The following is a 56,517-nucleotide window of genomic DNA, read 5'->3' on the forward strand; positions in this document are numbered from 1 at the left end:
AGCGTCGCCCTGGAAACCTGAGAACTGCGACGCCGTCTTCAGCGCGGTGGCGTTGCCGCTCTTGAGCTTCACGGCGAGCTGGCCGGCGATGACGCTGTAGGACGTCACATCGGTGTGGCTGCCGGTCGCGAGCGGCACGGCGGCATCGAGGAAGGCTTTTGCCTTGGCGATCACCTTGTCGCCGCGCGCCTTGTTGTAGCCCTTTCCGCTCTCGCTCGGATCGTGCGGGATCGCGTCGGTGCCGTAGAAAGCATCATAGAGTGAGCCCCAGCGCGCGTTCGCCGCATTCAGCGCGTAACGGGCATTGGTCAGGGGAACGACGAGCTGCGGCCCGCAGATCTTGCCGATTTCCTCATCGACATTTGCAGTCTCGACCTTCTGCGTCGCCGGCTCCGGCAGGAGATAGCCGATCTCCTTGAGGAAGGCCGTATAGGCGTTCATGTCAAACGACTTGCCCTTGTTGGCGCGATGCCAGCCGTCGATCTTGGCCTGCAGCGCATCGCGGAAGGCGAGCAGCTCACGGTTTTTCGGTCCCAGCTTCTTGATGATGGCGGCGACGCCGGCCCAGAATGCATCGGGCGAAATCCCGGTTTTGGGGGCCGCCTCCTTGGCGATGAAATCGAACAGGACAGGGGCGATCTTCAGTCCGTGGGCGTCGACGCGTTTCATGATGGTCTTTCTTGTTGGAAAATAGCTGTTTTTTGGCTGCTTTTGACCGACAGCAGCAAACTGCGCCCGCAAAGGACGGCTTTCAGGGCCTATTAGCCCCAAAATCGGGGCCGTGAGAAGACCCTCGAGGTCTATCAATTTGAGGCCATCCCCAAGCCCGCTGTCATCGCCGGCACCCCAGACCGGCGAGCAAAGATACTTACCGGGATGCGTGACCTGCAGTCACAACCGGTGCCTTTCCCAAAGTGTCGATGCGGCGCGTTCGCCGATGATGACGCAGGGGGCCATGGTGTTTCCGGTCGGCACCCGGGCAGGACGGATCCATCAGCAATTCGCTGCCCTTGAATTCCGTAGACTTGAAGCGAGCCGTCGACGACGGACATGGCATCGCGCCCCATCTTGGCAGTGCAGGTGTGATGCCAGAACGGCACCACCGCGTTGCGGACGAAGTGTTCGAGTTGCGCACCGTGGATATTGCCCGGAACGCTTCGCGCTATGCCGCACGCGGCAGCACGTGTTTGTGAACACGAGATATCTGAGGTCGCGTAACGGTCCCCACCGGCCGCCCGTAAAGGCATTCGTGTGTCAACACACGCCGTTCATCTCGAACCAGGGACATCGCATGAAAGTAGCTTTCAACATCGCCGAGCAAGGCGAGGGATCTTATCGCCTGCTGGCAATTTTGCGCTGGGTCATGGTCATCATTTTCGTCTCGTTCGGCATCCAGAAATTTACGTTGCAGTCGGCACAGGGAATTGTTCAATTCATCAGCAACAGTCCCTTGATTTCCTGGTTGTCCGTCTTCGGCCTTCGCGGGGAGGCTTACGTTCTTGGTGTGGCCGAGCTCTGCATTGCAGCGCTTCTCGCGGCAGGCGCATTCAGTCCGCTGCTGTCCGCTGTCGGCTCACTGATGGGCGTCATCACATTTGCCGTCACCTGGTCGTTCTTCTTCACGACGCCGGGCGTGGTCAAATGGAGCTTGTCGACCGATCCGATCGCCTGGAATTTGACCGGCGAATTCATTTTCAAGGATATCGTCTTGCTCGGCGTCTGCGTCGTGCTGTTGCTGGCCTCCTTGCCTGGCTCTCGTGCACGACGAGGCCCTACCTGAAGGAAGCCCGACTGCCGCCGTGCTGCTTTTTTTGCACAGTCTGCATAGCGGAGCGTGGGTGCCAGCCTGTTGCCGGTCGTCCCGGCACCCTTATGGTTCGCACCTCAGAATGACGGGACTATCGACATTGTCCCGGCCAGGACGACATTGGACAGGCGGTGGCCTCAGATATTTGCCGCCAGGTCCAAAACTTCGTCGAACAGCACGCCGGTCGTCTTCAGCATCTGTTCGATCTCGTCGGCCGCCTCGGCAACCGTCCGCGTCGAGGTGTCGATCACGAGTTCGGCGGCCTGCGGCGCCTCGTAGTCGTTGCCGATGCCGGTGAACGACGCCAGCGCGCCGGCGCGGGCTTTCTTGTAATGGCCCTTGGGGTCACGGCTCTCGCAGACCTCGGCCGGTGTCGCGACATAGATCTCGCGGAACGACGTGTCGGCGATGCGCCTGGCGGCGGCGCGGTCATCTGCCGAGGGTGACACCGCGGCGACAACGGCGATGTGGCCGTTGCGCGCCAGATGGGTCGCGACTTCGGCGAGGCGGCGGATGTTTTCGGTGCGGTCCTGGGCGGAGAAACCGAGGTCGCCATTGAGGCCGGCGCGCAAGGTGTCGCCGTCCAGCAGGATCGGCGAGCCGCCGCGCGAAAACAGCCGGCGCTCCAGCGCACGCGCCAGTGTCGATTTTCCGGAGCCCGGCAGGCCGGTCAGCCAGATCACCGCGCCGTTGTGGCGGTAACGCGCCGAGCGCTCCTCGGGGCGAAGTGCGGATTCGACCGGCACGATGTCGATCGGGACGGCGCGCTGTCCGGCGTCGACCGATAGCACGAGGCCGCCGCCGGCGATGCGGCCATTGACCTCGATCACCAGCCGCCCGGTGCGCGGATTTTCCTGGTAGGGGTCGGCCGCGATCGGCTGCGCCAGCGAAATATCGATTTCGCCGACATGATTGCGCGCGATCGCCTTGGTTTCCTCGTTGGAGAGCTCGCCGGGATCGACGGCCTTCTCGATGGCGACCACGCTGGCGCGCGATTCCCGCGTGCCGAGGCGGATCAGGATCTGATCGCCCTTCGACAGCGGCTTGTCGTGCAGCCAGAATATCCGGGCGCGAATTCGCCGCGTGTCGCGCGGGGTGGCACCGGAATGCGCGATGACATCGCCGCGTTCGATGAACAATTCTCGGTCGAGCGTGATGCCGACCGAACGGCCGGCGCCGTGGCTGCCCGTGAGCGGCGTCACCGGCCAGCTCTCGACGGTTTTGATTTTTGCGATCTTGCCGGCCGGCATGATGACGATTTCATCTCCGGCGCTCAGATGCCCGGACTCGATGCGCCCCGCCACGATGCGACGGTCGTCGAATTTGTAGATCGCCTGTACCGGTAGGCGCAGCGCGAGCTGCTCCAGCGGCCGCGCCGGTTCGAGCGCGTCCAGCGCCTCGACCACGGTCGGTCCCCGGTACCAGCCGATCCGCGGCGTATGCTCGGCAACGCCGTCGCCGTCGCGGGCGGAAATCGGGATCACGGCCGATGGCGTTACGCCGAGGCCGATCAGATGTGCCGAAATCTCGGCGCTGATTTCCTTGAAGCGGTCGGCGCTGAAATCGACGCGGTCCATTTTGTTGACGACGATCGCGACCTGCTTGATGCCGAGCAGATGCAGCAGATAGCCGTGCCGCCGGGTCTGGTCGCGCACGCCTTCCAGCGCGTCGATGATCAGCACCGCGCCGTCGGCCTGCGAAGCACCCGTGATCATGTTGCGGAGGAATTCGGCGTGGCCGGGCGCGTCGATCAGCACGACGTCGCGCGAGCGGGTGCGGAAGCGGATTTGCGTGGTGTCGATGGTGATGCCCTGGTCGCGCTCGGTCTGCAGCGCATCGAGCAGGAACGACCATTCGAACGGCATGCCGCGCCGTGCGCTGACTTCCTTCAGCATTTCCAGCTTGCCTTCGGGCAGGCTGCCGGTCTCGTGCAGCAGGCGGCCGACGAGGGTGGATTTGCCGTGATCGACATGGCCGACGATGACGATGCGAACTTGCGGTCGCGTCGTGCCGTTTGGCATCGACGTGGTGCCGTTCGGCATGGCCGAAACGCTGGCGGGAAGGATCATGTTCATAGCGACGCTCACAGCAAATGCCCGTTAGAGATAGCCAGCGACACGCAGCCGCTCGAAAGCGTCTTCGGTCTCGTGATCCAGCGCGCGACCGGCGCGCTCCGGCACCTTGGTGCCGTCGAGTTCAGTCAGGATTTCATCGATGCTGGAGGCGGTCGACGCCACCGGATTGGTGATGTCCTGGTCGCCCAGCGAGCGATAGCGCTTGCCGTCCTTCGACAGATAGAGCGGGATGATCGGAATGTTTTCGCGCTTGGTGTAGGCCCAGATGTCGGCCTCGGTCCAATGCAGGATCGGATGAACGCGCAGATGCGCGCCTGTTGGAGGCGAGGCATTGAACTGGTCCCAGAATTCCGGGGGCTGATCGCGCACATCCCAGCCGCCCTCGAGCCCGCGCGGCGAGAACACGCGCTCCTTGGCGCGGGTGGCTTCCTCATCGCGGCGAATGCCGGCGATCAACCCGTCGAAACCATATTTGGTCAGCGCCCATTTGAGCCCCTCGGTCTTGCGTGCGGCGGAGCGCGCAGCCGGCGGCAGGGTCGGATCGACGGCGTCGATCGGCGGGCAGGGCTCGACCTTGAGATCGAGATCCCACTCTTTTCCGAAGCGCTCGCGGAACGCATACATTTCCGGAAATTTCTTGCCGGTGTCGACATGCAGCGCCGGGAAGGGCACGCGGCCGAAGAAGGCCTTGCGCGCCAGCCAGATCATCACGTTGGAATCCTTGCCCAGCGACCAGAGCAGCGCGAGCTTTTTCAGCCGCGCAAAGGCTTCCCGCAGGATGTAGATGCTCTGCGCCTCGAGTTCGTCGAGATGGTCCATCGAGGGGGGCGGCAACGCCTGGCCGACGAGAATTTTCGGCACGGATGATGCTTCTCGCAGGCCTGCGGGCCGCGACCTGTGACCATTGGATTCATTGTCGAGAAGATGCATCTCTGGGCCTTGGACTTGGGAGTGGAAAAATTCTAAAGTTGCGCTGCAATAGAGAAGAAATAATTTTCTCTTTGTAGCCCTTGATCGAGACATAAATAGAAAATAATTTCAGTCAAGCCCCAAGTTGGGGAAAGCGAGTATCGGATGCGCTATCTGCCTGTGTTCCTGGATCTGCAAAGCGGCAAGGTGCTGCTCATTGGAGCGGGCGAACTCGTGCGCGCGAAATTGCGGCTGCTGGTTTCAGCGGGCGCACGGGTCCAATGGTTTGCGACCGACGGTGATTATGATCTGGCTGGTCTCGACCCTACGGACGCCGCGCGGATCGAGCCGGCCTCGGGCGATCCACTCACTGCCGATCTGTCGGGCGTGATCGCAATCCTCTGCGCCGGCGCTGGCGATATCGGCGTTGCGATGTCGGTGCGCGCAAAGGCGGTTGGGCTGCCCGTCAATGTGATGGACGATCTCGCGCATTCCACTTTCATCTTTCCCGCGATCGTTGATCGCGGCGACGTCGTTGTCGCCGTCGGCACCGGTGGCACCTCGCCGGTGGTGGCGCGCCGCGTGCGCGAGCGCATCGAAGCGGTGCTGCCGGCACGCATCGGCGATCTCGCCGCCTTCATCGGCGGCTTTCGCAAATCGATGCATGCGCGCATTCCCGAATTTCCGCTGCGCCGCCGCTTCTGGGAGCGCGTGATCGATGGGCCGATCGGCGCGCTGGTGCTCGCCGGCCGCAAGGACGAGGCCGAAAAAGCGCTGAACGAAATCGCCGATCCCGCGGCCTTCGCCGGTGCGAGCAAGGACGGCAAGGCCGAGGGCAGGGTGACGCTGGTCGGCGCCGGGCCCGGCGATCCGGATCTGCTCACCATCAAGGCGCTACGCGCGCTGCAGGATGCCGACGTCGTTTTCTACGACGAACTGGTATCGCCTGAAATTCTCGATCGCGTCCGTCGCGACGCCGCGCGCATTCCGGTCGGCCGCCGCGTCGGCAAGCCCGGCATCGGCCAGGATGCGATCCATAAGCTGCTGATCGAGGCAGCGAAATCCGGACAGCGCGCGGTGCGGCTGAAAGGTGGCGATCCCTTCATCTTCGGCCGCGGCGGCGAGGAGATCGAAGCGTTGCGCGAAGCCGGCGTCGCCTATTCGGTGGTGCCCGGCATCACCGCAGGGCTCGGCGCCGCCGCGCAGTTCGAGGCGCCGCTGACTTATCGCCACGAGGCGCTACGTATCACCTTCCTGACTGCGCACAAGGCCAAGGACGCCGAGACGGTCGACTGGTCGGTGCTGACGGACAAGAAAATGACCATCGTGGTCTATATGGGCATGACGGCGGCGCCATCGGTGCGTGCGGGCCTCCTGGCCGCGGGCCGGTTGCCGCAAACGCCGGTCGGAATATTTGCAAGGGTGACGCGACCGGATGCGCAGGCCGTGGTCGGCACGCTCGAGAATCTTCCCGCGCTGGTCGAAAAAATCGATGGCGGTCCCGCCGTCCTCATCATCGGCGACGTCGTCGCGCATTCCGCGCCGTGGCGTCAGTCCGACCTCAATCAAGTCACCTCCAAACTGCTGGATGCCGCCGAATGACCTCTCCGCTCGAACAGAAGAAAATCAAAATCACCGGACCGTCGATGGTGACCGCCAATCGCACCTCGGATGGCGTCGTGATCTATCGCACCGCGCAGCAGGGCTGGTCGGCGAGCTTGTCGGACGCCGCAATCGTGAGCACTTCGGAAGAAGCGCGCGCATTGCTGGCCGAAAGCGTAGCCGACGACGTCGGCGCGGTCGGCGCCTATATCGCACCGGTCGAGCTGAAGGACAGCGGCGAGATCAAACCCGGCAATCTGCGCGAACGCATTCGGTCGAAGGGTCTCACCATCGACCTGCTTCCGGCCTAAAACGAAATATCAAGGCTGATCCATCATGTACGCATATGACGAACTCGATCGCACGCTGATCAACGAACGCGTGTCCGAATTCCGCGATCAGGTGAAGCGCCGCCTCTCCGGCGAACTCACCGAGGACGAATTCAAGATGCTGCGGCTGCAGAACGGCGTCTATCTGCAACTGCACGCCTACATGTTCCGCGTCGCGATTCCCTATGGCACGCTGTCGTCGAAGCAGCTGCGCGCGCTGGCCCATGTCGCGCGCCGCTATGACCGCGGCTACGGCCATTTCACCACCCGGCAGAACATCCAGTACAACTGGATCAAGCTCTCCGATCTGCCCGATGCGCTGGCCGATCTTGCCGAAGTCGGCATTCACGCCATGCAGACCTCCGGCAACAACATGCGCAACGTCACCTCGGACCAGTGGGCCGGCGTCGCGCCGGGCGAGGTCGAGGATCCCCGCATCTGGTCGGAAATCCTGCGCCAGCACACCACGCTGCATCCGGAATTCTCGTTCCTGCCGCGCAAGTTCAAGATCGCGATCACGGCTTCCGATCACGACCGCGCCGCGATCAAGATCCACGACATCGGCCTGCGGCTGTACCGGAATGCGGAAGGCGAGACCGGGTTCGAGGTGCTGGTCGGCGGCGGGCTTGGCCGCACGCCTTTCATCGCCAAGACCATCAAGCCGTTCGTGTCGCGCCGCGATATCCTCAGCTATGTCGAGGCGATCCTGCGCGTCTACAACCAGTACGGCCGCCGCGACAACATCTACAAGGCCCGCATCAAGATACTGGTGCACGAGCTCGGCATCGAGAAGTTCGCGGCCGAAGTCGAGGAGGAGTGGCAGCATATTCGCGACAGCGCGCTGACGCTGGAGGATTCCGTGATCGAGGAAATCCGTTCGCGCTTCTCCTATCCGGCCTACGACAAGCTGCCGCACATGCCGGAAGAGCTGAAGAAGGCGGCGCATGATCCGCATTTCGAGGCCTGGCGCCGCAACTCGGTGTTCACGCACAAGGTACAGGGCTATTCGATCGTGACGCTGTCGCTGAAGCCGGTGGGCGGGCCTCCGGGCGATGCCACCGCCGACCAGATGGACGCGGTCGCCGATCTCGCCGACAAGTATTCCTTCGGCGAGATTCGTGTGGGCCATGAGCAGAACCTGGTGCTGCCGCACGTCGCCAAGCGCGATCTGCCCGCGCTGTGGAAGGCGCTCGACAAGATCGGGCTGGCGACGCCGAACATCAATCTGGTCTCCGACATCATTGCCTGTCCGGGGCTGGATTATTGCTCGCTCGCCAATGCACGCTCGATCCCGATCGCGCAGGAATTGACGCGCCGCTTCGCCAACCACGAGACGGCGAACATGATCGGCCGCCTGCACATCAACATTTCCGGCTGCATCAATGCCTGCGGGCACCACCATGTCGGCCACATCGGCATTCTCGGCGTCGAAAAGAACGGCGAGGAATTCTACCAGATCACCATCGGCGGCCGTGCCGACGAGAGCGCCCAGATGGGCACCTTGATCGGCCCGGCAGTGCCTTATGTCGACGTTGCCGACGTGATCGAGGACATCGTTGAAGCCTATCTTGCCTTGCGCGTGCGCCCTGACGAATTGTTCGTCGATACGGTGAAGCGGCTCGGCGTCGAACCATTCAGGGAGCGGGTCTATGCCACTCGTTAAGGACGGAAAAATTGCAGCGGACCTGTTCGTCCATGTGCCCGACGGTGCCGAATTGCCGGGCGATGGTGCGATCCTGGTTCCGGCGGCGCGGTTTTTGGAAGATCCGCAAGCCCTGCTGGCGCGCGCCGGCAAGCTTGGCGTGATCTGGCCGAACAATCGCGACATCGACGATCTGGTGCCGTATCTCGACCGGCTGGCCGCCGTCGCACTGGTGTTTCCGTCATTCCGCGACGGCCGCGCCTATAGCCAGGCGCGGCTGCTGCGCGAGCGATACGGGTTCGAAGGCGAACTGCGCGCCACCGGCCAGGTGCTGCGCGATCAGTTCGTGTTCATGCTGCGCGCCGGCTTCGACGCTTTTGAAGTGAAGAAGGACAGCGACGCGGCGGCGTTTGCGGCCACCACCAAGCGCTATTCGGTGTTCTATCAGCCGACCGGCGATGGCCGCGTCACCGCGCTCAATCGGCGGATGCAGTTGCGTCATTCGGAGAGCGCCGGCCAGTGAGCACGATCGCACCGCATAGCCTTGCCGCGGATGCCACGATCCTGCATCCGGTGCAGACGCTCGACGATACCTTGCGTGACGCCTCGCCGGCGCGTGTCATTGAAACCGCGCTCAAGACCGTCGGCCGCGAACGGCTGGCGCTGGTGTCGTCGTTCGGCACGGAATCGGCGGCGCTGCTCAAGGTGATGGCCGACGTCGACCCCGCCATTCCCGTGATCTTCCTCGATACCGGATGGCTGTTCGAGGAGACGCTGGCCTATCGCGACACGTTGATCGCTGCCCTCGGCCTTCGCGACGTTCGCTCGATCAAGCCGCCGGAAGAGGCGCTCTCACGCCAGGATCCCGATCGCGAATTGTGGTTTTCCGATCCCGACGCCTGCTGCCGTATCCGCAAGGTGGAACCGCTGGCGCGGGCGCTCAAGCCGTTCGCGGCCTGGATCAACGGACGCAAGCGGTTTCAGGGTGGCGCGCGCGCCGAGATTGCCGTTGTTGAGGACGACGGCGACAAGCTGAAATTCAATCCGTTCGCCAACGTGTCGCGCGAAGAGATCGAGGCGATCTACAAGCTCGCCAAGCTGCCGCCGCACCCGCTGGTCACCTCCGGATACCTGTCGGTCGGATGCATGCCGTGTTCGAGCCGGACCGCGCCGGACGAGAACGCGCGTGCCGGCCGCTGGCGCGGCAGGTCCAAGACCGAATGCGGCATCCATACGATGAAAACTTCTTAAGCCGCCGGATTTCATAGGACATTGAGGCTGCGGAACCGCAAACAATGAAATGCGGTTTCGTTGACTAAGCGGCCTTTCGCCGCGACTTATGCGTTCACGGTTGATGATATACTTCGTCAAGCCGAATGGAGATCACCGATGATCCGTCGCATTCTGCCGCTGGTTGCTGGACTGCTCTGGGCGAGTTCGGCCCTCGCTGCCGATTACACCCTGCTCAACGTGTCCTACGATCCGACCCGCGAACTCTACGCCGATTTCAACAAGGCGTTCGTCGCGGCCTATCAGAAAGAAACCGGCAAGAGCGTCGAGATCAAGCAATCGCATGGCGGCTCCGGCTCGCAGGCGCGCGCGGTGATCGACGGCCTGCAAGCGGATGTCGTTACGCTGGCGCTGGCCTATGACATCGACGCGATCGCCGCCAAGGGGCTCGTTGCGACCGACTGGCAGAAGAAGTTATCGCTCAATGCGTCGCCCTACACGTCAACGATCGTGTTCCTGGTGCGCAAGGGCAATCCCAAGGCCATCAAGGATTGGGACGATCTGATCCAGCCCGGCGTGCAGGTGATTACGCCGAACCCGAAAACCTCGGGTGGTGCGCGCTGGAATTATCTGGCGGCATGGGGCTTTGCGCAAAAGAAATTCGGCTCCCCCGACAAGGCGAAGGTGTTCGTCGGCGATCTCTTCAAGAACGTGCCGGTGCTCGACACCGGCGCGCGCGGCTCGACGGTGACGTTCGTCGAGCGCGGCGTCGGCGACGTGCTGCTGGCGTGGGAGAACGAGGCGTTCCTGGCGCAGCGCGAGTTCGGCAAGGACAAGTTCGAGATCGTGGCGCCGCCGCTGTCGATTCTCGCCGAGCCACCGGTGGCGGTCGTCGACAAGGTTGCCGATAAAAAGGGCACCCGCGCCGTCGCCGAGGCTTACCTGAAATATTGGTATACCAAGGAAGGTCAGGAAATTGCCGCACGCAATTCCTACCGTCCGCGCGATTCGGAGATTGCGAAGGAGTACGAAAAATCCTTCGCCAAGGTCGAACTTTTCACGATCGACGACGTTTTTGGTGGTTGGACCAAGGCGCAGAAAGATCACTTCGGCGAAGGCGGCATTTTCGACCAGATTTACAAGAATTGATCTGGTTGACGGCCAGCCGTAGTGGAAGCAGGGGGATTTGTGAGCACAGCGGTCGCGCGGCGAAGCAGCTTGCCGGGGTTCGGTCTCACGATGGGACTGACCCTGACATGGCTCTCCGTTATCATCCTCATCCCGCTAGCCGGCCTGTTCCTCAAGACGCTTGAACTTTCGCCCGGACAGTTCTGGGACATCCTCACCAGCCGCCGCACCCTGAACGCACTGAAGCTCTCGTTCGGCCTCTCCTTTGCCGCGGCCTGCGTCAATCTGGTGATGGGCACGATCATCGTGTGGGCGCTGGTGCGGTATCGGTTTCCGGGCCGGCGGCTGTTCGACGCCATTGTCGACATTCCCTTTGCGCTGCCGACCGCGGTTGCGGGCGTGGCGCTGACGCAATTGTTCGCGCAGAAGGGCTGGCTCGGCGCGCCATTGGCTGAGCTCGGCATCAAGGTCGCATTCACGCCGATCGGCATTTTCATTGCGATGGTCTTCATCGGTATTCCGTTCGTGGTGCGGACAGTGCAACCGGTGCTGATCGATCTCGATCCCGAAATCGAGGAAGCGGCCGCGAGCCTCGGCGCCAACCGCTGGCACACGGTGTTCCGGGTGATCCTGCCGAGCCTGATACCGGCGCTGCTGACCGGGTTCGCATTGGCGTTCGCGCGTGCGGTCGGCGAATACGGTTCGGTGATTTTCATCGCCGGCAATCTGCCGAACGTGTCGGAGATCGCGCCGCTCCTGATCGTAATCAGGTTGTCCGAATTTCGTTATGCCGACGCGACCGCGATCGCCGTCATCATGCTGCTGGCTTCGTTCCTGATCATCCTTGTCGTCAATCGCCTGCAACGCTGGGCGCAAGCCCGCATTCCCGTGCATTGAGGGCCGGTCGATGTCTACGGAAACGAGTTTTGTGACACCGGCGGCTTCGCTCCGGGCCTACGCCTCCACCGCGGACCTTGCCATTTCTCCGCCGGCCATACACGAGGTAAGCGACCGTGCGCGCCGGATCGCTACCTCCAGGAATCTGCTAAACGAGCCCAGGCCGATCCGGTTCATCATCGTTGCGCTCGCGATTTCCTTTCTCACGATTTTCGTCGTGCTGCCGCTGGTGGTGGTATTCGCCTCGGCCTTTTCCAAGGGCATCAGCGCCTATCTTGCCGCGCTTACGGAGCCGGAGGCGCTTTCGGCCATCAGGCTCACGCTGCTGGTGGCGGCAATCTCCGTCACGCTCAATTTGGTGTTCGGCGTGATCGCGGCCTGGGCGATCGCGAAATTCGAATTCCGCGGCAAGACCTTCCTGATCACGCTGATCGACCTGCCGTTCTCGGTCAGCCCGGTCATTTCCGGCCTCGTCTTCGTGCTGCTGTTCGGCGCGCAGGGCTATTGGGGCACGTGGCTGCAGGCGCACGACATCCACATCCTGTTCGCGGTGCCCGGCATTGCGCTGGCGACGATCTTCGTGACGTTCCCCTTTGTCGCCCGTTCGCTCATTCCGCTGATGCAGGAGCAGGGCACGCAGGAGGAAGAGGCAGCGATCTCGCTGGGCGCGTCAGGGTTGCAGACCTTCTTCCGCGTCACTCTGCCCAATATCAAATGGGGCCTGTTGTATGGCGTACTGCTGTGCAACGCGCGTGCCATGGGCGAGTTCGGCGCGGTGTCTGTGGTGTCGGGCCATATCCGCGGCGAGACCAACACCATGCCGCTGCTGGTCGAGATTCTCTACAATGAGTATCAATTCGTGGCGTCGTTTGCGATTGCCTCGCTGCTGGCGATGCTGGCTTTGATTACGCTGATCGTAAAGACCGTTCTCGAACGGCGTCTGGACGAAGGGCAACCCCCAGAGGACATTTCAAGGGACGACGCAAGTGACCATTGAAGTCAAAAACATCGTCAAGAAGTTCGGTGCGTTTGCAGCGCTCGACAATGTCGATCTGAAAGTCGGCAAGGGCGAATTGCTGGCGCTGCTAGGTCCCTCCGGTTCGGGCAAGACGACGCTGCTGCGGATCATTGCAGGCCTCGACTGGCCGGACGCCGGCGAGGTGCGGATCGACGGTGAGGACGCGCTGGGACACGGCGCCAGCGAGCGTCATGTCGGATTCGTGTTCCAGCACTACGCGCTGTTTCGCCACATGACGGTGTTCGAAAACGTCGCCTTTGGCCTGCGCGTGCAGCCGCGCGCCATCCGCAAGGACGAGGCCACGATCCGCGCGCGCGTCAAGGAATTGCTCGATCTGGTGCAACTCGACTGGCTGGCCAACCGCTATCCCAGCCAGTTGTCCGGCGGCCAGCGCCAGCGCATCGCGCTGGCGCGTGCGCTCGCGATCGAGCCGCGCATCCTGCTGCTCGACGAACCCTTTGGCGCGCTCGACGCCAAGGTGAGGAAAGAGCTGCGGCAATGGCTGCGCTCGCTGCATTCCGAAATCCACGTCACCTCGATCTTCGTCACCCACGACCAGGAAGAGGCGCTGGAAGTCGCCAACCGCGTGGTTGTCATGGACAAGGGCCACATCGAGCAGATCGGCACGCCCGGCGATGTCTATGACAATCCCGCCACCGCCTTCGTCCATGGTTTCATCGGAGAATCCATCGTGCTGCCGGTGGAGGTAACCGGCGGGTCGGTGCGGCTCGGCGGCCAGCCGCTCAACATTGCCGCCGATGGCGCGGCCTCCGGCGCCTCAAAACTGTTCGTCCGCCGCCACGACATGCAGATCGGGCCGGCGGGAACCGGCTCGCTGGAGGGCGCGGTGCGCCATGTCCGCTCGTTCGGCCCGATCCAGCGGGCCGAGATCGCGCTCTCGGGCGGCGAGGGCAAGACCGTGATCGAGATCGACGCTCCCCGGGACCGGGAACTCCAGGCCGGCGAGATCATCGGCCTGCAGCCCCGCCGCTACCGGATCTTCGCCGCCCACGACTGATTCCATGGCCCCGTAACCCGGATGGAGCGCAGCGTAATCCGGGGCTGCTTGCCACGCGGACGAACTGTTCCCGGATTGCGCTTCGCTTCATCCGGGCTACAGCGCTTTGCCGCCCAAGATTAGCGTTCTTGGCGGGATGGCGCCACAAGCGCCGCCGTCATACCCCGCGAAGGCGGGGTATCCAGTACGCCGCGGCCTATCGATTCGATCACTGCCGTCTCTGGAATACTGGATCGTCCGCCTACGCGGACGATGACAGCGGTGGGGGCTGCTACCGGCCAGAATCCGTCCCCCGTTCACCATTCAGCCACGGTTGGTATGCAACAACGGCCGCATCCAGCCTTTTGGGATTCTTGGGGGATTCTTTCATTGAAACGGGCGACCACCGCCATTATCGGGCTTTTGCTGCTTGCCGGCTGCTCGGCAGACGTCAAAATTCCGGATCAGCCGTCCATGTATCTCGACATGGCGCAGCCTGGCGCCACGCTCGATCAGGTCGCCGCGGCGATCATGATCTCGCAATACCGCCAGAACAACGGCCTCGGCACCGTGGTGGTCGATCCCGAGCTGACCAGGCTCGCGGAGCAGCAGTCGCAAGCGATGGCGGCCCGCAACAAGATGGACCACAATGTGAAGGGCCCGCTGGACAAGCGGCTAGGGTCCTCCGGCTATCCGGCGACGGTTGCTGTCGAAAACATCTCGGCCGGATACCACACGCTGGCCGAGGCCTTCTCTGGCTGGCGTGACTCGCCGCCACACAAGGCCAACATGCTCAAAAACGGTGTCACAAAATTGGGCATCGCGGCGACTTATGCTCCAAACACCAAATACAAGGTGTTTTGGACGCTCATCCTTGCATCAACCTGAAGCAGGTCCGGCTACGGGCTTGGATGCCTCCCAGGGCGGTAAACTCGGCGTGATCCTTGCTTCGATCTCGCCGATTGACGCCGTCGCGAACTGCCGCCACGGTGCCGACCTCTCTGCCCACTGATCGATGGTCACGATGGATCATTCAAACCCCGCGCCCGCAACCACACCTGCCAAAGCGCAGCGCGTACTGGTTCTGCAGGGTGGTGGCGCGCTCGGCTCCTATCAGGCCGGCGCCTTTCAGGCGCTGTGTCGCGCAGGCTTCGAACCGGAATGGGTCGCGGGCATTTCGATCGGCGCCATCAATGCGGCGATCATTGCCGGCAACGGGCCGGAAAGCCGCGTCGATCGCCTCAAGGAATTCTGGGAGATGGTGTCGTCTCCGGTGTCGTGGAGTCCGGTAACGCCGGGCGACCGGGCGCGCTCGCTGTTCAACGAAACCTCAGCCGCGCTGATCGCGACCTTTGGCGTGCCCGGCTTCTTCGCGCCGCGCCTTCCGCCCGCGCCCTTGTGGCCACCCGGCAGCCCGCAATCGCAGAGCTATTACGACACCGCGCCGCTGAAGAAGACGCTGGAGCGGCTGGTCGACTTCGATCGCATCAACGATCTGAAGACGCGGCTCAGCGTCGGCGCGGTCGGCGTGACCTCGGGCAATCTGAAATATTTCGACAATTTCGAGTTCAGGCAGCTCGGCAAGAAGATCGGGCCGGAGCACATCATGGCCTCCGGTGCGCTGCCGCCAGGCTTTCCATCCATCGTCATCGAAGGCGAACACTACTGGGATGGCGGCATCGCCTCGAACACCCCGCTCGATTTCGTGCTGGAGGAAGAGTTCAGGCGCGACCTCCTGATCTTCCAGGTCGATCTGTTCAGTGCGCGCGGGCAACTGCCGGAGTCGCTGCTCGATGCCGCCGAGCGGGAAAAGGACATCCGTTATTCCAGCCGCACCCGCATGAGTACCGACAAGAACAAGCAGATCCACAACGCGCGCATGGCGGTGCGCGATCTGCTCGGCAAATTGCCGGATCATTTGCAGAACGATCCGTCGGTCGAATTCCTGCGCCAGGCTTCGAAGGAAAACACCGTTACGGTCGTACACCTGATCTACAAGGGCAAGAATTACGAGACAAATTCCAAGGATTACGATTTTTCACATGTCGCCATGGTCGAGCACTGGAACGCGGGCGTCCGCGACGTTCATCAGTCGATGCGTCACAAGGATGTGTTGGAGCGCCCGCAATCCGGCGAGAGCATGAAGGCGTACGATATGTCGGGGGATGTTCCCAAGTCCCCCGGAGCCAAGCAGGAGTGAATGGAATGGGTACGTTAAAAGACAAAACCGCCGTCGTGACCGGCTCGACCAGTGGCATCGGTTTGGCTTACGCGCGTGCTTTCGCCGCCGCCGGCGCCAATGTCGTCCTCAACGGCATGGGCGTGCCGGCCGATATCGAGCGCGAGCGTTCCGGCATCGAGACCGATTTCAAGGTGCGCGCGGTGCATTCGCCCGCCGACATGACCAAGCCCGCCGAGATCGCCGAAATGATCGCGCTCGGCGAGAAGACGTTCGGTTCCGTCGATATCCTCGTCAACAATGCCGGCATCCAGTTCGTGTCGCCGATCGAGGAGTTTCCGCCGGAGAAGTGGGAAGCCATCATCGCCATCAACCTGTCGTCGGCGTTTTACGGCATCCGCGCCGCGGTGCCCGGCATGAAGAAGCGCGGCTGGGGCCGCATCATCAACACGGCGTCCGCCCATTCGCTGGTCGCTTCGCCGTTCAAGTCGGCCTATGTCTCGGCCAAGCACGGCATCGCCGGCTTGACAAAAACGGTGGCGCTGGAGCTCGCGACCTTCAAGATCACCTGCAACTGCATCAGCCCGGGTTATGTCTGGACGCCGCTGGTCGAGAAGCAGATTCCCGAGACCATGAAGGCGCGCAACATGACCAAGGAGCAGGTCATCAAGGACGTGCTGCTCGACGCGCAGCCGACCAAGGAGTTCGTGACCTCGGAACAGGTCGCAGCGTTAGCGCTGTTCCTGTGCGGCGACGATGCCGCCCAGATCACCGGCGCCAATCTGTCGATCGACGGTGGCTGGACTGCGGAATAGGAATTGCGGACGGCTCTCCGGGAGCGCGCACCCACAACCCCTTAGCGTTTTCGAGCGAAGTGGGTGCCGGCTCGCGTAAAGAAGACGCGTCAAAAAAGAATCTAGGGCGTCACGGATGCCCTAGTGCGAGGCGCTCTTGGCAATCGCCGCGACGCTCGCCGTCGACAAGTGCAACTCGTTGACGCCAAGTTTGCCGGCGACCAGGATCAGAACGCTGGCCAGTAGCAGCCTGAGCACCGTCTCCGGCACGCGAACCGCGCAGTAACTGCCGATGATGATGCCGGGCAGCGAGCCTATCAGCAGCACGCCCATCAGCGCCCAGTCGACCGAGCCGAGCGCCCAGTGGCCGATGCCCGCGACCAGCGTCAGCGGCACGGCGTGCGCGATGTCGGAGCCGACGATGCTCGCCATCGGCAGGCGCGGATAGAGCAGCAGCAGCGCGGTGACGCCGACGGCGCCGGCGCCCACGGACGAAATCGAGACCAGCACCCCGAGTGCCACGCCGACCACCACGGTCGCGTAGCCGGTCGTCGAGGCGCCGAGCCGTTCCATGCGCCGGCGGTATCGATCCATGATCGCCTTGCGGAAGATCAACGATGTCGCCGTGAGAATGAGCGCAAAGCACAGCACCAGATTGACCAGGCTGCGCGCGGCCTCCCCGTTGAGTTCGAGCTGCCACAGCACAAGCAAGGTGATGACACTCGCCGGGATGCTGCCGCTGGCGAGACGCAGTACTGCCGGCCAGTGAATGCTCTGTGACCAGCCATGCACCAGGCTGCCGCCGGTCTTGGTCGCGGCGGCGTATAGCAGATCGGTGCCGACAGCGGTCGACGGATGGACGCCGAACATCAGGATCAACAACGGCGTCATCAGCGAGCCGCCGCCGACGCCGGTCATCCCGACCAGCAGGCCGACGCCGAATCCCGATGCAACGTAGAGAGGATCAATCATTTCCAGGGCCAAATCTCTGATTTCGACCGACTATACAGCAATGCCGGCTTGGGCGTCCTGATTGAGCGAAACAAGAATGCTTTATGCGCGCGGTCGGAATCGCCGGATATTGTCTCTCCTATGCCGATACGAGGATGGTGACGTTCTGAGGCCTCAAATGCGGCGATCGCGGGGCGCCGATGGCCGGCCATTCCCGATCCCGAAGTGGCCGGCGCGATGTGGCGCGTTTGCTGTCCTATTGATTTCAGGGATCAGCGCTTGCCGAACGCCAGCACGTGCAGTCCGAGCCGCCGGCGCACGATCCAGAACAGCAGCACCGTCTCGAACGCCAGCGAGATCGAGGTCGCGGCCGCTGCGCCATGGCCGCCGAAGCGGGGCACCAGCATCAGGCACAGCACGAGGTTCATGACGAAGGCGAGCGCATAGGCCATAGCGCAGATGTGCTGGTGGCCGAGCATGTTGAGCAGCCGTTCGACTGGACCGATGGCGGATCGCACGACAAGACCAATCGCGGCAATGAACATGATATCGTAGCCGACCACGAATTGCGGCCCGAACAGCCACAATATCGGCCTGCCCAGCGCCAGCAGTAAAATGGTGGCGGCCAGCGACGGCCAGAACGTCCACTGGATCGCGTGCGCCACATAGGCAGACAGCCGCGGCTTGTCGCCCTGCGCGTGATACTCGGCAAAGCGATGCGCCGTCGTCGCCGCCATCGCATAGTGAATGAAGGAGACCAGCGCCAACGTCTTCACCACGGCGAAATAGACGCCGACTTCCTCGGAGGAGCGGAACTGCTGCAGCACCAGCACGTCGGTGTAGGACAGCAGCAGATAAAACCCTTCGACCATCAGGATCGGCAGCGAGACCGCAAGCCAGCCGCGGAAATCATAGGCCTTGGGGCCAGGCTCGATGTGGCCGCCGAGCCTGCGGTTCAGCAAGATCATCTGGCCGATCATCGCGATCCATACCGCGGCGGCGCTGGCCCACATCGCGGCGGTGGCGCCGAGATTGAAACCGAGCACGAAGGCGCCGGCGGTCAAGCCGATGATCAGCGACTGCCGCACGATGAATTGCGGCATCAGGCCGAGCCGCATCCAGTCATGCGAGCGGGCGATGCCGTCCTGGGTGTTGGCGACGACAAACGCCGGCAGCGTCAGGCAGCCGATATAGAGGGGAACGATCGCGTTGGCGTCGATCCACGGCGACAATCCCTTCACCACGCCCGCCAGCAGCAGCGAGACGATGGAGGAGACGGCGAACGTGATCCAGCGGCTGCCGGAGAGGAAGCCGCGCAGCAGGGCGTGCTCGCCGCGGGTGCGATATTCCGGGATGATCTTCTGCGCGGAGGCCGAGATGCCGAAATCCATCATGCTGCCGAGCAGCAGCACCCAGGTCCAGACATAGACATAGACACCGTAATCCGAGCCGCCCATCCAGCGCGCCAGCAGGATCTGCGCGAAATAGGCGAGCGCTGCGCTGAAGACGCGGATGATGAAGATGGTGCCGGCCAGCCGCCTGGTGACGGAGGCCTCACTGGAGCCGCCGAGCAGCCCACGCAGGCGCGCGATCACGCCGGCAGGCGGGGCGGTTGCGGATTGCGTATCCATCACGGCCACAAGGGTGCATCCCCGAAACGCGCCGCGAGGCGGCGGCGATGTTCGGATGTATCAACCATTCGTTAAGATTCGGTTGGATGGGGGGCCCGGGGCGTCGTCCCTGCGAACGCAGGGACCCATAGCCTCCGGCATTCATTGGGCGAAAGGTATTGGCCATCACGCCATGATCGAGGGATCACGCGGTATGGGTTCCTGCGTTCGCAGGAACGACGAGAAGCTAATTCAAACTGACATTAAATTCATAGGCCCGGTCGCCGCCGACCAGCGTCAATTTGAGCGCGGCGCCTTCGGCGCTGGCGCCAGGCGGCAAGCCGTCGAGTTCGAAGGTAAAGCGTTTGACGCCGGGCGGGCTTTGCTCGACCAGCTTGGGAACCGGCAGCGCCCAGTCCGGCGTCGGCCCCTCGACGAACAGGCTGACCTCCTTGGCCTCGGGCGCGATCACGTCGACCAGCACGTTGTTCTTTCCGTCGCGCTTGACGTCGCGGATGGTCAGCGGATTGGGGTCACCGATATTGGCGGGCTTCGGCACGGTATTGAGCGCATCGGACAGGTTACCGTCCTCGGTACTTGCGACGCTGGCAAACGCGAGTTCGGCTTGGGCTTCGACCGGAATGCAGAGCTTGTCGCAGACGGCATAACTGACGTGGGCGCGCAGCGTCACCGGCTTGTCGGCATTTTTGGCGACGATCCGCAACGGCAGCACGACCTGCTGCTTGTATCCCAGCGCGGTGCCGCCGGCGCCGTCGTCGAATTTCTTCGGTGCCGGCCACAGCACGGTCACGGCTTCGACATTGTCCGATTTGGAGAAATCGAAGCGGGGCGGGACGCCGGAATCGCCGGGCGTCCGCCAATAGGTCTTCCATCCCGGCTGCAGCTGGATGGCAACGCCGCCGAGCAGCACCGTACCGCTGCGCGATCCCGCCAGCAGCCGGACCGCGGAATGGGTGTCGCGTTGCCACGGCGAGGCATCCTCGGCGCGAACTTCCGACGTGGCACATACGGCATACAGGGCGGCAACGCCGAGCGCGGCGCGCAGGGGAACCATCACGATCATGGGACGTCTTTACAGGCAAGTTTCGCAGCAAACCATTGAATTGCGTGTGATCGGCCGCCGAATGATGCCGGAAGCTTGATTGACAGAAACCCAACCCGATATCAGGATATGCAATCAGCAAGAGAGGCCTTTGCGGATGAGCCCTGAAGGCAAAACACCGAAGCCCGTTCGCCGCAAAGCCGCCGGCATTGGCGACAATTCGTCTGGCGACGGTTATCTGGACGGCCAGCTGCTGATCGCAATGCCGGTCATGGGCGATCCGCGCTTCGAGCGCTCCGTCATCTACATGTGCGCGCATTCGTCGGAAGGGGCGATGGGCATCATCGTCAACCGTCCGGCCGGCAGCATCGATTTTCCCGGACTTTTGGTGCAGCTCGACATCATCGAGAAGGCCGACCAGATCAAGCTGCCGGAAAACGCCGAGAGCATGCAGGTGCTCAAGGGCGGCCCGGTCGATACCGGCCGCGGCTTCGTGCTGCATTCGAGCGATTTCTTCATCAAGGACGCGACGCTCAATATTGACGACGGCATCTGCCTGACGGCGACGGTGGACATCCTCAAGGCGATCGCCAAGGGCACCGGACCCAAACACGCGATCCTGGCGCTGGGCTATGCCGGCTGGGCGCCGGGCCAGCTTGAGAACGAGATCCAGCACAATGGCTGGCTGCATTGCGATGCCGATCCGGAGCTGATCTTCGGCGACGACGTCGAAGAGAAATACCAGCGCGCGCTGCGGAAAATCGGCATCGATCCCGGCATGCTGTCGAACGAGGCCGGGCACGCATAGCTCCGATTCCGCTTGCGGTCGCAACAACCGCGCTGTCGTCCCTGCGAACGCAGGGACCCATACGCCGCGGCCGAAGTATGGGGCAGGAAAGTCGACGGCGTCGGCTCAGCAATTCCCGGCGCCGAATTGACGAGCGCAGAGCGTCATCCACCAAGTCTTCTCGATAAATCACGCGGTATGGGTCCCTGCGTTCGCAGGGACGACGATGGTCCGGGGAAACCTACTCCGCCGCCTGCTGCTGCACCGTCGGTTCGGTGCCGGCCACCGTCGCGCGCCGCATGTCGCGGGGCTGCGACTGGTCGTAGCGGCGGACGCGGTGCATGGTCTGGCGATTGTCCCACATCACGAGGTCATGCAACGTCCATTTATGGACGTGGACGAATGCCGGCTGCGTGGCGTGCTCGGTGAGATCGCGCAGCAGCAGCCGCGCTTCGGGCATGCTCATGCCCTGAATCGCGCCGGCATGCGATGACAGATACAGCGACTTGCGGCGGTGCACCGGATGGGTCCGCACCAGCCGCTGCAACACCGGCTTGAACATCGCTTTCTCTTCGTCGGTATAATCCAGGAAGCCGAGCGAGCCGCGCGAATACATCAGCGAATGCTCGCAGATCATCTCCTCGATCTCGGCCTTGGTGTCGTCGTCGAGCGCGTCATAGGCCGCGCGCATGTCGGCGAATTCGGTGTTGCCGCCCTTGGGGTTCACCACCCGCGCCGACAATAGCGAAAATTTTGCCGGGATCGGGCGGAACGAGCTGTCGGAATGCCATAGGCAGTTGCCGAGATTGAACAGATGGGTGCGGTTGTCGCGCGGCAGCGGCTTGCCGTCCTTGCCGAGATTGGAAACGTCATTCAGCCCCGAGGTGAGCCGATAGTCTTCCTTCTTGGTGATGGTGCCGCCCCGCGCCTTCTCACGGTCGCCGAAATTCAGCGCAAAGGCCAGTTGCTGTTCGTCCGTGATGTCCTGGTTGCGAAACAGCAGCACGGCATATTTGTCCATGCCGGCTTCGATGTCGGCCGCTTCCTGCGCCGTCAGGGGCTTTCGCAAATCAACGCCCGAAACCTCGCCGAAAAAATGTGGATGAAGCTGCCGGATCGTGACCGTCATGGCGTCTCTCCTGAAAGCGGCGGGCGGATCGTCCCGCTCTCTTTGTAAGAAAAATTACTCCCCGAAATGTCCAAGTCAACGCCGCGGACGCATGCCCGCTACGCGTTTCGTGCCATCAGCCCGCCGTCCACGGGGATCACGGCGCCGGTCAGGAAGGAGGCCGCCGGCAGGCACAGGCTCAACGTCATGTGCGCCACTTCCTCAGGCTCGCCATAGCGGCCGAGAGCGGTGCGGCGTTTGGCGTAAACCGCCTTGTGCTCTTCGGAAATCCGCTCGGTGATCGCAGTGCGGATCGGGCCCGGGCAGATGCAGTTCACGGTGATGCCCTCGCGGCCGAGCTCGACGGCGAGCGAGCGCGTCAGGCTCGTCACGCCGCCTTTCGCGGCGGAGTAGGCGCTGACGGTTGCGGTGGCGCCAAGCGCCTCGGTCGATGCGATATTGACAATGCGCGGGCACTTCGACCGGCGAAGATGCGGCAGCGCAGCGCGGATGATGCGTGGATGGGCGGTCAGCATCACGGCCAGCGCCTTGTCCCAGCCGGCGTCATACCCTTCGTCGTCGATCGGCATGCGCATGGAGATACCGGCATTATTGATGACGATGTCGAGGGAGCCGAAATGTGCTGCCGCGTCATTCACGACCTTGATGATGTCCTGCGGTTTAGCGACATCGAGAACCCATGCCTTTGCCGAGCCGCCTTTTTCGGTAATCTCGCCGGCGACGGCCTGCGTCGCCTCGACGTTGAGGTCGGTAACCGCCACATTGGCGCCCTCGGCGGCGAAGACACGCGCCGTGGCGCGGCCCATGCCGCTGGCGGCGCCGGTGACGAGAATGGTCAGGCCTTTGACCGAGCGGCTGAGCTGCTTGAAATCTGACATGATAAGATCCCGACGATGAAGGCTGGGCGCGCTGGAAGGATTGACAAGGCTGGCACCGATCCGCAGACAGGTCAAACGAAGCCGAGCGAGGTGCAATCGTGACCAATATTGGCGGCCCGCAGATACGTCGCCTGCAGCCTGCTGACGCGGCTCTCTACCGGGAGATCCGGCTGGAAGCACTCCAGAAATATCCCGAGGCTTTCGGCAGCACGTTCGAGAAAGAAAACGCGCAACCGCTGTCGTGGTTCGAGGCGGCCATTGGCCGTGCGGATATCTTCGGCGGATTCCTTGACGGGCGGCTTATGGGAATAGCCGGATTTGCCGCGCAGGAAGGTACGAAGCACGCGCATAAGGGATTGCTTTGGGCGATGTATGTTCGAAGCGCTGCGCGAAAATCCGGGCTTGGAAAAATGCTTGTCGCGGCCGTTCTCGATCATGCGCGCGGGTGCGTGGAGATGGTTCAGTTGACCGTGGTGAGCGAGAACGAAGCCGCACGCCGGCTTTATGAAGCGATGGGCTTTGTCGCGTATGGCCATGAAAAGCGAGCGCTCAAACATGACGGGCGATATTACGACGAGGTTCTGATGGTCAAATTCCTCGACGAAGGCTTAAGCTAAAGCCCAACAAAAGAAGGATCGCGAGCGATGAACGAACTGGATTTCAGCGACAAGCAGGTGCTGGTGGTCGGCGGCTCCAGCGGCATCGGTAACGGCATCGCGCAGGCCTTCCGCGCCAAAGGCGCGAATGTCGCCGTCTGCGGCACCCGCGCGAGCGCTGCCGACTATTCGCCCGACGAAGGATCGCATCTCGAAGGGCTCGACTATTTCCAGCTCGACGTCAGCAACGCGCAGGCGATCGAGGCCTTGAAGCCGCCGTTTGAAAAATTGGACGTGCTGGTGCTGGCGCAGGGCGCGGTGATCTACCGCCGCGGCGAATTCGAGATGGATGGCTTTCGTAAAGTCCTGGAAGTCAATTTGATGAGCCTGATGGCGTGCGCAACCAGGTTTCAGGCGATGCTGAGCGCCAGCAAAGGTTCGCTGATCATCGTCAGTTCGACCGCCGCCTATCACTCCACCATGGGCAATCCGGCCTATAACGCCTCGAAGACCGGCGCGGTCGGCTTGACGCGCACGCTCGGCGAGGCCTGGGCCGAGAACGGTATTCGCGTCAACGGCATCGCGCCCGGCCTGGTCGACACCAAGATGACCAAGGCCACGACATCAAATCCTAAACGCCTCGAAGGGGCGCTGGAGCGGATTCCGCTGAAGCGACTCGGCACGCCCGCCGACATGGCCGGCGCGGCGCTGTTCCTGGCCTCGCCGCTGTCGTCCTACATCATCGGGCAGACCATCGTGGTCGATGGCGGGCTTATACTTTGAGCCAAGCGTTCTGAAGCCAGGCATTTCGATCGCTTCAGGAACCCTAACGGGTCTCGCCGGTTAGCCCCCACGAAATACAGGGAAAACAGGAGAGACCCGATGGACAAGGATCGGATTGCCGGCTCGGCCAAGGATTTTGCGGGCAAGGTCGAAAGCACTGTCGGCGACTTGGCTGGCGATGCGAAGACGCAAGCCGAGGGCCGCGCGCGCGAAGCCGCCGGCACGGTGCAAAATCTCTACGGCCAGGCCAAGGATGCCGCCCGCGACGCTACCGACGCCGCCGTCAATTATGCCAAGGACGCCTATGATAACAGCGGCGACACCGTTCGCAGCGGCCAGCAGGCAGTGGCGAAAACCGTGCAGGATAATCCGCTCGGCGCTTTGTTGGTCGCAGGTGGAATTGGCTTTGCGCTGGCACTGTTGATGACACGCCCGCCGCGCCGCCCGCCGCAGCGCTGGCGCTATTAAGGCTAAAACGGTCTTTATTGGTTTGCCCGGCGATGCAATGCATCGCGGGGAAACGCGCGTCTCATCGTGAAGCGTCAGAATCGCGTGAGATTGCCTGGCGGGACTTCGGCCGATCGGCCGACACTACCCGGCGGGCGCGGTACGCCCGGAGCCACGGGTCCACGCGGCGGTGCGGCCGCAGGCGGCGCAGACTGACGCGGCGCCGGGCCGAAGCCCCCGAAGAAATCGCGCAGCGACGGAGCGTTGTTCTGCGCCGGCCGAATCTGCATCGGCACCGTCTGCTGCGGCTGCCTCTTTTGTTGCTGTAAGGTTTGCTGCGGCGGCGGAAGCAAGAGCTGCTTCTGTCCGGGCACTGGCGCCACCGGTCCGCTCGGCGGCGATACGGCGGCTAACGGCGTATCGCCCTTGGCCTGCTCGCGGCCGATTTCCCGGCGAGGCCAGGCGTAATCGTCGGCGCGGCCCGCTGGCGGGGCCAGCGCTTCACCCTTCACCAGCGTGCGTGCAGCGAGCGCATCGACCCCGGCGGGGCGCGAGCCGGGACCGCCGAGCAACTGATCGGTGCCGACGGAAGAGGCCACCAGCGGCATGACCGGCCCGGCAAGGGGACGCGGCGCCGGCTGGCCGGGCGCGACATTGACCTCGGGCGTTGCCGGTTCGATCGGCACGGCGATCGGCCCGGAACGGGCAGCAAGCAGGCGTGTCACCTCACGCTCGACATAATGCGCAAGCTTGCGCGCGCCGGCCTTGGTGAAGAAGACGCCGTCGTCAGAACGCAACTTGCGGGGCTGGCCCTCGAAGTCGGGACCCCTCTGCATGAAGCGGCCGCCTTCGTCGACAAAGCCATCCCAGACATCGACATAGGTGATGCCGGCCTTGCCGGCCCCGTCGCGGTACAGGGCATCCAGGAACAGCAGGTCGGACGTTCCCTTTTGCCCGCGGATCGCAGGCAGGCCGACCCACAACACCGGCACGCCCTTGGATTTCAGCACGCCAACCAGTTCTTCGATCTTCTTGGCGTAAAGTTCGACCCACCGCTCATCGCGAAACTCGTAGAGACCGCCGCTCGCGCGCGCGCTCTTCTCGGGGGCTGCGGCTTGCGGCGCATCATCGTCCTCGGCATCGTCAGCCTTCGCGGTATCAGGCTTCGCGGTATCAGCCTTGGCGGTGTCTGCCTTGGCTCCATCAGCCTTGCCAGCATCGGCCTTGGCAGCATCAGCCGCGCTTTCGGGCTTCGGCTTTGCGTCCGCCGGCTTGGTGGCGTCCGGCTTGCCGCGCGCGTCCTTCTTGTCGTCTTTCTTGTCGGTCTTCTTCTCGGTGACCGCCTCGCGGATCGCCACGCGATCGTTGAGGCCGAGCATGACGACGATGGCGTCGGGCTTTTCGGTGGCGAGAATGGCCTTGGCCGCCGCGGTCCAATCGGCGGGCTCGCCGCGCGGCTGATACTTGATCAGGCCGGAGAGGGTCTTGTGCTTGCGGATCACGCCCATGTCGGGCTGCTCGGCATAGGCGTCTTCTAGACCGTAGCCGAGCCAGTCGGCCATGGCGTCGCCCAGCACCAGCACGTTACGTTCCGCCACGCTGTCGCGCTTGGCCGGTCCGGGCGCGCGGGAGAAATCCTGGCGCGGCGCCTGCTGCTGGGACGGCGATTGCTGGAATGGCTGGAAGAAGTCGCCGCCAAACCAGCCGCCGCCACCACGCTGCGGCGCTTGGCGCTGCGGCGGGCCGCCGAAGCCGCCGAAATTGAAAAACTGCGCGGAAGCCGGTCCCGCGATCCCGACCAGAAACGCGATCACGACCGCGAGCACAGCCAGCGGGCCGGTATCGGTGAACACGCGCAAAAAGGATTTTGGCTTTCGCATCCGGGCTCGGTCGCAATGGATCGTGATGTGTCAAATATAGTAGCGGAATCGGGCCGCAAGCGGGCAGATTTTCCCCATAAATCGGCGTTGCCGCTTCGCCGTCAAGGGTGCCCGCCCAATTGTTGATTTTGGGGTTAGTGGGCCGCCAAAACGGCATGTCGGCCGCCCTATCGAAGGAAATAGGCCAGTTCTTTGCCCTTTTGGCCGGAAATATAGGGATCTTGCCACTGATCGGTGGTCTGCAGGAACCCCTTGCCGGTCGGCCGCTTGGGAGCCGGTTTGCCCTTCAGCATGATTTCGCGCGTCTGCTGTTCCAGGACGGCCCGGAATTTATAGTGGTCATAGATGTCGAGCACGTGGGTCGTGTAGGCAAGCGCCAAAGGCCTGTTGCCGCGCAACACCAGCATATTCTCGTCATTGGCATAGGAAGCCTTGAACCCCAGATTGTGGCTGCCGGTGATCACCACGCAGTCGGTCTCCGACATCGGATCGATGACGACGATCTTGTCATGGATGATGGCGTGGCCGGCGCTCAGCAGTTCGCGCTGAAAATCGCCGACCAGGTCCTTGATGGCGGCGGCGCGGATCATCAGCACGTTCGGAACACCCGCCGGGCTGAAAATGGCTGGAGGCGGAATCTTCGGCGCGTCCTTGGGCTGGTCCTTCGGCGGCGCGACGAATCCGGGCAGCGCGGTCGGATCGCTGATCGCGCCGAACACGGTGAGATCAGGATCGAGCCGGCCGAAATCGATGCCGGCGGATACGACGGTGTTGACGTCTTCGCCTTCGGCATCGGTCCGTCCGGGGTTGAACACCAGGAAGAAGATCGCATCCTTGGCCTGCTTCATCAGCGAGAACACGAATTGCAGGTCGGGCGGCACGGTGCGGGTTTGCGGCGTTCCGGTCTTCGGCGTATTGGGCGAGTACCAGAGATCGATTTTGGTTTTTCCATTGTCGAGCATTGCCGAACTCGGCGTCGCGTCCGCCGTGCGCAGCGCCAGGCCCTGATCAGAGTTAAGCGGCGCGCTGAGCGGCTTTGGCATCGGTAGTTTGTCGGCATGCAGCCGCGTCCAATAATCGAAATAGGCCTTCGCGACGGCGTCGGATTCGACGATGATCGTATTGTTGGACTGGGCGCACAGGCCGGTCTTGGTCCAATTGGTGCTGCCCGACCACACGACGATCGGCTTGCCGTTGCTGTCGAGCAGGACCGCGAACTTGTTATGTCCGATATGGGCCGAGTTGTTGAACATCCGGTTCTGAAGCCGGTCACCCATCAGGGCCGAGAGCTTGGCCCGCGCGGCGGCATTCGTGACATCCCATATGGTGACGTTTTTCGGCTTGGCGGCGCTGCTCTTTGTCGTTTTCTTCACGGCTTTCTTGGCGGCTTTTTTCACTGCGCCAGCTTTCTTCGCCGCACTTACTTTTTTCGCTGACTTCTTGGCCAGGGTCGCGATGGATTTCTTTTTTGTGGCGTTCTTGATCGGCTTCGATCTCTTGACCATGGCTTTCGCCGCGGCGGGCATGCTGGCCGGCTTCGCCTTCGTCGTCTTGCTGCCGGCGGTCGAGAGAATGAGATTCAGCCGCGCCTGGTTCTGCACCAGCAGGTCGACCAGTTCAGTATCCTCCAGCTCGTACAAAGCGAGGTGCAGCGTGCCGTCTACCTGTTCCGCGCGCGTGAACATTGATTTGAGCGCCGGCAGCACGTCGCCGGCAAGGAATGTACGGATCGGATCGCCGGGCTTTTTGATATGGGCGTCGATCTGCGGCTTGGTCGGCGCTTCGCCGTCCTTGGTCTCGAGCTGCTTGCGCAGGTTCTGTGTCGACAGGATTCCGTTGTTGAAGACGGCCGACACGTCACCGAAATTGTCCGTCACGCTGAATTCGTTGGTCTCGCCGGCCTCGCCGCAAACGAACATCGGAATCGGAGCGCCCTTGTATTTGCCAGGTTGCGCGGTCGGTGAGGGCGGCACCGCCACCCGGCCCGGCGCTTCCGGCCCGACCGGAACGATCTCGTATTTGGCGCGGAAGGGCGCGCGCACCTGCAGCGTGTTGCGGCTGCGTCGCAAGGTAAGATCGCGCCAGGAGAATTTCTGGATCGGCCAGACACTGGTGTCCTGTTCTTCGAATTGCGGGTTGGACTGGGTGTTGAAGGCGACCCATGCCGGCAACAGCCGCCGTTCGCCGGTGTCGAGATTGATGCGGGTGATCATGAAGCCGAGGCAGTCCTTGATCTTGCCGTCGGTTTTCCACGCCAGATAGGCGACTTCATTGTTACAAAAAGCGCGGGCTTCAATGACTTTGGCCATGGCGATCTCCCGATCGATTTTCGCGGGGATGGGCTACGCCTGCCGTCTCGGCAGATCGAAAAGGTTTTAGAGGGGCAATGCTCGCGGCATAATATCCGCCTTCAACCACGATGTGTGTGAGCTAATTGATACAATCGTGTGACAGGCAGTGCCTTCGATCCGGCGCCGCAGAGCGAACGGCAGGCGCAGGGGCGCCTGATTAGCCCTAGCGGCCCCGCAGCCGCTCCAGCACGTCGGAGGAGGCGAATCCGTCCGCCGGCGTCCCGATCGAGGCCTGGAAGCCGCGTAGCGCCTCCCGCGTCTGGCCGCCAAACTGGCCGTCCGGTGTGCCTTTGTAGAAGCCGCGCTGGGCCAAAAGCTGCTGCAGTTCCAGCCGTTCGGCGCGCGACAGCACCCGTTCCTGCCGTGGCCAGGGCTGCACAAACGGCGGCCCGCCGCGCAAGCGGTCGGCAAAATGGCCGATGGCCAGCGCATAGGCCTCGGCCGGGTTGTATTTCATGATCACGCGGAAGTTCTGCAGCATCAGGAAACCGGGCCCCTGCGCGCCGGCCGGCGCCAGCAGATAGGCCTTCTCGGTTGCGTCAGGGAACGGCTTGCCGTCGGCCCGCTTCATTCCCTGTTGCTGCCACTGCGCGATCGTCATCGCCTTGGCCTTGTCCGCCAGCATGAAATTAAAGCCCTCCGGCAGCACCACCTCGTAGCCCCAGCTCCGGCCGGTCTGCCAGCCGTCCTTCTTGAGGTTGTTGGCGGTGGAGGCGATCAGGTCGGCGGCATTGTCGACGACGTCGCGGCGGCCGTCGCCGTCGCCATCGACGGCGTAGCGTTTGAAGGCGGTCGGCATGAACTGGGTCGGCCCGAACGCGCCGGCCCAGGAGCCGCGCATCTGTTCGGGACGCAGATCGCCGCGGTTGAGAATTTCCAGCGCGGTGAGGAATTCGTCCTTGAAATAGGCCTGGCGGCGACCGACGCAGGCCAGCGTCGCCGTCGACTGCACCACGTTGCGGTCGCCCATCTGTGTCGAGTAATTCGACTCGATGCCCCAGATAGAAGCGATCGCGTAGCGGTCGACGCCGTAGGCTTTTTCCGCCGCGTCGAATTGCGGCTTGTACTTTGCCAGGATCTCCCGCCCCTTGGCGAGGCGGTTGTCGTTCACGAGGATGTCGAGATAGTCCCAGATCGCCTTGGTGAATTCGGGCTGCGAATCCATCAGGTCCATGATGCGCAGATCAGGCGTGAGACCTGCGGTGAAGCGCTCGAAATTTTCCTGGTTGATGTTGCGCCGTGCGGCATCAGGCCACATCGCGGTGACGCAATTTTGAAAGTTCGCCGCAGCCTCCCGGATCGCGGAAGCCGTCATCAGCGGATGGCCGGAGGCGCCGTCCTCGCCGCTCCAGGGTGGCGGACCGCCGTCCGGGCCGGACGCGGCCTGCGGCGCCGGGCCGGATTTTGGACTGGAGAAGATGTTGTCCAAAAAGTTCGAAATCCCGTTGCCGGAGGATTGAGCATGAGAAGGGCTGACAAAAGCGGCCTGACTGGAACAAGCCAGCGCCGCCGCGATTAGAATCGCGCCGGTTCGATTGCCCATCGCTCGGTTCGTCAAACCCATGCCGTGTCCGTCCATCGCAACCAACCCCGTGGCAGAAGGCCCTGTCACGGTTTCCAATAACTTAACAGAGGGGATTTTGTTGTCGCGCCCGCCGCGCGCAAGGGCAGGCTTAACGATCATCATACATCCGCCTTTGTTCGCGGCTGAAAACCGGCTATCAACGTGCAATCTAAGCACTTTCCTCATTTCCAGCGTTTCTCAATAGCAAGGCCCACGAGATCCCATGAAAATCCGTAAAGCCGTTTTCCCGGTCGCCGGTCTCGGCACCCGCGTCCTGCCCGCCACCAAGGCGATGCCGAAGGAAATGCTGACCATCGTCGACAAGCCGCTGATCCAGTACGTGGTCGACGAGGCCAAGGAGGCCGGCATCGAGCATTTCGTTTTCGTCACAGGGCGCAACAAGGGCGTGATCGAGGATCATTTCGACCGGATGTTCGAACTCGACACCACGCTGGCCGCGCGCGGCAACAAGAAGGCCGAGCAGGACATTCTGGCGCGCGACCAGCCCGAGGCCGGCGCCACCAGTTTCACCCGCCAGCAGGCGCCGCTCGGACTCGGGCACGCGGTCTGGTGCGCGCGCGACATCGTCGGCGACGAGCCGTTCGCGGTGGTGCTGCCGGACGAACTGGTGCTGAACAGCCCGGGTTGCCTGAAGCAGATGATCGAGGCCGCCGAAAAACTCGGTGGCAAATCCAATCTGCTCGCGGTGGAGCCGGTGCCCGACGATCTCACCCATCAATACGGCATCTGCGGCGTCGGCAAGCGGCTCGCCAAGAACATGTTCGAGGTTGACGGCATGGTGGAGAAACCGCCGAAGGGCACCGCGCCGTCAAACCTGTCGATCACCGGGCGCTACATCCTGCAGCCGGAAATCTTCAAGATCCTGGAAACCCAGGAGCGCGGCGCGGGCAACGAGATCCAGCTCACCGATGCGATGAAAACCCTCGCCAGAACGCAAAGCTTCTACGGCGTGGAGTTCGAGGGCGAGCGGCACGATTGCGGCTCGAAGTCAGGCTTCCTGCGCGCCAACATCGCCTACGGCATGGCGCGCGACGACCTTCGCGACGGCTTGCGCGCGGAGATGAAGAGGTATCTGGAGAAGTGAGGAATGGGGCGCCGCTGCTCGCCCCGTCATTGCGAGGCGCGTAAGCGACGAAGCAATCCATCGCTCAGCATACGCCGCAGCATGGATTGCTTCGCTTCGCTCGCAATGACGACGGTGCGGTGGTGAGCGCCTCACGCCACCAGTGCGAGCTGCGGGATCGCGGCGACCACCGACTGGTTGCGGCCATTGGCTTTGGCGGCGTAGAGCGCCTTGTCGGCAGCTTCGATCAGGTCGGGCCAACTCAACGGTCCGGTGGGCGTCATGCTCGCCACACCGACACTAACGGTCGTCACGCTGGGGTCTTCCGCCCATTGTTCGACCTTGAGGCGGATGATTTCGGCGACGGTGAACGCTTCCACCGCCGAGAGGCCGGGCAGGAGTACCGCGAATTCCTCGCCGCCGTAGCGCGCCGGACAGTCGCCCGACCGCCGCACCGCGTCCGAAATGCAGATCGCGATGCCGACCAGCACCTGGTCGCCGGCCTGGTGTCCGTAGGTGTCGTTGTAGGCCTTGAAGTGATCCGCATCGATCATCAGCACCGCGACGGGAGTCTCGCTCCGCGCCGCCCGCCGCCACTCCTGATCGATTTCGGCATCGAATTTGCGCCGGTTCTTCAGGCCGGTGAGTGAATCGGTGGTTGCCATCTCTTCCAGTCTGTCCTCGGCCTCGGCGCGGCGGCCGATCTCGCGCGCGAGGAACAGCGTGGTACCGACCACGAACAGGATCAGCACCAGCATGATCGCGCCGATCCGCAGCACTTCCCGGTGCCAAAGGTTCAGGATGCTCGCCAGCGGCTTTCCGACTACGACAAAGAACAGGCCTGTGCTGCCGCTTCGCACGTAGAGCCGCGGTGTCGGATCGACCGGCCCGACGCCGGCATAGGTCGTGCCTTCCTTCAGATTTTCCGCGCGCCAGCTTGGCCGCTCCGCCAGATTCTTCCCGATGACCTCGAGGTCGAACGGTGTCCGCATGATGATCATCCGGTCGCGGCGCAGCACCGTGATCGTATCGCCGGGGTTGAGGGTTAGCCGGCCGAACAGGTCATGGAAATAAGTGAAGCGGATCGAGCCCACTACAACGCCGAGAAAACCACCATCGGCACCGGTGATGCGCCGGCTGAGCACGATCGAATAGGCGCCGCGGCGCAACATCGGGCGGCTGATATACAGGCCTACATCTGGATTGACGCGATGGACCTGGAAATACTCCTCGTCGGCGCGGTTCTCCGGCGCTGGATCGAGACTTGCCGCATCGTGCGTCAGTCTGCCCTGCGCGTCGAACACCTGGATCACGCCGAAATGCTTGGCGGTGGCGGCATGATCGAACAGGATCAGGTGCTGGATCTCCTTGCTGACGCCCTTGATCTCCGGCATCACCAGGTTGCTGGCGACGGCGCGCAGCGACAGATCGTACAGTTCGATATTGCGGCTGATGTCGGCATCGATGCCGGCGGCGAGATTTTCCAGGGTCTGGCGTGCGAGCTCTTCCTCGCCGCGGCGCATGTCGAGCATGACGCTGGTGCAAATCGCGGAGAAGCCGATCACGGTCGCGATCGACGACACGATCAACAGCTTCGCGGACAGCCGCCAGGGCCGGCGGCCGGAGTGTTTCCTGAACCAGCCCTTTCCGGTCACGTCGCTTTGCCGTCCGAATAACATAGACCGCTCCAAGCTTTCCGGTATGCGGCCGGATTTGTTGTTGCGGGCTTAAACGGCGACAGCGATAGGATAATCAGTTAACGCTTGGTTGCCGGGAGCGACGGTTTTCTGCAAATCGCCATTGGAGACACGGGTGAACGATTACGACCTGCTGCGGGACTATCTGAAGAAGCAGAAACTTCCCGAATTCGTGCTGAGCTTCGAACAGATCGAGGAGATCCTCGACGGAGCGCTGCCGCGCGCCGCGCATCGGGCGTCTTGGTGGGAAACCGAGCGCAGCCCGCAGGAGAAGATGCCGCAGCGCGAGGCCTGTCTCCAAGCCGGCTACATCGCGACGCGGCAGGCGGACGGCAAGAGCGTGAAGTTCAAGAAGATGCCGCAGGACCGCCGTCGTCCCCGCGAACGCGGGGACCCATAACCACTGGGCGTTGTTATTGCGAAGGCTATTAGCCACATCGCTTCACGGAAAAGCCGCGGCGTATGGGCCCCTGCTTTCGCAGGGGCGACGAGGAGACTAGCTCGCCGCTTCGAGCCGTTCTTCCGTGAGTAGCCGCATCGCGGCGTCGGCGTCCATCGGTTCGCCGAAGGCAAAGCCTTGCGCGTATTCACAGCCGAGCTGATAGAGCTCGACCGCATCCGAATCCGTCTCCGCGCCTTCCGCCACCACGTCCATGCCGAGGTCGTGGGCGAGCGCGATGATCGATTTCAGGATCACGGGGCGCGTGCCGCGGCTGGTGGTGCGCACGAACGATTGGTCGATCTTGATGGTGTCGAACGGAAAACGCTGCAGATAGGCCAGTGAGGAATGGCCGGTGCCGAAATCATCGAGCGACAGTCCGGTGCCGAGTTCGCGGATCCGCGTCAGCATTTGCGCCGCGTGCTCCGGGTTCTCCATGACCAGCGATTCCGTGAGTTCCAGTTTCAGCGTGCCGCGCGCCACAGAGGAACGTGACAGCACGGTGCGGATGTCGTGGATCAGATCGTGGCGCAGCAACTGCCGTGAGGAGACGTTGACGGAGGCGAAGATCGGCTCGCGCGAGCGCATCGCGCGCTGCCACACCGAAAGCTGCCGCGCGGTCTGGTCGAGCACGAACATGCCGAGGTCGACGATCAGGCCGATTTCCTCGGCAATCGAGATGAATTCCGACGGCGACATCCGGCCGAGTTTTGGATGGTCCCAGCGCGCCAAGGCCTCGAAGCCCGCGATCGAGCGATCTTCCAGCCGCACGATCGGCTGGTACAGAATGGTGATTTCCTGCCGCTCGATGGCGCGGCGCAGTTCGCTTTCCAGCGTCAGGCGGTCGGTCTTGCGGGCGCGCATCGCGGGCTTGTAGACGTCGATGCGATCGCCGCCGATCCGCTTGGAGTGATACATCGCAAGCTCGGCGTCCTTGATGATCTCCTCGGTCAATTGCGTCTGCGGATCCGACAGCGCGAGTCCGATCGAGGCGGTCAGGAAGATCTCGCGGTCGTTGAAGGCGATCGGCGCGCGGATGGTCTTGCGGATGGTTTCGGCGAACGCGGTGATGCGCGCCGGATCCTGCTCCGACAACAGGATCAGGCCGAACTGGTCGCCGGCCAGCCGCGCCAGCGTGTCCTGGGGTTTCAGGATGCGCGTCAGCCGCCGCGCCAGGGTCAGCAGGATCGAGTCGCCGACCGCGATGCCGACGGAGTCGTTGACCTGCTTGAAGCGGTCGAGATCGATCACCATCAGCGTCGGCCGCAGGGTCGGCATGCTCTTGGCGAGATTCGCCACCGCGCCGAGACGGTCCATGAACAACCGGCGGTTCGGCAGGCCGGTGAGGTTATCATGCACGCTGTCGTGCAGCATGCGCTCTTCGGCGTTCTTGATCTCGGTGACATCGGTGAGCGTACCGACCACGCGGGAAACTTCGCCGTCGGAGCCGACCACCGGGCGCGCCTTCAGCGCGAACCACATGAAATGGCCGTCGGGCGTGCGCAGCCGGAAATCCTGAACCAGCCGGCCGCGGCGCTGGTCCAGCACGCTGTCGAGCGCGGCGCGGAAGCGATCCTGATCGAGTGGATGCAGCACCTCGAGCCATTTCGCGGCCGGGCCCTCCAGCGTGCCGCGTTTCAGCCCGAGCAGGCTTTCGGTCTCCGGGCTGGTGAACACCTTGTCGGCGGAAACGTCCCAGTCCCAGATCAGGTCGCCGGAGCCCGTCAGCGCCAGCGCGCGGCGCTCGACGTCGGAGACGATGCCGGTGGTGGCGCCACCGCCGGCGAAGGCGTGCTGCATCACCGTAAATCCGATCAGCATCACGATCAGCACGAGGCCGCCGAGCAGCGCCGGGCCGACGATGTCGTTGGTGACGGAGCCTCCTACCGTCATGCCGGCCGCGATCACCCAGACCACCAGCAGGAACCAGGTCGGGATCAACAGCACAGCGCGGTCGAAGCCGTGCGTCGAGAGATAGACGATCAGCGTAAAGCCGGCGAAGGCGATCAGCACCAGCGAAATGCGCGCGATGCCGGAGGCGACCGCGGGATCGAACAGTGCCAGCGCCACCAGCGATCCGAGGAAGGCGAGCCAGCCGACGGTGATGTGGGAATAGCGCACATGCCAGCGGCTGAGATTGAGATAGGCAAACAAAAACACCAGTAGCGTCGCCGCCAGGATCGCTTCGCCCGCCGCGCGCCAGACGCGCTCGGCGTTGTTCGACATGTCGAGCACCTTGCCCCAGAAGCCGAAATCGACGCCGATATAGACCAGCACCGCCCAGGCAAGGGCTGCGGCAGCCGGGAACATGATGCTGCCCTTCACCACGAACAGAATGGTGAGCACGAGGGCCAAGAGACCGGAGATGCCGATCACGATGCCCTGGTAGAGCGTGAACGAGTTGACCTTGTCCTTGTAGGCGTCGGGTTCCCACAGATAGAGCTGCGGCAGCTTGTCGGTTCGCAGTTCCGCCACGAAGGTGATGACGGCGCCCGGATCGAGCGTGATGCGGAAGATGTCGGCGGTCGCGCTTTCCTGCCGCTCCGGGCGATCACCGGTCGACGGCGTGATGGTTGCGATGCGCGACAGGCCGAGGTCGGGCCACAGCAGGCCTGATGACACGATGCGATAATGCGGGGCGACGATCAGGCGGTCGAGCTGGTCGTCGGTGTTGTTGGCGAGCGCGAACACCACCCAGTTCTGCCCACCCTCGCGGGCGCGGACCTCGATGCGGCGGACGATGCCGTCAGTTCCCGGCGCGGTCGAAACCTGGATGCGGTCGGTTTCGCTGCGCTGGTGGTCGAGGACGGCGGTGAGATCGATGGCAGGCGCGTCGCTGCGGACGCTGACTGCGTCAATGGCGTGCGCCGCTGGCGCGACCGCAACAATCATGAGGCCCAGCGCAACCAGCGCAAGGCACCTGATCAGACGCAATGTCAGTACTCCGCGACCAACGATTCTCCCGGCCCTGCGAACGGGTCGGCGTAGCCGCGATAAATGACATGAAAGCGAAGCGAATCAAAGGGTTTCCGCCTTTGCTCCACTTGCGATTGGCTACACCGCCAACACAATTTTGCCAATATGTGCGCTGGTCTCCATCCGCCGGTGCGCGTCGGCGGCCTTTTCCAGCGGGAATGAGCTGTCCATCAGCGGTTTTACTCGTCCTTCGCGCAATAGTGGCATAACCTTGGCCTCGATCGCCGCGACCATCGCTGCCTTATCCGCATTAGTACGGGGGCGTAGCGTGGAGCCGGTGTGGGTCAGCCGCTTCACCATCACCTTGGCAATGTTGACGGTGACCTTGGGTCCGTTGAGGGTCGCGATCTGCACGATCCGGCCGTCGACCGCGGCGGCGTCGTAATTGCGATCGACATAGTCGCCGGCGACCATGTCGAGGATCAGGTTGGCGCCCACATTGTTGGTCTCCGCCTTGACCACGGCGACGAAGTCCTCGGTCTTGTAGTTGATGGCGCGGTCGGCGCCGAGTTTCAGGCAGGCGTCGATCTTGTCCTGCGAGCCGACGGTCACGATCACTTTCGAACCGAACGCTTTCGCCAGCTGGATCGCCATGGTGCCGATGCCGGATGAGCCGCCATGGATCAGCAAGGTTTCGCCCGGCTTCAGCGCGCCGCGCTCGAACACATTGTGCCAGACCGTCATCAGCGTTTCCGGGAGCGCGCCGGCTTCCTGGATCGAGAGCGAGGCCGGCACCGCCATCGCCTGGGCGTCTTGCGCAATGCAATATTGGGCGTAGCCGCCGCCTGCCACCAGCGACATCACCTTGTCGCCCAGCTTGTGCTTGGTCGTGCCTGCGCCCAGCGCAACCACTTCGCCTGCGATTTCAAGGCCGGGCAGGTCGCTGGCGCCGGGCGGTGGCGGATAGGCGCCGGAGCGCTGTGCGACGTCGGGACGGTTGACGCCGGCGGCCATCACCTTGACCAGGATTTCGCCCGGACCGGGCACCGGCACGGCGCGGGTTTCAGGCAACAGCACTTCCGGGCCGCCGGGCTTGCTGATGCCGATGACGGTCATTTGCGCGGGCAGCTTTTCCATGATTTGTCCTTGCGAAATGCTCAAGAATTTGGAGGCGGCCCCTGATTAGCCAGCCCTGCTCCGGCTGGCAACCGCTCCGGGGACCGCCCAGCGCAAGGAGAAGCCCATGGCGATCGAGGATGACGACAAGCCGCGGAAGAAAATCACCCACGAGATCGGCCAGGACCTGTCGCTGCTGTCGGTCGAGGAATTGACCGAGCGCATTGCGCTGATGAATTCGGAAATCGAACGGCTGCAACAGGCCGTTACAAAGAAGCGTGCGTCGAAGGATGCGGCAAACAGTTTTTTCAAGACGTGAGATCTTCGAACCGCAAGCTTTCATCACGTCGTCCCTGCGAACGCAGGGACCCATACGCCGCGGCCCATCTTCTGGCAGGCCGCTGGCCGACTTTCCCGCAATCACAATAGCCGGTGGTTATGGGGCCCTGCGTTCGCAGGGACGACCAGCAGTTGGAGTCAATCCGAAAACTCGGCCAGTGGCCGACATGGCAAATAATCTCTGAAGAAAATCGCTCGTTTACGAAGGATTAAGCTTTCTCCTTTATGACTGACCTCGTCCTCGTTTGGACACCGAGTGGCTCCTGTCCACTCTGTTTGACGCCTCCCTGTTATCAACTTCAAAAGCCGCCGGAAACGGCGGCTCTTTTTTGTGCGCAGCACGGCTATTTTGTGCCCCCATACGCTGGAAACCATAAATCCGGTTGCCGCTGGACTCTCGCCCGGACAAGCGCAATGATTTGTTCATCATAAGCCGGTGGTTCACAGCCGGTTGGGGCAATAGTGGCGTGAGGGCGTTAACCATGGCGGACCGTTCGCAAAGCGAATCCGCGCTCGTTCTGTTCAGCGAGCGGCTCACCAATTCCGCGGCATTCGGAGTTCTGTTTCGGGAAGGCATGGACCTGGTTGAGGAAACCGCCGCCTATCTCGACGGCGACGGCCGCACCGAGGCCAAGGCGCTCGAACGTTCCGTCAGCCTGACTTACGCAACCGAAAGCATGCGTCTCACTACCCGCCTGATGCAGCTCGCGTCCTGGCTGCTGCTGCATCGCGCGGTCAAGGAAGGCGAGATGACGCTGACCCAGGCCAATCGGGAAAAGACCAAGGTCAAGCTCACGGCCGCCGATCCCGGTGCTGAGGACATGATCGAAAAGCTGCCGCAGCAATTGCAGGATCTGATTGCGCGCTCGATGAGCCTGCAGACGCGGGTCCGCCGGCTCGACACCACGATCCACACGCCGCCTGCGGAACGGGCTCCGATCGGCAACCCGCTGGTGCCGCAGCTCAACCGCCTGAAGGCGGCCTTCGAGCAGTAGCTCTCTCCGCGTCATTGCGAGCCAACGGGTCGGCGCGAAGCGCCGCCCCGTTGCCTCGCAATGACGCTGATGGGGCTTTGCCAAACGAAAACGCCCCGGCAAACCGGGGCGTTTTGCATTTCTGGGCCGGAAAGGAGGTTCGAAGCCCCCTTCAGTCCTTCTTGAGGAAGCCCGAAAACTTCTTCTGGAAGCGCGATACGCGGCCACCGCGGTCGAGCAGCTGCTGCGAGCCGCCGGTCCAGGCCGGATGCGACTTGGGGTCGATATCGAGGTTCAGCTTGTCGCCTTCCTTGCCCCAGGTAGAGCGGGTCTGGTACTCGGTCCCGTCGGTCATCACGACCGTAATCGTATGATAATTCGGGTGAATTTCGGCTTTCATGGCATATCCTTCGGCGCGCCGGCGCCCGTCTCAAATGGCAATGGGTACGGGATTTGGCCGGCTCTATAACTTAGTAAGGCCATCAAAACAAGCTACGTATATGCCCTCATTGGGAATCTCCCGGATTTGCCAGAGGGGGCCGCGGGGCCTATCTGGGGGCGGCAAACCGGTCGGATTTCATGAGCGCAGCAGAACAGCTTGAAGACGTCAAAACCGCGCCCCCACGGCGCGATGCCCTGCTCGAGGAAGAGGCCTTCATCGAGGCCCAGTTGACGCAGTCGCCGGCCAAGACGAGCGCCAAGCTCCGGCCGCTGCTGGCGCTGGCGCCTTACATAGCGCGCTATCGCGGCCGCGCGGTGCTGGCCTTCGTCTCGCTGACGGTCGCCGCGATCACCACGCTGGTGGTGCCGGTGGCGGTCAGGCGCATGATCGATTTCGGCTTCAGCCCGGAAGGCATCGCGCTGATCAACAGCTATTTCAGCGTCATGATCGCCATTGTCGCGGTGCTCGCTGCGGCCAGCGCGTCCCGCTTCTACCTCGTCATGACGATCGGCGAGCGTATCGTCGCCGATCTCAGGCGCGACGTGTTCGCGCATCTGGTCTCGCTGTCACCGGCATTCTTCGATTCCGCGCGCTCGGGCGAACTGGTGTCGCGGCTGACCGCCGATACCACCCAGATCAAATCCGCGGTCGGCGCCTCGGTGTCGATCGCGCTGCGCAACATCATGCTGTTCATCGGCGCTGCCGCCATGATGGTGATCACCAGCCCGAAATTGTCGGGCTTCGTGCTGCTGGCGATTCCGCTGATCGTGATTCCGCTGGTTGCGTTCGGGCGCTGGGTACGGCGGCTGTCGCGCAATGCGCAGGATACGCTGGCGGACGCCAGCGCCTACGCCTCCGAACTGATCGGCGCGATCAGGACCGTGCAGGCCTATACCAGCGAGCGGATGGCGACCAACCGTTTCAGCGGCGAGGTCGAGCAGGCCTATGAAGCGGCGCGCAGCTCGACGCGGGCGCGCGCGGTGCTGACGCTGATCATCATCTTCATCGTGTTCTCCAGCGTCGTGGCGATCCTCTGGGTCGGGTCGCACGACGTGCTGACCGGGCAGATCACGCCGGGCCGGCTCGGCCAGTTCGTGCTGTACGCGGCGTTCGCCGCCAGCGGTCTCGGGCAGCTCAGCGAGGTCTGGGGCGAGGTCTCGGCCGCGTCCGGCGCCGCCGAGCGGCTGTTCGAGATCCTGCGCGTAAAACCGCAGATCACGGCGCCGCCCAGGCCGGTGGCGTTGCCGGTGCCTGCGCGGGGCGATGTCGGTTTTGAAAATGTCAGTTTTGCCTATCCGACGCGGCCGGACGTGCTCGCGGTGGACAACGTTTCACTGTCGATCCAGGCCGGTGAAAAGGTTGCGATCGTCGGCCCGTCGGGGGCGGGCAAGAGCACGCTGTTTCACCTCTTGCTGCGCTTCTACGATTCCGCCAAGGGAACGATCTCGCTCGACGGCGTGCCGGTCAAATCGGCCGATCCCGTCGACGTGCGGGCGCGCATCGCGTTGGTGCCGCAGGACTCGGTGGTGTTCGCGGCCTCCGCGCGCGAAAACATCCGCTTCGGTCGGCCTGACGCGACCGATGCCGAGGTCGAGCGCGCCGCCGATCTCGCCCATGCCACCGAATTCCTGCGCCGCTTGCCCGGCGGCTTCGAAGCACAGCTTGGCGAGCGTGGCGTGACGTTGTCCGGCGGCCAGCGCCAGCGCATCGCGATCGCGCGCGCGATCCTGCGCGACGCGCCGCTGCTGTTGCTCGACGAGGCCACGTCCGCGCTCGATGCCGAAAGCGAGACCTTGGTGCAGACTGCGCTGGAGGAATTGATGCGCCATCGCACCACGCTGGTGATCGCGCACCGTCTCGCCACCGTGCTGTCCTGCGACCGCATCATGGTGATGGACCAGGGCAGGATCGTCGAACAAGGTACGCATGCGGAGCTGGTTGCAGCGAATGGGTTGTACGCGCGACTGGCGCGGTTGCAATTCGAGGGTGTTTAGGAAAATCGGGAACTAGAACGTCGGCTCCCGGTTGTTGCCCCGTTAATCATCTCGTTCAAGCCGAACAGGAGAGGGGCATGCCTTACCGTCGCGGAGGTTTCGCGCTTACGCCGCCGTCGCTCGTGATATTTTTGATTTCGGTGGTGCTGGCGCTTATCGCGCTCCTCATTCGATATGCCCATCTTTCCGTCCCGATCATCAGCTCGGCGCGCGTGTTCGACGTTTTGGCGATTGCCTATGTCGTGCTGGTTATCGGCGTGCTGTTTCGGCGCATATGACGTCGCGGGCGATGAGCGCCTAGCGATCCTCGCGGCATTTCGGCGATAGTATCGGCACGTTCGACCACGGCCAGTTTTTCCAGGAGCCGTCTTTCGCGACGCATGCCGCCGACGGTGTGGTTGGCGGCGATGCTTCGTCGCCATCTCGCGCCATCGCTTTTTTGTCCGTCTCGGGAGCGGCGAGGTGCCGATCCAGATAGGTCTCAGACAGCAATCCGGCGACGATCACCACCAAAAACGTCGCCGAGCCCTTGGCAAATTCGGCCCGTGTCATGGTTTCGTCTCCGTTGTTGCGTTGCGCAGTCCGCTTACCGCACTCCACGTCTCAGGCCTGTGATGACGATCACGGTCTCCATGTCATTCGCAAGACCGGACGCCTCGACGTCGGATTGACGTCCTCCCCGGCATGCCCGAAGCCGTTGCGCTCGTAGAAGCGGATGGCGCGGGCGTTGTCCTTGTTGACCTTGAGCGTAACGCCGCCGGGCGAAAGGCGTTTCGATTCATCGACCAATGCGCCAGCGATTTTCGAGCCCCAGTGATCCGGGCTGACCACGAGTTGGTCGAGATAGCCCGATCCGTCGATGGTTACGAACCCGATCAGCGCGTCGGCGTGTTCGGCGACGATGATCGAAGCATTCGGCACCAGTTCGTTGCGCCAGCGCTCGCGCCACCATGCCACGCGCGCCGTGAAATCGATCGAAGGGTAGGCCTGCTGCCAGGTCGCCCGCCAGAGCTCGATCGCCGCGTCTTCGTCTTCGACGCGATAGGGGCGGAGCGTGAAATCCACGCCCACTAGCGTTCCGTCAGCTTCAGCTCGATGCGGCGGTTGCGCTTGTAGGCTTCCTCGGTGGGCGCGGTGTCAAGCGGCTGGAATTCCGCAAAACCGGCGGCGACCAGCCGCTGCGCGGGGACGCCGAGGAAAACCAGATACTGCACCACCGAGATGGCGCGCGCCGACGACAACTCCCAGTTCGATTTGAACAGCGGCGAGTTGATCGGCCGCATGTCGGTGTGGCCGTCGACCCGCAGCACCCAGGCGATCTCGCTCGGAATTTGCTTGTCCAGATCTATCAGCGCCGTTGCAAGTTTATCGAGCTCGGCGCGGCCCTCGGGCAGCAGCAGAGCCTGGCCGGTATCAAAAAATACTTCCGACTGAAACACAAAACGGTCGCCGACGATCCGGATATCGGGGCGATTACCCAGAATGGCGCGCAGCCGGCCGAAGAACTCCGAACGGTAGCGCGACAATTCCTGCACCCGCTGCGCCAGCGCGACGTTCAGGCGCTGGCCGAGATCGGCAATCCGCCCCTGCGATTCCTTGTCGCGCTTCTCGGAAACCTCCAGCGCTTCTTCGAGCGCGGCGAGCTGGCGGCGCAGCGCACTGATCTGCTGGTTCAGCACCTCGATCTGGGCGAGTGCGCGCGAGCTCACCGTCTTTTCGGACTCGAGCGCCTTGTTGAGCTCGTTGGCGCGGCCCTGGGCGTCGCCGCCGGCGCCGGCCAGCCCCTCGTAAAGCCCCTTGATGCGGTCGCGCTCGCCTTCTGCAGCGGCGAGACCGGCGCGCAATTGCCCGACCTGGTCGTCAAGCGCGATCTTGCCGAGCTTTTCCAGCGACAGCAGGTCGTTGAGCTGCGCGATCTTGGCGTTTAGCTGCTCCAGCGCCTTGTCCTTGCCGGTGACCTCCTGCGACAGGAAGAACTGCACCACCAAAAACACCGAGAGCAGAAACACGATCGACAGCACCAGGGTCGACAGCGCGTCGACGAACCCCGGCCAGTAGTTGAAACCGGATTCGCTGCGGCGTGCACGGGCGAGGGCCATTTCGAAATTCTCTATCTTTTGGGTTGACGCATTAGCGGCAGCTTATCCCTGTCGCGCGTGGCAGACTGCTTCGATATTGTGACCGTCGGGATCGAGGACAAAGGCTCCGTAGTAACTGGGATGGTAATTCGGGCGTATTCCAGGCGCTCCATTGTCGCGGCCGCCGGCCGCGATGGCTTCTGCATGAAACCGGTCCACCACGGCACGGTCCTGCGCCGTGAAGGCGACATGGGCGCCCGTCTGAGGCACGCCGCGCCAACTGACCCAGAAGAAGGCCTTGGGCGCTAGCCCGTAGCCCGAGGCCGTTTCGCCGTCCGCATACAGGCGTGTGATCCCCAATGGACGCAGCGCCAGATCATAGAAGTTTCTCGATCGCTCGATATCGCTGACACCGATGGTGACGTGATCGAGCATATCACAACTCTTGCCTTCAGCTCTTCTCGGGCTGCCTGGCGATCCGCTCCAGCAGCTTCTTGATCTCGCGGTTCTGCTCGCCCTGGCCGTCGGCCCATTCGCGGATCATCTGCTGCTCGGTGCGCATATGCGCGACCAGGCCCTGGATGGCCTCGGCGAGGTTGGCCATCGCCGCGGTGGTGCTTCGGCCGCCGCTGCTCTCTTCAAGCACCGTGCGTATCCGTTCCATCGCGTGCTGCAGTTCGCCGCCGAGGCCGGATCCGCCATCGCCGTATTCGCGCACGGTGGAGGCGAGCCAGTCCTCCAGATCAGTGTAGAAGCGGTTCTGCGCCTGGCTCGACTGCAGGTCGAGAAAGCCCAGGATCAGCGAGCCGGCGAGGCCGAACAGCGAGGACGAGAACGAAATGCCCATGCCGCCGAGCGGCGCGGCCAGTCCATCTTTCAGGGTATCGAACAGGGCGCCGGAATCGCCGCCGACCTTCAAGCCCTCAATGACCTTGCCGACGGAGCCTACGGTTTCGATCAGCCCCCAGAAGGTGCCGAGCAGGCCGAGAAAGACCAGCAGGCCGGTCATGTAGCGGGAAATATCCCGGGCTTCATCCAGCCGCGTCGCGATCGAATCCAGCAAATGCCGCATGGTCTGCTGCGAGATCGTCATCCGCCCGGAGCGCTCGCCGCCAAGTATCGCCGCCATCGGCGCCAGCAGGGTCGGCCGCCGCTCGATCGCCAGCCCGGGATCGGCGATACGGAAACTGTTCACCCAGGCCACTTCCGGACGGAGCCGGATCACCTGCCGGAATGACAGGATGATGCCGATCAGAAGCACCGCGCCGATCAGGGCGTTGAGGCCAGGGTTGGCAAAGAACGCCGCGATGATCTGCTTGTAGAGCACGACCGTGATCAGCGTGCACAGCACCAGGAACACCAGCATCCGCACCAGAAAAATCCGGGGCGACGACAGTTTGCTCAGTTCGATCTCCATTTCGGAGCGGGAGGAGGGGCCTGAGGGCATTGGCGGGTGTCATCCGTTACGAAAAGCCGCGCTGGGGAACCAATATGGCACAGCGGGCTGGAGAAAAAAGCTGGGAAGCCGCGATTTCCAGTAGACGATGGTGGAACCTCTGCCTGAAACCCGGCTTTGACATCAACGTATTTTGCAACGGTTCAATGTCCAACCGGGATTTTTCATGACGGCCTTATATCTTGAGGCGCTGGCGGCCATTGCTGCGTCGCTTTCAGTCCTGATGGCCGGCGCCTGGGCAGTGCAGCAGCGGACCGGCAATTCCGGCTGGGTCGATACCATCTGGACCTTTTCGCTCGGCCTGGTCGGCGCTGGAAGCGCCTTGTGGCCGGTCGAGGGGGCTTCGCCCAATGCCCGGCAGTGGCTGGTGGCGGCGTTGGTCGCGATCTGGTCGCTGCGGCTCGGGGTCCACATTGCGATTCGCAGCGCGGGCATATCGGACGATCCCCGTTATGCGGCCTTCGCCAGGGAATGGGGGGCTGATTCGCCGCGCAAGATGTTCATCTTTCTGCAGAACCAGGGGCTCGGGTCGATCCCGCTGGCATTCGCGATCTTTGTCGCCGCCCACGCGCCCGGCGAGGGCCTGCGGTCGTCGGACTATCTGGGCGCGCTGATCCTGCTGGCCGGCATCGCCGGCGAAGCGCTGGCGGATGCGCAACTCAAAGCGTTCCGGACCGATCCCGCCAACAAGGGTAGGATTTGCGATGTCGGGCTGTGGCGCTGGTCGCGCCATCCCAATTATTTCTTCGAATGGTTCGGGTGGCTGGCCTATCCCGTCATCGGCATTTCGCTCAGTGATCCGCTTTCGTATCCGTGGGGTTTTGCTGCGCTGCTGGCCCCGCTCTTCATGTACTGGATCCTGGTCCACGTGACCGGCATCCCGCCGCTGGAAGCACAGATGCTGCGCTCGCGCGGCGATCGCTATCGCGACTACCAGTCGCGCACCAGCCGGTTCTTTCCGTGGCTGCCGCAAGCATGATCCCGGCCGGGAGAGCGGCGTCAGCGAAGGGAGTGGTCCCATGAGCTTCACCTCCACCATCATTGGCACCGCCGAACGCGTGCCGTTGCCCGATGTCATCGTCCGCGCCGCGATCCACCGGCTTTGCTCGCGCACCGCCACACGGCTCGCCACCGGGAGCGCGGAAAGTGACGCCTGGTTTGCCGACGCGATGGCGGCGCGCGCCATTGCCGAATGTGCCGACGCGGCGAACGCCCAGCACTACGAGGTGCCGGCGGCGTTCTTTGCCCATGTGCTCGGCCCTACCAGAAAATATTCCTCGTGCTTCTACAAGGAGCCGGCCTCAACATTGCAGGAGGCCGAGGAAGAGGCGCTACGTCAGACCGTCGAGCATGCCGATCTGGCCGACGGGCAATCGATCCTCGAACTCGGCTGCGGCTGGGGATCGCTGTCGCTCTGGATGGCACGGCAATTCCCGCATTCGCTCGTCACGGCGGTGTCCAATTCGAACTCGCAGCGCGAATATATCGAGAGCGAAGCCGCGCAACGCGGCCTGCCCAATCTGCGCGTCGTCACCCAGGACATGAATGTGTTCGCGCCCGATGCACGGTTCGACCGCGTCGTCTCGGTCGAGATGTTCGAGCACATGATGAACTGGCGCGAACTGATGAAGCGCGTGAGCGCGTGGTTGAAACCCGATGGCCGTTTCTTCCTGCACATCTTCACCCATCGCTCCGGCGCCTATCTGTTCGATCACGCGGACGCCGAGGACTGGATTGCGCAGCACTTCTTCACCGGCGGCGTGATGCCGAGCCACCATCTGATCCGGCAATATGCCGATTTGTTCGAGGTCGAAAAGGAATGGCGCTGGAGCGGCGTGCACTATCAGCGCACCGCGCAGGACTGGCTCGACAATTTCGATTCTCATCGCGACGAGATCGAACGCGTGCTTCACACGGTTCATGGCGACGAGACCGCGTTGTGGATGAAGCGCTGGCGCTGGTTCTTACTCGCGACGGCAGGACTGTTCGGTTACGCCGGTGGCAGCGAGTGGGGCGTAAGCCATTACCGGCTGAAGGCGGCCGGTTAACGTACCGATTCGACCTCGTCCTCAGGGCTGCCGCATGCTCATGCTGACAGCCCGCAGTTCTCGCCGGATTTTTTTCGCTGCAAACCTTAACGCAGGAATGGAACCGGGCTCACAATCGAGTGACCCCGGAATATCGCCGCTAATTCAGCACTATAGCACTGTGTGACATTGGGCCGCCGCGAGATCGTATTGCGTTGCAGCAGCGGTTCTTTATCTTGCCGCTATCAACTGTGAGTTCCAAGGTTTCTTCGAACGTCCTTTCTGGACGCCGCTTGGACAACGTCGCGAATAATCAAATTCGCGCTTCAAACCTGAACTGGGGCAATGCTTTCAATGTCCGGACTTCGAACGCGATCGGCATGCATCGTTGTGATGTTGGCTGCGATGGCGCCGCTATTGGCTGGCTGCAACGAACCGACGGCGGTGGCGGCGGTTGCGGCAACTCCGGCCGAGCCTGAAGTGGGCACCTTCACCGTACGGCCTCAGTCCCGCGCCCTCGTTCGGGAACTGCCCGGCCGGATCGCGCCCACCCGGGTTTCGGAAGTTCGCGCACGCGTCTCCGGCATCGTCGTCGAACGCCTGTTCCAGCAGGGCACCGAGGTGACTGCCGGCGATCCGCTGTACCGGATCGACCCCAAGCCGTTCGAGGTGGAACTGCAGGCGAGCCAAGCCGCGCTGGACAAGGCGGTGGCGGCGTTCGACCTTGCTTCACAGCATGCGCGTCGCGTCGCGACGCTGACCGGCCAGCGTGCGACATCCGAGGCCGAGAACGAAAAGGCGATCGGAGCCCAGCGCCAGGCCGAGGCCGAGGTCGGCAGCCGCAAGGCCGACGTCGCGCGCGCCAGGCTGAACCTCGACTACGCGACGATCCGTGCGCCGATCAGCGGCGTCGTCGGCGCCGCGCTGGTGAGTGAAGGCGCGCTGGTGATCCAGAACGAGACCACCAGCCTCGCCACGATCCAGCAGCTCGACCCGATCTACGCCGACTTCACCCAGTCGGTCTCCGAGATGCACAAGCTGCGTCGCGCGTTTGACAATGGCGATCTCGACCGGATCTCGCCCGACGCGGCCAAGGTCCGCCTCGTGCTCGACGACGGGACGGTCTATCCGATCCCGGGCAAGCTGCTGTTTTCCGAAGCCAAGGTGGATGCTTATACCGGACAGGTCACGCTGCGCGGACAGTTTGCGAATCCGCATCGCGAATTGCTGCCCGGCATGTATGTCCGCGTCCTGATCGAACAGGGCATCGATTCCGACGCCATCGCCGTGCCGCAGCAGGCGATCCAGCGCGATGCCGGCGGCGGCAGCGAAGTGTTCGTGGTCAAGGCGGATGGCCGCGTGGCGACGCAGCCGGTCCGCACCGGCGCGGTGCAGGACGGGCTCTGGCTGGTCAGTGAGGGCCTCAAGGACGGCGACCGCGTCATCGTCGACGGGTTCCAGAAATTCGTGCCCGGCGACAAGGTAAAGCCGAAAGCGTGGATCGATGCGGATGCCTCGGTCGGTACAATCCCGGGCGCACCCGCGACACAAGCCGCGCGCTGAGATATGCCCTCCTTCTTCATCGACAGGCCGATCTTCGCCTGGGTCGTCGCGCTGTTCATCTGCCTGATCGGCGCGATTTCGATCCCGTTGCTGGCGGTCGCGCAATATCCGATCATCGCGCCGCCCTCGATCTCGATCTCGACCAGCTATCCCGGCGCGTCGCCGGAAAACCTCTACAACAGCGTCACGCGGCTGATCGAGGAGGAGCTCAACGGCGCCTCCGGCATCCTCAATTTCGAATCCACCTCGGACTCGCTGGGGCAGGTCGAGATCATCGCCAACTTCGTGCCCGGCACCGAAACCGGCGCGGCCTCGGTCGAAGTGCAGAACCGCCTCAAGCGCGTCGAGGCGCGGCTGCCGCGCGCGGTGATCCAGCAGGGTATCCTGGTCGAGGAAGCCTCCTCCGCCGTGCTACAGATCATCACGCTGAACTCGACCGACGGCTCGCTCGACGAAATCGGCCTGGGCGATTTCATGATCCGCAACGTGCTCGGCGAAATCAGGCGCATTCCCGGCGTCGGTCGCGCCACGCTCTATTCCACCGAACGTTCGCTGCGGATCTGGATCGATCCTGCAAAGCTGGTCGGCTATGGCCTCACCGCCGACGACGTCAACAAGGCCATTACAGCCCAGAACGCGCAGGTCGCTTCGGGCAGCATCGGCGCCGAGCCAAGCACGCCGGAACAGAAGATTTCCGCGCTGGTGCTGGTCAAGGGCCAGCTTTCCTCTCCGGAGGAGTTCGGCGCCATTACGCTGCGCGCCAACGCGGACGGTTCCACCGTGCGGCTGCGCGACGTCGCGCGCGTCGAGATCGGCGGCCTCAGCTACCAGTTCAACACGCGCCTCGACGGCAAGCCGACCGCCGGCCTTTCGGTGCTGCTGTCGCCGACCGGCAACGCGCTTGCGACCGCCAGCGCCGTCGAAGCCAAGATGAAGGAACTGTCAAAGTTCTTTCCGGCCAGTATCGGCTACGAAATCCCGTACAACATCACCCCCGTCGTCAAGGCCTCGATTCACAAGGTGCTGATGACGCTGGTGGAAGCGGTGGTGCTGGTCTTCATCGTGATGTTCCTGTTCCTGCAGAACATCCGCTACACCATCATCCCGACCATCGTGGTGCCGGTGGCGCTGCTCGGCACCTGCGCGATGCTGATGGCGGTCGGCTATTCCATCAACATGCTCACCATGTTCGGCATGGTGCTGGCGGTCGGCATTCTCGTCGATGACGCCATCGTCGTGGTGGAAAACGTCGAGCGCATCATGGCCGAAGAAGGCCTGCCGCCGAAGGAAGCCACCCGCAAGGCGATGTCGCAGATATCAAGCGCCATCATCGGCATCACGCTGGTGCTGATGGCGGTGTTCGTGCCGATGGCGTTCTTCCCGGGATCGGTCGGCATCATCTATCGCCAGTTCTCGGTCACCATGGTTTCCGCCATCGCCTTCTCTGCGCTGCTGGCGCTGTCGCTGACGCCGGCCTTGTGCGCGACGCTGCTGAAGCCGGTCGAGGCCGGCCATGGCCATGCCCGCAAGGGCGTGTTCGGCTGGTTTAACCGCGTGCTGGAGTCGACCCGCGGCGGCTATACGCGCACCGTGAAGGGTTCGCTGAAGCGCACCGGACGGCTGATGCTGATCTACGCCGTACTGCTGATCGGCCTCGGCTGGGCGTTCGTGCGGCTGCCCGGCGGCTTCCTGCCGGTCGACGACCAGGGCTTCATCACGACCGACGTGCAGACGCCGTCCGACTCTTCCTATGCCCGTACCCAGGCCGCGGTCGAGCAGGTCGAAAAATATCTGCTCAAACGTGAAGGCGTCGAGAACGTGACGTTCCTGACCGGCTTCAGCTTCCTCGGCCAGGGCGTCAATACCGCGCAGGCCTTCATCTCGCTGAAGGACTGGTCGGAGCGCGGCGGTAAGGATTCCGCGGCCGCGATCGTCGCCGACATCAACCGCGACCTGTCGTCGATCCGCGACGCGAAAATCTCTGCGCTGCAGCCGCCGCCGATCGACAATCTCGGTAATTCCAGTGGCTTCTCGTTCCGCCTGCAGGACCGCGGCCAGAAGGGCTATCCGGCGCTGGTCGCCGCCTCCGACCAGCTGATCGCGGAAGCCAATGCCAGCCGCGTACTGCAAAAGGTCTATGTCGAGGGCCTGCCGCCGGCGCCGCAGGTCAACCTGATGATCGACCGCGAAAAGGCCGGCGCGTTCGGCGTCACCTTCGAGGACATCAACCAGACCATCTCGACCAATCTCGGTTCGAACTACATCAACGACTTCCCGAACCGCGGGCGGATGCAGCGCGTGATCGTGCAGGCGGACCGCGCCAGCCGCATGAACGCGGACGACATCCTCAATTACAACGTCAAGAACAGCCGCGGCCAATTGGTGCCGTTCTCGGCTTTCGCCACGGTGCAGTGGCAGAAGGGTCCGACCCAGATCGCGGGCTTCAACTACTATCCCGCCGTGCGCATCTCCGGCGAGGCAAAACCCGGCTTCACCTCCGGCGACGCCATCGCCGAGATGGAGCGGCTCGCGGGCAAGCTGCCGCGCGGCTTCGGCTACGAATGGACCGGGCAGTCGCTACAGGAAAAGCTGTCGGGCTCGCAGGCGCCGTTCCTGCTCGGCCTCTCGGTATTCGTGGTGTTCCTCCTGCTCGCCGCGCTCTACGAGAGCTGGACCATTCCGCTCGCCGTGCTGCTGACGATACCGCTCGGCATTTGCGGCGCGGTCATCGCCGCTACCATGCGCGGCCTGCCGAACGACGTTTACTTCACCGTCGGCCTGATCACCATCATCGGGCTGGCGGCAAAAGACGCCATCCTGATTATCGAGTTCGCCAAGGATTTGCGCGCGCAGGGCAAGCCGCTGGTCGAGGCCACGATCGAAGCGTGCAGCTTGCGCTTTCGCCCGATCCTGATGACAGGCCTCGCCTTCGTCTGCGGCGTGCTGCCGATGGCCATCGCCACCGGCGCCGGCGGCGCCAGCCAGCAGGCGCTGGGCACCAGCGTCATGGGCGGCATGATCGCGGTGGTGATCTTGGCGCTGCTGTTGGTGCCGGTGTTCTTCGTCAGCGTGCAGCGCGTGCTGGCGGGGGATCGGGAACCCGAGAAGGAAACGGCGACGGAGTCGCATATTCCTGCCGGCGTCACCCGCGAAGGCGGGTGACCCCGTATTCCAGGGAAGTGCGATCGAAGCGGAAAGCGGCGGCGTACCGGACCATAGGCGATGATGGATGAGAGATGTCATCAAGACCTGATGAACGAGAGCAGGTCGGGGTTGAGGACGTCCGCATGCGTGGTAAGCATGCCATGGGGATAGCCGGGATAAGTCTTCAGCGACCCGTTCTTGAGCAGGTCGACCGCACGCGGCACTGAACTTGCGAACGGGACGACTTGATCAGCCTCGCCATGCATCACCAGCACCGGCACGGTGATCTTCTTGAGGTCTTCGGTATAATCTTCGAGCCAAGAGTCGACGGTTGCGTAATGAGCGAGGGCACCGCCGGCCATGCCTTGGCGCCACCAGTTCGCAATGATCGCCTCCGAAGGCTTCGCCCCATCCAGGTTGTAGCCGTAGAACGGATTCTCAGGGACAAAACGGTAGAACTCCGACCGGTTGCCCAGCACGCCTGCCCGGATCGCTTCGAACCACTCCGGCGGTTGACCGGATGGGTTGTCCTCGCTCCGGTACATGTTCGGCGTCAGTGAAGCGACCAGCGCCGCCTTCGCGACGCGCTCCTGGTGGCGAGCGACATAGCGAGCCACCTCACCGCCACCTGTGGAGTGGCCGATGTGGATAGCGTCGCGCAGGTTGAGGTGCTCGGTCAGGGCCGCGAGGTCGGCAGCCCAGTGGTCCATGTCGTTGCCGATGCCGGGCTGGTCGGACCGGCCGTGGCCGCGCCGGTCGTGGGCGATCACCCGGTAGCCGTGGCGAAGGAAGAAGGTCATCTGGGCGTCCCAGTCGTCCGCCGACAGTGGCCAGCCGTGGCTGAAAACGATCGGCTGGCCTGAGCCCCAGTCCTTGTAGAAGATGTTTACGCCGTCTGTAGTAGTGATCGTGGACATCGAGTCGCTCCATCTGCGCTGTTAGACATTTTATTGAAAAGATAGCGATTGATTGATCCATTGAGCCACGCGTTACTCAATTTTGCTGAAGCATGATCCGTCGGCTCAAAGGCTATGGCAGAAAACGATTGCCGGCTTTGAAGTTGAGGTCATTGTTTTTATCCTCTTTTGGTTGAACGCCTCCGAAGGTAAATCTTGCTTCCGCCTATGACAAAGACCTAGTAGGCTCCGATGTATGCTTGGCAAGCATATCGAGGGCCGATGGAACTCCGTCATTTGCGCTATTTCATTGCCGTTGCCGAGGAAGGCAGCTTTTTGACCGCTGCCCAACGGCGCCTGAACACTTCGCAGCCGTCGCTGAGCCGGCAGATTCGCGATTTGGAATCCGAAGTTGGCGTGCAGTTGCTGGAGCGCCAGCCGCGTGGCGTGGCGCTTACCGATGCCGGAAGAGTCTTTCTCGATCACGCGCGGCTGGCGCTGTCGCAAGTCGAAGCGGCGACAGATGGTGCGCGGCGGACTGCACAGCCGCAAAAGCCCGCACTTTCCATGGGGTTCATGGTCGGGCTGGAAGTGATGTGGCTCCCCCACTTATTGCGTATCCTCCGCGAGGAAGAGCCGGAGGTCGAAGTCACCCTGTGTAGTCAGTCCTCGCCAGAACTTGCCCTCGCATTAGCGCGCGGGAAGCTGGACATCGCCTTTCTCCGCCCTGAGAAACAGAACGGAGGCGTGACTTTCAAGTTGTTGGCGAAGGAGCCCTTGATCGCCGTGCTGCCGGCAGACCATCGCCTGGCCGCGCGCAAAAGGATTCGCCCACAGGATCTTGTCCGCGAGATCTATGTCAGTTCGGCGAGAACGTCTCCGGTATTGCACGCCGTGATACAGGATTATGCGTCGAAGGTTGGGATCATGCTCAGGCCAAAGTATGAAGGCGAGAACATATCGTCGGCCATGTCGCTGGTCGCATCCACGGGCGGCGTGACCCTCGTTCCGCTCTACGCGCAGAATATGCTGGCGCCAAACGTTGTTGCCAGAGCGCTCGAGGGCGTTCCACCAACCGTCGATCTCACTCTCGGCTATAACCAGGCCAATTCCTCTCCGCTGCTCTGCCGGCTTTTGTCCCGCGCGGATGAATTGGTTGCAAGCGTTCAAAATCAGAGCATCATTCGCTACGTTGAAGCGGACTAGAGCGCGATGCGAGAGTCCGCTATGGGTCAGACTCAGAAGTAAGGTGACGCAATCGGGACTTCCGCTCTTCTCCCAACAACTGACATTCCCTGCGTGCGGTTGTGACGTCCGCTAAGTGCGCCATAACCGGACTCATGCACCTCAGCAGAGTGCCGCCATTCGATCACCTCGTGGGATGGAGAGCTACTCGGGCAAGCCCGCTTTCCGAAGGCCCTCAACCAGCAGATGCGAGTTTGATTGACCTCCCCGAGCGATCCACGCGGTGATCGTAAAGGTGGGATCGACCTCAAGAAAACGAGCCGCCGCTTCACCAGCCTCGGCATCACGTCCAAGATGGGCCAAAGCGGCCGCCAAACCGTGGTAAGCTACCCCATCGGATGAGTTCTGACGAAGAGCCTTCTTGGAAACCGCGACTGCCTCGTCGAAACGGCGAAGCTCGATCAAGGCAAAACCGACGCCAGCAAGAGCAATATGAAGCAAGGGGTCCAACGGGCTCAAGCGAATGCCGCGTTCAAAGCTCCGGATTGCTTCTTCGTGTTGGCCTGCAAGTTTGTAAATCCATCCTCTAATGCGCCACGTGCGAGCTTCATTTGGATTGGACGCGACCGCACGATCAGCAAAGTCGATGGCAGTCTCGTAGTCACCGTCAAAGAAAGCGGCACTAAGCCCCGCAACCGCCAGCGTTGTCTCGTCATTCTCGTCGAGGCTTAATGCCAAGCGAACTAGCCGAGCTCCTTCGTTGCGGTCGAATTGTGGGTCGATAGCAAAGCCCAGAACAACGTTGCTGAAGTGGGTATTAGCCGCCAACACGGCGGCCGAAACAGAGCGAGGGTCAAGATCCAAGGCACGATGAGCCAATTGGATCGTTTCGGCAAACCCTTCACGGGTCCTAAGATAGGATTTCTGTCTGGCCCTTAGACACAAATCATAGGCAGTTAGGTTTTCCGGTCGGCGGCGGGTCGCCATCTCGATTTCTGTTTGAAGCAGCTTGGGCTGAACGGCCGAGACAACGGCGACCGTTACTTCGTCCTGAAGAGCGAAAATGTCTGTCAGGTCACGCTCGAATCTGTCCGCCCAAAGGTGCGCGCCTGTCACGGCATCAATCAACTGTCCTGTGATCCGAACCCTCCCTGAGGCCTTGCGCACGGACCCCTCAAGGACATAACGGACGCCAAGCCTGCGTCCGACCTCCTTGATATCGACGGCTTTGCCTTTGAACGCAAAGCTCGAATTGCGAGCGATGACGAACAACCATTTGAACCGCGAAAGCGCGGTGATGATCTCCTCAACCATTCCGTCCGCGAAGTATTCCTGTTCGGGATCGCCGCTCATGTTCTCGAACGGCAGCACCGCAATGGACGGCTTATCGGGGAGAGGCAGCAGCTTGCTGGATGGGTCCGACAAGCTACGCGCTTCTGCTGCTGCCTGATGTCCTGCGCCGACCTCTCGTTCGGACGCCCGCACCGCGTAGATGCGGACTGCTCGGCCAATATTCTTCAGTGATCTCTCGCCCATGTCTTCGAAGACAAACGGCATCTTCCCCTGGACGTGCCGGAAAGCATCTTCGGAGAGATAAACCCCGCCCGGTTCGCACTCGTTCTCAACACGAGCGGCAACATTGACGCCGTCGCCGAAGATGTCATCACCGTCAATGATGATGTCACCGACGTTGATGCCAACGCGGAAGGTGATTTTTTGGGCTGCGCTGGCATTTCGCTCCAGCATCTTCGCCTGAACGTCCATCGCGCAGGTCACCGCGTCCACGGCGCTAGGGAACTCGACGAGCATCCCGTCGCCCGTAGTCTTGACGATGCGGCCTTTGAAGGCTGCGATGGAGGGGTCGAGAAGCTCGCGGCGGTGCGCCTTCAAGGCTTGCAGAGTGCCTACCTCATCGGCTCCCATGAGCCGGGAGTAACCGGCGACATCTGCCGCCAGGACCGCTGCAAGTCGTCGTTCAACGCGATTGTCGGTCAAAACGGCCTCCCGAGATCGGTCGATCCGTCGGACATATCAAAGCATAGGGCGTCGCCCTTGGGCTAGGGCTAATGTCCGCTTTGGATCACAAGCCGAAGTTGGTCCGTTGTAGCGTCAGGAGCCGACATCCATCGGCTCGCCCGGCATGGCCGGAAAGTGCCAAAAGCGGTAATCGGCAATTTAGAACGGATCGAATGCTTAGCTTGCGAGGACTCCTCGAAGCGCAAATAAACTAGCCTCCTGGCTCAAACCCCTTCGCCTTGAACTGCGATCCGGCCTCTTGCCCCGCGAGGAAATCGATCAAGGCTTTCGACGCGTTCGCGGACGCTGACTCCGCACCAATACCGCCGCTGAACTGCGTCATGCTGCCGAGTTCGCCCGGTAGTGGGCCAACCAGTTGCGCCCCTGCATTCGGCACGATCTCCGATGCCTGCGCGATGCCGAGCTCCACCTCTCCCTTTGCCACTAAGTCCGGGGACTGCGCACCGGGCACGAGCGTCGTCTTAGACTTCATCTGCTCGGTGAT

General features: G+C 62.9%; 51 protein-coding genes and 1 pseudogene (2 of these 52 cut by a window edge). 28 read left to right on the forward strand and 24 right to left on the reverse strand.

Translation table 11 applies throughout. The features are described 5' to 3' along the window. Both ACPPVP_RS05820 and ACPPVP_RS05825 read right to left on the reverse strand, forming a co-directional pair. Nucleotides 1-669, reverse strand: partial view of a malate synthase G gene (locus ACPPVP_RS05820; RefSeq protein WP_426532141.1) — the 5' end (the start) only. The gene continues 1,494 nt to the left of window position 1, outside the view; the window shows 669 of its 2,163 coding nt (coding positions 1-669); its start codon is at nt 667-669; its stop codon lies off the left edge, out of view. 222 nt (nt 670-891) lie between these two features. Then, nucleotides 892-1,154: pseudogene (locus ACPPVP_RS05825) on the reverse strand (GMC oxidoreductase); the annotation flags it as partial. Between the two features lie 137 nt (nt 1,155-1,291). Between ACPPVP_RS05825 and ACPPVP_RS05830 the strand changes: the two are divergent. After that, nucleotides 1,292-1,780 (forward strand): DUF417 family protein, encoded by a 489-nt coding sequence (locus ACPPVP_RS05830; RefSeq protein ID WP_426532143.1) that lies wholly within the window; start codon nt 1,292-1,294, stop codon nt 1,778-1,780. 164 nt (nt 1,781-1,944) lie between these two features. Here the strand turns inward: ACPPVP_RS05830 and cysC are convergent, their stop codons facing one another. Next, a complete protein-coding gene (gene cysC, locus ACPPVP_RS05835) occupies nt 1,945-3,882 on the reverse strand; it encodes an adenylyl-sulfate kinase (RefSeq protein WP_426532145.1) in 1,938 nt (645 codons plus the stop codon). Between the two features lie 24 nt (nt 3,883-3,906). Next, nucleotides 3,907-4,701 (reverse strand): sulfate adenylyltransferase subunit CysD, encoded by a 795-nt coding sequence (cysD, locus tag ACPPVP_RS05840; RefSeq protein ID WP_426537689.1) that lies wholly within the window; start codon nt 4,699-4,701, stop codon nt 3,907-3,909. Nucleotides 4,702-4,956: 255 nt separating this feature from the next. Here cysD and cysG point away from each other — a divergent pair, with 255 nt between their 5' ends. From cysG to ACPPVP_RS05900, 12 genes are all read left to right on the forward strand, one after another. Then, the gene (gene cysG / locus ACPPVP_RS05845) at nt 4,957-6,393 is read left to right on the forward strand and encodes a siroheme synthase CysG (RefSeq protein ID WP_426532147.1); all 1,437 of its coding nucleotides are present in this window, start codon (nt 4,957-4,959) and stop codon (nt 6,391-6,393) included. Next, nucleotides 6,390-6,704 (forward strand): DUF2849 domain-containing protein, encoded by a 315-nt coding sequence (locus tag ACPPVP_RS05850; RefSeq protein ID WP_426532149.1) that lies wholly within the window; start codon nt 6,390-6,392, stop codon nt 6,702-6,704. The genes cysG and ACPPVP_RS05850 overlap by 4 nt, the downstream gene beginning before the upstream one ends. Before the next feature lie 25 nt (nt 6,705-6,729). Continuing rightward, on the forward strand, nt 6,730-8,385 hold the full coding sequence (locus ACPPVP_RS05855; protein WP_426532151.1) for a nitrite/sulfite reductase: 1,656 nt from the start codon (nt 6,730-6,732) through the stop codon (nt 8,383-8,385). Further along, a complete protein-coding gene (locus ACPPVP_RS05860; protein ID WP_426532153.1) occupies nt 8,372-8,887 on the forward strand; it encodes a DUF934 domain-containing protein in 516 nt (171 codons plus the stop codon). The genes ACPPVP_RS05855 and ACPPVP_RS05860 overlap by 14 nt, the downstream gene beginning before the upstream one ends. Next, complete coding sequence (locus tag ACPPVP_RS05865) at nt 8,884-9,615, forward strand: phosphoadenylyl-sulfate reductase (protein WP_426532155.1); 732 nt, start codon at nt 8,884-8,886, stop codon at nt 9,613-9,615. Before ACPPVP_RS05860 ends, ACPPVP_RS05865 begins: the two co-directional genes overlap by 4 nt. A gap of 138 nt (nt 9,616-9,753) precedes the next feature. Beyond that, on the forward strand, nt 9,754-10,743 hold the full coding sequence (locus tag ACPPVP_RS05870; RefSeq protein ID WP_426532157.1) for a sulfate ABC transporter substrate-binding protein: 990 nt from the start codon (nt 9,754-9,756) through the stop codon (nt 10,741-10,743). Nucleotides 10,744-10,833: 90 nt separating this feature from the next. Beyond that, complete coding sequence (cysT, locus tag ACPPVP_RS05875; protein ID WP_426537691.1) at nt 10,834-11,619, forward strand: sulfate ABC transporter permease subunit CysT; 786 nt, start codon at nt 10,834-10,836, stop codon at nt 11,617-11,619. 10 nt (nt 11,620-11,629) lie between these two features. After that, nucleotides 11,630-12,616: a sulfate ABC transporter permease subunit CysW gene (cysW, locus tag ACPPVP_RS05880; RefSeq protein ID WP_426532159.1), complete on the forward strand. Its 987-nt coding sequence runs from the start codon at nt 11,630-11,632 to the stop codon at nt 12,614-12,616. Further along, the gene (locus ACPPVP_RS05885; RefSeq protein WP_426532161.1) at nt 12,606-13,655 is read left to right on the forward strand and encodes a sulfate/molybdate ABC transporter ATP-binding protein; all 1,050 of its coding nucleotides are present in this window, start codon (nt 12,606-12,608) and stop codon (nt 13,653-13,655) included. Before cysW ends, ACPPVP_RS05885 begins: the two co-directional genes overlap by 11 nt. A 318-nt stretch (nt 13,656-13,973) precedes the next feature. Next, entirely contained in the window at nt 13,974-14,522 is a 549-nt protein-coding gene (locus ACPPVP_RS05890; protein WP_426537693.1) for a CAP domain-containing protein, read from the forward strand. 136 nt (nt 14,523-14,658) lie between these two features. After that, a complete protein-coding gene (locus tag ACPPVP_RS05895) occupies nt 14,659-15,834 on the forward strand; it encodes a DUF3734 domain-containing protein (RefSeq protein WP_426532163.1) in 1,176 nt (391 codons plus the stop codon). 5 nt (nt 15,835-15,839) lie between these two features. Then, nucleotides 15,840-16,628 carry a 3-hydroxybutyrate dehydrogenase gene (locus ACPPVP_RS05900; RefSeq protein ID WP_426532165.1) on the forward strand — a complete coding sequence of 263 codons (789 nt, stop codon included), beginning with the start codon at nt 15,840-15,842 and terminating at the stop codon, nt 16,626-16,628. Between the two features lie 120 nt (nt 16,629-16,748). Here ACPPVP_RS05900 and ACPPVP_RS05905 read toward each other — a convergent pair whose 3' ends face one another. From ACPPVP_RS05905 to ACPPVP_RS05915, 3 genes are all read right to left on the reverse strand, one after another. After that, nucleotides 16,749-17,579, reverse strand: coding sequence for a sulfite exporter TauE/SafE family protein (locus tag ACPPVP_RS05905; protein ID WP_426532167.1), 831 nt, complete (start codon nt 17,577-17,579; stop codon nt 16,749-16,751). A gap of 251 nt (nt 17,580-17,830) precedes the next feature. After that, complete coding sequence (locus tag ACPPVP_RS05910) at nt 17,831-19,189, reverse strand: polysaccharide biosynthesis C-terminal domain-containing protein (RefSeq protein ID WP_426532169.1); 1,359 nt, start codon at nt 19,187-19,189, stop codon at nt 17,831-17,833. 226 nt (nt 19,190-19,415) lie between these two features. After that, nucleotides 19,416-20,252, reverse strand: a complete 837-nt coding sequence (locus tag ACPPVP_RS05915; RefSeq protein WP_426532171.1) for a protein-disulfide reductase DsbD domain-containing protein — start codon at nt 20,250-20,252, stop codon at nt 19,416-19,418. Nucleotides 20,253-20,388: 136 nt separating this feature from the next. Here ACPPVP_RS05915 and ACPPVP_RS05920 point away from each other — a divergent pair, with 136 nt between their 5' ends. After that, nucleotides 20,389-21,039, forward strand: coding sequence for a YqgE/AlgH family protein (locus ACPPVP_RS05920; RefSeq protein ID WP_426532173.1), 651 nt, complete (start codon nt 20,389-20,391; stop codon nt 21,037-21,039). Between the two features lie 220 nt (nt 21,040-21,259). On the opposite strand, the gene ACPPVP_RS05925 is transcribed toward ACPPVP_RS05920, so the two are convergent. Together ACPPVP_RS05925 and ACPPVP_RS05930 are read right to left on the reverse strand one after the other, a co-directional pair. Continuing rightward, nucleotides 21,260-22,147, reverse strand: coding sequence for a TauD/TfdA dioxygenase family protein (locus ACPPVP_RS05925; protein WP_426532175.1), 888 nt, complete (start codon nt 22,145-22,147; stop codon nt 21,260-21,262). A 98-nt stretch (nt 22,148-22,245) separates the two neighbouring features. Next, nucleotides 22,246-23,025, reverse strand: coding sequence for an SDR family NAD(P)-dependent oxidoreductase (locus ACPPVP_RS05930; protein ID WP_426532177.1), 780 nt, complete (start codon nt 23,023-23,025; stop codon nt 22,246-22,248). 98 nt (nt 23,026-23,123) lie between these two features. On the opposite strand from ACPPVP_RS05930, the gene ACPPVP_RS05935 reads away from it, so the two are divergent. From ACPPVP_RS05935 to ACPPVP_RS05945, 3 genes are all read left to right on the forward strand, one after another. Beyond that, complete coding sequence (locus tag ACPPVP_RS05935; RefSeq protein ID WP_426532179.1) at nt 23,124-23,642, forward strand: N-acetyltransferase family protein; 519 nt, start codon at nt 23,124-23,126, stop codon at nt 23,640-23,642. Nucleotides 23,643-23,669: 27 nt separating this feature from the next. Continuing rightward, nucleotides 23,670-24,404, forward strand: coding sequence for an SDR family NAD(P)-dependent oxidoreductase (locus ACPPVP_RS05940; RefSeq protein WP_426532181.1), 735 nt, complete (start codon nt 23,670-23,672; stop codon nt 24,402-24,404). A 99-nt stretch (nt 24,405-24,503) separates the two neighbouring features. Continuing rightward, on the forward strand, nt 24,504-24,872 hold the full coding sequence (locus ACPPVP_RS05945; RefSeq protein WP_426532183.1) for a CsbD family protein: 369 nt from the start codon (nt 24,504-24,506) through the stop codon (nt 24,870-24,872). Between the two features lie 74 nt (nt 24,873-24,946). Here ACPPVP_RS05945 and ACPPVP_RS05950 read toward each other — a convergent pair whose 3' ends face one another. The 3 genes from ACPPVP_RS05950 to ACPPVP_RS05960 all read right to left on the reverse strand — a co-directional run bounded on the left by ACPPVP_RS05950 (nt 24,947) and on the right by ACPPVP_RS05960 (nt 30,625). Then, nucleotides 24,947-26,731, reverse strand: a complete 1,785-nt coding sequence (locus ACPPVP_RS05950) for a DUF459 domain-containing protein (RefSeq protein WP_426532185.1) — start codon at nt 26,729-26,731, stop codon at nt 24,947-24,949. A gap of 167 nt (nt 26,732-26,898) precedes the next feature. Further along, entirely contained in the window at nt 26,899-29,040 is a 2,142-nt protein-coding gene (locus tag ACPPVP_RS05955; RefSeq protein ID WP_426532187.1) for a phospholipase D-like domain-containing protein, read from the reverse strand. A 205-nt stretch (nt 29,041-29,245) separates the two neighbouring features. Further along, complete coding sequence (locus ACPPVP_RS05960) at nt 29,246-30,625, reverse strand: lytic murein transglycosylase (RefSeq protein WP_426532189.1); 1,380 nt, start codon at nt 30,623-30,625, stop codon at nt 29,246-29,248. Nucleotides 30,626-30,869: 244 nt separating this feature from the next. Here ACPPVP_RS05960 and galU point away from each other — a divergent pair, with 244 nt between their 5' ends. After that, entirely contained in the window at nt 30,870-31,751 is an 882-nt protein-coding gene (galU, locus tag ACPPVP_RS05965; RefSeq protein ID WP_426532191.1) for a UTP--glucose-1-phosphate uridylyltransferase GalU, read from the forward strand. 131 nt (nt 31,752-31,882) lie between these two features. Here the strand turns inward: galU and ACPPVP_RS05970 are convergent, their stop codons facing one another. After that, nucleotides 31,883-33,409, reverse strand: coding sequence for a sensor domain-containing diguanylate cyclase (locus ACPPVP_RS05970; RefSeq protein ID WP_426532193.1), 1,527 nt, complete (start codon nt 33,407-33,409; stop codon nt 31,883-31,885). 133 nt (nt 33,410-33,542) lie between these two features. Between ACPPVP_RS05970 and ACPPVP_RS05975 the strand changes: the two genes are divergently transcribed. After that, entirely contained in the window at nt 33,543-33,827 is a 285-nt protein-coding gene (locus tag ACPPVP_RS05975) for a DUF7662 domain-containing protein (RefSeq protein WP_426532195.1), read from the forward strand. 96 nt (nt 33,828-33,923) lie between these two features. On the opposite strand, the gene ACPPVP_RS05980 is transcribed toward ACPPVP_RS05975, so the two are convergent. Then, complete coding sequence (locus ACPPVP_RS05980; RefSeq protein WP_426532197.1) at nt 33,924-36,800, reverse strand: EAL domain-containing protein; 2,877 nt, start codon at nt 36,798-36,800, stop codon at nt 33,924-33,926. 120 nt (nt 36,801-36,920) lie between these two features. Next, nucleotides 36,921-37,919, reverse strand: coding sequence for an NAD(P)H-quinone oxidoreductase (locus tag ACPPVP_RS05985; protein WP_426532199.1), 999 nt, complete (start codon nt 37,917-37,919; stop codon nt 36,921-36,923). Between the two features lie 106 nt (nt 37,920-38,025). Here ACPPVP_RS05985 and ACPPVP_RS05990 point away from each other — a divergent pair, with 106 nt between their 5' ends. After that, nucleotides 38,026-38,217 (forward strand): DUF1192 domain-containing protein, encoded by a 192-nt coding sequence (locus ACPPVP_RS05990; protein WP_025588173.1) that lies wholly within the window; start codon nt 38,026-38,028, stop codon nt 38,215-38,217. Nucleotides 38,218-38,719: 502 nt separating this feature from the next. Further along, the gene (locus tag ACPPVP_RS05995; protein WP_426532202.1) at nt 38,720-39,232 is read left to right on the forward strand and encodes a DUF1465 family protein; all 513 of its coding nucleotides are present in this window, start codon (nt 38,720-38,722) and stop codon (nt 39,230-39,232) included. 151 nt (nt 39,233-39,383) lie between these two features. Here the strand turns inward: ACPPVP_RS05995 and rpmE are convergent, their stop codons facing one another. Continuing rightward, nucleotides 39,384-39,611: a 50S ribosomal protein L31 gene (gene rpmE, locus ACPPVP_RS06000; RefSeq protein ID WP_108514241.1), complete on the reverse strand. Its 228-nt coding sequence runs from the start codon at nt 39,609-39,611 to the stop codon at nt 39,384-39,386. Between the two features lie 179 nt (nt 39,612-39,790). On the opposite strand from rpmE, the gene ACPPVP_RS06005 reads away from it, so the two are divergent. Together ACPPVP_RS06005 and ACPPVP_RS06010 are read left to right on the forward strand one after the other, a co-directional pair. Further along, on the forward strand, nt 39,791-41,647 hold the full coding sequence (locus ACPPVP_RS06005; protein WP_426532204.1) for an ABC transporter ATP-binding protein/permease: 1,857 nt from the start codon (nt 39,791-39,793) through the stop codon (nt 41,645-41,647). 77 nt (nt 41,648-41,724) lie between these two features. Next, nucleotides 41,725-41,925, forward strand: a complete 201-nt coding sequence (locus ACPPVP_RS06010) for a hypothetical protein (RefSeq protein ID WP_426532206.1) — start codon at nt 41,725-41,727, stop codon at nt 41,923-41,925. A gap of 19 nt (nt 41,926-41,944) precedes the next feature. Here the strand turns inward: ACPPVP_RS06010 and ACPPVP_RS06015 are convergent, their stop codons facing one another. The 5 genes from ACPPVP_RS06015 to ACPPVP_RS06035 all read right to left on the reverse strand — a co-directional run bounded on the left by ACPPVP_RS06015 (nt 41,945) and on the right by ACPPVP_RS06035 (nt 45,172). After that, a complete protein-coding gene (locus ACPPVP_RS06015) occupies nt 41,945-42,199 on the reverse strand; it encodes a hypothetical protein (RefSeq protein ID WP_426532208.1) in 255 nt (84 codons plus the stop codon). 69 nt (nt 42,200-42,268) lie between these two features. Further along, complete coding sequence (locus ACPPVP_RS06020) at nt 42,269-42,718, reverse strand: GNAT family N-acetyltransferase (RefSeq protein WP_426532210.1); 450 nt, start codon at nt 42,716-42,718, stop codon at nt 42,269-42,271. Then, nucleotides 42,718-43,746 (reverse strand): peptidoglycan -binding protein, encoded by a 1,029-nt coding sequence (locus ACPPVP_RS06025; protein WP_426532212.1) that lies wholly within the window; start codon nt 43,744-43,746, stop codon nt 42,718-42,720. The genes ACPPVP_RS06020 and ACPPVP_RS06025 overlap by 1 nt, the downstream gene beginning before the upstream one ends. Before the next feature lie 42 nt (nt 43,747-43,788). Next, nucleotides 43,789-44,160 carry a VOC family protein gene (locus ACPPVP_RS06030; RefSeq protein ID WP_426532214.1) on the reverse strand — a complete coding sequence of 124 codons (372 nt, stop codon included), beginning with the start codon at nt 44,158-44,160 and terminating at the stop codon, nt 43,789-43,791. A gap of 16 nt (nt 44,161-44,176) precedes the next feature. Next, entirely contained in the window at nt 44,177-45,172 is a 996-nt protein-coding gene (locus ACPPVP_RS06035) for a flagellar motor protein MotA (RefSeq protein WP_426532216.1), read from the reverse strand. A 175-nt stretch (nt 45,173-45,347) separates the two neighbouring features. On the opposite strand from ACPPVP_RS06035, the gene ACPPVP_RS06040 reads away from it, so the two are divergent. From ACPPVP_RS06040 to ACPPVP_RS06055, 4 genes are all read left to right on the forward strand, one after another. Further along, nucleotides 45,348-46,160, forward strand: coding sequence for a DUF1295 domain-containing protein (locus tag ACPPVP_RS06040; protein WP_426532218.1), 813 nt, complete (start codon nt 45,348-45,350; stop codon nt 46,158-46,160). A gap of 40 nt (nt 46,161-46,200) precedes the next feature. Then, a complete protein-coding gene (locus ACPPVP_RS06045) occupies nt 46,201-47,229 on the forward strand; it encodes an SAM-dependent methyltransferase (protein WP_426532220.1) in 1,029 nt (342 codons plus the stop codon). A gap of 333 nt (nt 47,230-47,562) precedes the next feature. Next, nucleotides 47,563-48,771 carry an efflux RND transporter periplasmic adaptor subunit gene (locus ACPPVP_RS06050; protein ID WP_426532222.1) on the forward strand — a complete coding sequence of 403 codons (1,209 nt, stop codon included), beginning with the start codon at nt 47,563-47,565 and terminating at the stop codon, nt 48,769-48,771. A gap of 3 nt (nt 48,772-48,774) precedes the next feature. Continuing rightward, a complete protein-coding gene (locus ACPPVP_RS06055; RefSeq protein ID WP_426532224.1) occupies nt 48,775-51,933 on the forward strand; it encodes a multidrug efflux RND transporter permease subunit in 3,159 nt (1,052 codons plus the stop codon). Nucleotides 51,934-52,013: 80 nt separating this feature from the next. Here the strand turns inward: ACPPVP_RS06055 and ACPPVP_RS06060 are convergent, their stop codons facing one another. Beyond that, a complete protein-coding gene (locus ACPPVP_RS06060) occupies nt 52,014-52,832 on the reverse strand; it encodes an alpha/beta fold hydrolase (protein ID WP_426532226.1) in 819 nt (272 codons plus the stop codon). Nucleotides 52,833-53,093: 261 nt separating this feature from the next. Between ACPPVP_RS06060 and ACPPVP_RS06065 the strand changes: the two genes are divergently transcribed. After that, nucleotides 53,094-54,017, forward strand: a complete 924-nt coding sequence (locus ACPPVP_RS06065) for a LysR family transcriptional regulator (protein ID WP_426532228.1) — start codon at nt 53,094-53,096, stop codon at nt 54,015-54,017. A 183-nt stretch (nt 54,018-54,200) separates the two neighbouring features. Here the strand turns inward: ACPPVP_RS06065 and ACPPVP_RS06070 are convergent, their stop codons facing one another. Further along, complete coding sequence (locus ACPPVP_RS06070; RefSeq protein ID WP_426532230.1) at nt 54,201-55,991, reverse strand: adenylate/guanylate cyclase domain-containing protein; 1,791 nt, start codon at nt 55,989-55,991, stop codon at nt 54,201-54,203. Nucleotides 55,992-56,223: 232 nt separating this feature from the next. Then, nucleotides 56,224-56,517, reverse strand: partial view of a molybdate ABC transporter substrate-binding protein gene (locus tag ACPPVP_RS06075; RefSeq protein ID WP_426532232.1) — the final stretch only. Its footprint extends 480 nt past the window's final position; the window shows 294 of its 774 coding nt (coding positions 481-774); its start codon lies beyond the right edge, outside the window; it ends in the stop codon at nt 56,224-56,226.

This window comes from Bradyrhizobium sp. McL0615 (assembly GCF_049993905.1).
In the GTDB taxonomy this organism is placed as follows: domain Bacteria; phylum Pseudomonadota; class Alphaproteobacteria; order Rhizobiales; family Xanthobacteraceae; genus Bradyrhizobium.

Bases quoted from the DNA above. Each gene is read 5' to 3' on its own strand.
- ACPPVP_RS05830 (WP_426532143.1), top strand. From the start codon at position 1,292: ATGAAAGTAGCTTTCAACATCGCCGAGCAAGGCGAGGGATCTTATCGC.
- cysC (WP_426532145.1), bottom strand. From the start codon at position 3,882: ATGAACATGATCCTTCCCGCCAGCGTTTCGGCCATGCCGAACGGCACC.
- cysD (WP_426537689.1), bottom strand. From the start codon at position 4,701: ATGGACCATCTCGACGAACTCGAGGCGCAGAGCATCTACATCCTGCGG.
- cysG (WP_426532147.1), top strand. From the start codon at position 4,957: ATGCGCTATCTGCCTGTGTTCCTGGATCTGCAAAGCGGCAAGGTGCTG.
- ACPPVP_RS05850 (WP_426532149.1), top strand. From the start codon at position 6,390: ATGACCTCTCCGCTCGAACAGAAGAAAATCAAAATCACCGGACCGTCG.
- ACPPVP_RS05855 (WP_426532151.1), top strand. From the start codon at position 6,730: ATGTACGCATATGACGAACTCGATCGCACGCTGATCAACGAACGCGTG.
- ACPPVP_RS05860 (WP_426532153.1), top strand. From the start codon at position 8,372: ATGCCACTCGTTAAGGACGGAAAAATTGCAGCGGACCTGTTCGTCCAT.
- ACPPVP_RS05870 (WP_426532157.1), top strand. From the start codon at position 9,754: ATGATCCGTCGCATTCTGCCGCTGGTTGCTGGACTGCTCTGGGCGAGT.
- cysT (WP_426537691.1), top strand. From the start codon at position 10,834: ATGGGACTGACCCTGACATGGCTCTCCGTTATCATCCTCATCCCGCTA.
- cysW (WP_426532159.1), top strand. From the start codon at position 11,630: ATGTCTACGGAAACGAGTTTTGTGACACCGGCGGCTTCGCTCCGGGCC.
- ACPPVP_RS05890 (WP_426537693.1), top strand. From the start codon at position 13,974: ATGCAACAACGGCCGCATCCAGCCTTTTGGGATTCTTGGGGGATTCTT.
- ACPPVP_RS05895 (WP_426532163.1), top strand. From the start codon at position 14,659: ATGGATCATTCAAACCCCGCGCCCGCAACCACACCTGCCAAAGCGCAG.
- ACPPVP_RS05900 (WP_426532165.1), top strand. From the start codon at position 15,840: ATGGGTACGTTAAAAGACAAAACCGCCGTCGTGACCGGCTCGACCAGT.
- ACPPVP_RS05905 (WP_426532167.1), bottom strand. From the start codon at position 17,579: ATGATTGATCCTCTCTACGTTGCATCGGGATTCGGCGTCGGCCTGCTG.
- ACPPVP_RS05910 (WP_426532169.1), bottom strand. From the start codon at position 19,189: ATGGATACGCAATCCGCAACCGCCCCGCCTGCCGGCGTGATCGCGCGC.
- ACPPVP_RS05915 (WP_426532171.1), bottom strand. From the start codon at position 20,252: ATGATCGTGATGGTTCCCCTGCGCGCCGCGCTCGGCGTTGCCGCCCTG.
- ACPPVP_RS05920 (WP_426532173.1), top strand. From the start codon at position 20,389: ATGAGCCCTGAAGGCAAAACACCGAAGCCCGTTCGCCGCAAAGCCGCC.
- ACPPVP_RS05925 (WP_426532175.1), bottom strand. From the start codon at position 22,147: ATGACGGTCACGATCCGGCAGCTTCATCCACATTTTTTCGGCGAGGTT.
- ACPPVP_RS05930 (WP_426532177.1), bottom strand. From the start codon at position 23,025: ATGTCAGATTTCAAGCAGCTCAGCCGCTCGGTCAAAGGCCTGACCATT.
- ACPPVP_RS05940 (WP_426532181.1), top strand. From the start codon at position 23,670: ATGAACGAACTGGATTTCAGCGACAAGCAGGTGCTGGTGGTCGGCGGC.
- ACPPVP_RS05945 (WP_426532183.1), top strand. From the start codon at position 24,504: ATGGACAAGGATCGGATTGCCGGCTCGGCCAAGGATTTTGCGGGCAAG.
- ACPPVP_RS05950 (WP_426532185.1), bottom strand. From the start codon at position 26,731: ATGCGAAAGCCAAAATCCTTTTTGCGCGTGTTCACCGATACCGGCCCG.
- ACPPVP_RS05955 (WP_426532187.1), bottom strand. From the start codon at position 29,040: ATGGCCAAAGTCATTGAAGCCCGCGCTTTTTGTAACAATGAAGTCGCC.
- ACPPVP_RS05960 (WP_426532189.1), bottom strand. From the start codon at position 30,625: ATGGGCAATCGAACCGGCGCGATTCTAATCGCGGCGGCGCTGGCTTGT.
- galU (WP_426532191.1), top strand. From the start codon at position 30,870: ATGAAAATCCGTAAAGCCGTTTTCCCGGTCGCCGGTCTCGGCACCCGC.
- ACPPVP_RS05970 (WP_426532193.1), bottom strand. From the start codon at position 33,409: ATGTTATTCGGACGGCAAAGCGACGTGACCGGAAAGGGCTGGTTCAGG.
- ACPPVP_RS05985 (WP_426532199.1), bottom strand. From the start codon at position 37,919: ATGGAAAAGCTGCCCGCGCAAATGACCGTCATCGGCATCAGCAAGCCC.
- ACPPVP_RS05990 (WP_025588173.1), top strand. From the start codon at position 38,026: ATGGCGATCGAGGATGACGACAAGCCGCGGAAGAAAATCACCCACGAG.
- ACPPVP_RS05995 (WP_426532202.1), top strand. From the start codon at position 38,720: ATGGCGGACCGTTCGCAAAGCGAATCCGCGCTCGTTCTGTTCAGCGAG.
- rpmE (WP_108514241.1), bottom strand. From the start codon at position 39,611: ATGAAAGCCGAAATTCACCCGAATTATCATACGATTACGGTCGTGATG.
- ACPPVP_RS06005 (WP_426532204.1), top strand. From the start codon at position 39,791: ATGAGCGCAGCAGAACAGCTTGAAGACGTCAAAACCGCGCCCCCACGG.
- ACPPVP_RS06010 (WP_426532206.1), top strand. From the start codon at position 41,725: ATGCCTTACCGTCGCGGAGGTTTCGCGCTTACGCCGCCGTCGCTCGTG.
- ACPPVP_RS06015 (WP_426532208.1), bottom strand. From the start codon at position 42,199: ATGACACGGGCCGAATTTGCCAAGGGCTCGGCGACGTTTTTGGTGGTG.
- ACPPVP_RS06025 (WP_426532212.1), bottom strand. From the start codon at position 43,746: ATGGCCCTCGCCCGTGCACGCCGCAGCGAATCCGGTTTCAACTACTGG.
- ACPPVP_RS06030 (WP_426532214.1), bottom strand. From the start codon at position 44,160: ATGCTCGATCACGTCACCATCGGTGTCAGCGATATCGAGCGATCGAGA.
- ACPPVP_RS06035 (WP_426532216.1), bottom strand. From the start codon at position 45,172: ATGCCCTCAGGCCCCTCCTCCCGCTCCGAAATGGAGATCGAACTGAGC.
- ACPPVP_RS06040 (WP_426532218.1), top strand. From the start codon at position 45,348: ATGACGGCCTTATATCTTGAGGCGCTGGCGGCCATTGCTGCGTCGCTT.
- ACPPVP_RS06045 (WP_426532220.1), top strand. From the start codon at position 46,201: ATGAGCTTCACCTCCACCATCATTGGCACCGCCGAACGCGTGCCGTTG.
- ACPPVP_RS06050 (WP_426532222.1), top strand. From the start codon at position 47,563: ATGTCCGGACTTCGAACGCGATCGGCATGCATCGTTGTGATGTTGGCT.
- ACPPVP_RS06055 (WP_426532224.1), top strand. From the start codon at position 48,775: ATGCCCTCCTTCTTCATCGACAGGCCGATCTTCGCCTGGGTCGTCGCG.
- ACPPVP_RS06060 (WP_426532226.1), bottom strand. From the start codon at position 52,832: ATGTCCACGATCACTACTACAGACGGCGTAAACATCTTCTACAAGGAC.
- ACPPVP_RS06065 (WP_426532228.1), top strand. From the start codon at position 53,094: ATGGAACTCCGTCATTTGCGCTATTTCATTGCCGTTGCCGAGGAAGGC.